This window comes from Thalassospira profundimaris (assembly GCF_003326755.1).
In the GTDB taxonomy this organism is placed as follows: Bacteria; Pseudomonadota; Alphaproteobacteria; order Rhodospirillales; family Thalassospiraceae; genus Thalassospira; species Thalassospira profundimaris_B.
Genome location: NZ_JPWH01000001.1, coordinates 459,068 through 516,738 on the forward strand (window position 1 = coordinate 459,068; position 57,671 = coordinate 516,738).

At 54.3% G+C, this 57,671-nt stretch carries 42 protein-coding genes and 3 tRNA genes (2 of these 45 running past the window's edge); 27 read left to right on the forward strand and 18 right to left on the reverse strand.

Translation table 11 applies throughout. The annotated features are described in order from the left end of the window. The 4 genes from TH25_RS02085 to trxA (TH25_RS02105) form a co-directional block, all read left to right on the forward strand. Positions 1-205: the final stretch of a nucleotidyltransferase family protein gene (locus tag TH25_RS02085; RefSeq protein WP_258548992.1), read on the forward strand. It extends 527 nt beyond the left edge of the window; only the last 205 of its 732 coding nucleotides appear in the window; its start codon lies off the left edge, out of view; its stop codon occupies positions 203-205. Positions 206-333: 128 nt separating this feature from the next. Beyond that, the gene (gene addB / locus TH25_RS02095; protein WP_258548993.1) at positions 334-3,666 is read left to right on the forward strand and encodes a double-strand break repair protein AddB; all 3,333 of its coding nucleotides are present in this window, start codon (positions 334-336) and stop codon (positions 3,664-3,666) included. Next, positions 3,663-7,196 (forward strand): double-strand break repair helicase AddA, encoded by a 3,534-nt coding sequence (gene addA, locus TH25_RS02100; RefSeq protein WP_114086746.1) that lies wholly within the window; start codon positions 3,663-3,665, stop codon positions 7,194-7,196. The genes addB and addA overlap by 4 nt, the downstream gene beginning before the upstream one ends. A gap of 93 nt (positions 7,197-7,289) precedes the next feature. After that, the gene (trxA, locus tag TH25_RS02105) at positions 7,290-7,610 is read left to right on the forward strand and encodes a thioredoxin TrxA (protein ID WP_073955301.1); all 321 of its coding nucleotides are present in this window, start codon (positions 7,290-7,292) and stop codon (positions 7,608-7,610) included. 105 nt (positions 7,611-7,715) lie between these two features. Here the strand turns inward: trxA (TH25_RS02105) and TH25_RS02110 are convergent, their stop codons facing one another. Then, a complete protein-coding gene (locus tag TH25_RS02110) occupies positions 7,716-9,191 on the reverse strand; it encodes an IS1182 family transposase (protein WP_114086747.1) in 1,476 nt (491 codons plus the stop codon). 132 nt (positions 9,192-9,323) lie between these two features. Here TH25_RS02110 and TH25_RS02115 point away from each other — a divergent pair, with 132 nt between their 5' ends. Beyond that, positions 9,324-10,004, forward strand: coding sequence for a dienelactone hydrolase family protein (locus TH25_RS02115; RefSeq protein WP_258549010.1), 681 nt, complete (start codon positions 9,324-9,326; stop codon positions 10,002-10,004). A gap of 132 nt (positions 10,005-10,136) precedes the next feature. Here the strand turns inward: TH25_RS02115 and TH25_RS02120 are convergent, their stop codons facing one another. The 7 genes from TH25_RS02120 to TH25_RS02150 all read right to left on the reverse strand — a co-directional run bounded on the left by TH25_RS02120 (position 10,137) and on the right by TH25_RS02150 (position 19,527). Continuing rightward, complete coding sequence (locus tag TH25_RS02120) at positions 10,137-11,822, reverse strand: methyl-accepting chemotaxis protein (protein WP_114086749.1); 1,686 nt, start codon at positions 11,820-11,822, stop codon at positions 10,137-10,139. Between the two features lie 91 nt (positions 11,823-11,913). Then, positions 11,914-12,231, reverse strand: coding sequence for a hypothetical protein (locus TH25_RS02125; RefSeq protein WP_147252970.1), 318 nt, complete (start codon positions 12,229-12,231; stop codon positions 11,914-11,916). 91 nt (positions 12,232-12,322) lie between these two features. Next, the gene (locus TH25_RS02130) at positions 12,323-14,797 is read right to left on the reverse strand and encodes a DNA translocase FtsK (protein WP_114086751.1); all 2,475 of its coding nucleotides are present in this window, start codon (positions 14,795-14,797) and stop codon (positions 12,323-12,325) included. Between the two features lie 45 nt (positions 14,798-14,842). Beyond that, positions 14,843-16,033 carry an aminotransferase class I/II-fold pyridoxal phosphate-dependent enzyme gene (locus TH25_RS02135; protein ID WP_114086752.1) on the reverse strand — a complete coding sequence of 397 codons (1,191 nt, stop codon included), beginning with the start codon at positions 16,031-16,033 and terminating at the stop codon, positions 14,843-14,845. 252 nt (positions 16,034-16,285) lie between these two features. After that, entirely contained in the window at positions 16,286-17,524 is a 1,239-nt protein-coding gene (locus TH25_RS02140; protein WP_114086753.1) for an ammonium transporter, read from the reverse strand. A gap of 297 nt (positions 17,525-17,821) precedes the next feature. Further along, positions 17,822-19,165 carry an ammonium transporter gene (gene amt / locus TH25_RS02145; RefSeq protein ID WP_114086754.1) on the reverse strand — a complete coding sequence of 448 codons (1,344 nt, stop codon included), beginning with the start codon at positions 19,163-19,165 and terminating at the stop codon, positions 17,822-17,824. Between the two features lie 23 nt (positions 19,166-19,188). Then, positions 19,189-19,527: a P-II family nitrogen regulator gene (locus tag TH25_RS02150; protein WP_073955310.1), complete on the reverse strand. Its 339-nt coding sequence runs from the start codon at positions 19,525-19,527 to the stop codon at positions 19,189-19,191. A 448-nt stretch (positions 19,528-19,975) separates the two neighbouring features. On the opposite strand from TH25_RS02150, the gene TH25_RS02155 reads away from it, so the two are divergent. Together TH25_RS02155 and TH25_RS02165 are read left to right on the forward strand one after the other, a co-directional pair. Beyond that, positions 19,976-21,226: a UbiH/UbiF/VisC/COQ6 family ubiquinone biosynthesis hydroxylase gene (locus tag TH25_RS02155; protein ID WP_258548994.1), complete on the forward strand. Its 1,251-nt coding sequence runs from the start codon at positions 19,976-19,978 to the stop codon at positions 21,224-21,226. A gap of 513 nt (positions 21,227-21,739) precedes the next feature. Further along, entirely contained in the window at positions 21,740-22,411 is a 672-nt protein-coding gene (locus TH25_RS02165) for an OmpW/AlkL family protein (protein ID WP_114086757.1), read from the forward strand. A gap of 106 nt (positions 22,412-22,517) precedes the next feature. Here the strand turns inward: TH25_RS02165 and TH25_RS02170 are convergent, their stop codons facing one another. The 5 genes from TH25_RS02170 to TH25_RS02190 form a co-directional block, all read right to left on the reverse strand. Further along, complete coding sequence (locus TH25_RS02170) at positions 22,518-22,907, reverse strand: gamma-butyrobetaine hydroxylase family protein (RefSeq protein ID WP_114086758.1); 390 nt, start codon at positions 22,905-22,907, stop codon at positions 22,518-22,520. Between the two features lie 11 nt (positions 22,908-22,918). Further along, entirely contained in the window at positions 22,919-23,110 is a 192-nt protein-coding gene (locus TH25_RS02175; protein WP_114086759.1) for a Trm112 family protein, read from the reverse strand. 70 nt (positions 23,111-23,180) lie between these two features. Continuing rightward, positions 23,181-23,879, reverse strand: coding sequence for an LON peptidase substrate-binding domain-containing protein (locus tag TH25_RS02180; RefSeq protein WP_114086760.1), 699 nt, complete (start codon positions 23,877-23,879; stop codon positions 23,181-23,183). Next, positions 23,876-24,802, reverse strand: a complete 927-nt coding sequence (trxA, locus tag TH25_RS02185) for a thioredoxin (protein WP_114086761.1) — start codon at positions 24,800-24,802, stop codon at positions 23,876-23,878. Before trxA (TH25_RS02185) ends, TH25_RS02180 begins: the two co-directional genes overlap by 4 nt. A 152-nt stretch (positions 24,803-24,954) precedes the next feature. Beyond that, a complete protein-coding gene (locus TH25_RS02190; protein ID WP_114086954.1) occupies positions 24,955-25,473 on the reverse strand; it encodes a prolyl-tRNA synthetase associated domain-containing protein in 519 nt (172 codons plus the stop codon). A 219-nt stretch (positions 25,474-25,692) separates the two neighbouring features. Between TH25_RS02190 and TH25_RS02195 the strand changes: the two genes are divergently transcribed. From TH25_RS02195 to TH25_RS02210, 4 genes are all read left to right on the forward strand, one after another. Beyond that, positions 25,693-25,767: transfer RNA gene (locus TH25_RS02195), tRNA-Gly, on the forward strand. A 32-nt stretch (positions 25,768-25,799) separates the two neighbouring features. Further along, positions 25,800-25,874 (forward strand) — tRNA-Gly (locus TH25_RS02200). A gap of 32 nt (positions 25,875-25,906) precedes the next feature. Continuing rightward, a tRNA-Gly gene (locus tag TH25_RS02205) sits at positions 25,907-25,981 on the forward strand. Between the two features lie 407 nt (positions 25,982-26,388). Further along, positions 26,389-28,602, forward strand: a complete 2,214-nt coding sequence (locus TH25_RS02210; RefSeq protein ID WP_114086762.1) for a bifunctional diguanylate cyclase/phosphodiesterase — start codon at positions 26,389-26,391, stop codon at positions 28,600-28,602. 113 nt (positions 28,603-28,715) lie between these two features. On the opposite strand, the gene fabI is transcribed toward TH25_RS02210, so the two are convergent. Beyond that, positions 28,716-29,474 carry an enoyl-ACP reductase FabI gene (gene fabI / locus TH25_RS02215; protein ID WP_114086763.1) on the reverse strand — a complete coding sequence of 253 codons (759 nt, stop codon included), beginning with the start codon at positions 29,472-29,474 and terminating at the stop codon, positions 28,716-28,718. 373 nt (positions 29,475-29,847) lie between these two features. Here fabI and TH25_RS02225 point away from each other — a divergent pair, with 373 nt between their 5' ends. The 3 genes from TH25_RS02225 (at position 29,848) to TH25_RS02235 (ending at position 37,427) form a co-directional block, all read left to right on the forward strand. Next, positions 29,848-34,683, forward strand: a complete 4,836-nt coding sequence (locus TH25_RS02225; protein WP_114086765.1) for an NAD-glutamate dehydrogenase — start codon at positions 29,848-29,850, stop codon at positions 34,681-34,683. Between the two features lie 197 nt (positions 34,684-34,880). Further along, positions 34,881-35,774 (forward strand): zinc metalloprotease HtpX, encoded by an 894-nt coding sequence (gene htpX, locus TH25_RS02230; RefSeq protein WP_114086766.1) that lies wholly within the window; start codon positions 34,881-34,883, stop codon positions 35,772-35,774. A 153-nt stretch (positions 35,775-35,927) separates the two neighbouring features. After that, a complete protein-coding gene (locus TH25_RS02235; protein ID WP_114086767.1) occupies positions 35,928-37,427 on the forward strand; it encodes a hypothetical protein in 1,500 nt (499 codons plus the stop codon). A 185-nt stretch (positions 37,428-37,612) separates the two neighbouring features. Here TH25_RS02235 and TH25_RS02240 read toward each other — a convergent pair whose 3' ends face one another. After that, positions 37,613-38,335, reverse strand: a complete 723-nt coding sequence (locus TH25_RS02240; RefSeq protein ID WP_073955322.1) for a Bax inhibitor-1/YccA family protein — start codon at positions 38,333-38,335, stop codon at positions 37,613-37,615. Positions 38,336-38,620: 285 nt separating this feature from the next. Between TH25_RS02240 and TH25_RS02245 the strand changes: the two genes are divergently transcribed. Together TH25_RS02245 and TH25_RS02250 are read left to right on the forward strand one after the other, a co-directional pair. Beyond that, positions 38,621-40,300, forward strand: a complete 1,680-nt coding sequence (locus tag TH25_RS02245) for a hypothetical protein (protein ID WP_147252971.1) — start codon at positions 38,621-38,623, stop codon at positions 40,298-40,300. A 133-nt stretch (positions 40,301-40,433) separates the two neighbouring features. Beyond that, positions 40,434-42,053 carry an acyl-CoA synthetase gene (locus tag TH25_RS02250; RefSeq protein WP_114086769.1) on the forward strand — a complete coding sequence of 540 codons (1,620 nt, stop codon included), beginning with the start codon at positions 40,434-40,436 and terminating at the stop codon, positions 42,051-42,053. A gap of 82 nt (positions 42,054-42,135) precedes the next feature. On the opposite strand, the gene TH25_RS02255 is transcribed toward TH25_RS02250, so the two are convergent. Together TH25_RS02255 and TH25_RS02260 are read right to left on the reverse strand one after the other, a co-directional pair. Further along, on the reverse strand, positions 42,136-44,679 hold the full coding sequence (locus TH25_RS02255; protein WP_114086770.1) for an ABC transporter permease: 2,544 nt from the start codon (positions 44,677-44,679) through the stop codon (positions 42,136-42,138). Continuing rightward, positions 44,676-45,437, reverse strand: coding sequence for an ABC transporter ATP-binding protein (locus TH25_RS02260; RefSeq protein ID WP_114086771.1), 762 nt, complete (start codon positions 45,435-45,437; stop codon positions 44,676-44,678). Before TH25_RS02260 ends, TH25_RS02255 begins: the two co-directional genes overlap by 4 nt. A 143-nt stretch (positions 45,438-45,580) precedes the next feature. On the opposite strand from TH25_RS02260, the gene TH25_RS02265 reads away from it, so the two are divergent. From TH25_RS02265 to thpR, 6 genes are all read left to right on the forward strand, one after another. Further along, positions 45,581-46,339, forward strand: coding sequence for an arylesterase (locus TH25_RS02265; RefSeq protein ID WP_114086772.1), 759 nt, complete (start codon positions 45,581-45,583; stop codon positions 46,337-46,339). 1,263 nt (positions 46,340-47,602) lie between these two features. Continuing rightward, the gene (locus TH25_RS02280; RefSeq protein ID WP_114086955.1) at positions 47,603-48,304 is read left to right on the forward strand and encodes a J domain-containing protein; all 702 of its coding nucleotides are present in this window, start codon (positions 47,603-47,605) and stop codon (positions 48,302-48,304) included. Between the two features lie 244 nt (positions 48,305-48,548). Then, complete coding sequence (locus TH25_RS02285; protein WP_114086775.1) at positions 48,549-49,715, forward strand: FIST signal transduction protein; 1,167 nt, start codon at positions 48,549-48,551, stop codon at positions 49,713-49,715. Positions 49,716-49,840: 125 nt separating this feature from the next. Next, on the forward strand, positions 49,841-50,881 hold the full coding sequence (locus TH25_RS02290) for an NADP(H)-dependent aldo-keto reductase (RefSeq protein ID WP_114086956.1): 1,041 nt from the start codon (positions 49,841-49,843) through the stop codon (positions 50,879-50,881). 87 nt (positions 50,882-50,968) lie between these two features. Then, positions 50,969-51,856 carry a pirin family protein gene (locus TH25_RS02295; RefSeq protein ID WP_114086776.1) on the forward strand — a complete coding sequence of 296 codons (888 nt, stop codon included), beginning with the start codon at positions 50,969-50,971 and terminating at the stop codon, positions 51,854-51,856. 110 nt (positions 51,857-51,966) lie between these two features. Continuing rightward, positions 51,967-52,602, forward strand: coding sequence for an RNA 2',3'-cyclic phosphodiesterase (gene thpR, locus TH25_RS02300; protein WP_258548995.1), 636 nt, complete (start codon positions 51,967-51,969; stop codon positions 52,600-52,602). A gap of 145 nt (positions 52,603-52,747) precedes the next feature. On the opposite strand, the gene TH25_RS02305 is transcribed toward thpR, so the two are convergent. After that, positions 52,748-53,308 (reverse strand): type 1 glutamine amidotransferase domain-containing protein, encoded by a 561-nt coding sequence (locus TH25_RS02305; protein ID WP_114086778.1) that lies wholly within the window; start codon positions 53,306-53,308, stop codon positions 52,748-52,750. A 480-nt stretch (positions 53,309-53,788) separates the two neighbouring features. On the opposite strand from TH25_RS02305, the gene TH25_RS02310 reads away from it, so the two are divergent. From TH25_RS02310 to TH25_RS24695, 5 genes are all read left to right on the forward strand, one after another. Further along, positions 53,789-54,046: an AbrB/MazE/SpoVT family DNA-binding domain-containing protein gene (locus tag TH25_RS02310; RefSeq protein ID WP_114086779.1), complete on the forward strand. Its 258-nt coding sequence runs from the start codon at positions 53,789-53,791 to the stop codon at positions 54,044-54,046. After that, the gene (locus TH25_RS02315; protein ID WP_114086780.1) at positions 54,046-54,375 is read left to right on the forward strand and encodes a type II toxin-antitoxin system PemK/MazF family toxin; all 330 of its coding nucleotides are present in this window, start codon (positions 54,046-54,048) and stop codon (positions 54,373-54,375) included. Before TH25_RS02310 ends, TH25_RS02315 begins: the two co-directional genes overlap by 1 nt. A gap of 379 nt (positions 54,376-54,754) precedes the next feature. After that, positions 54,755-55,438 (forward strand): EcsC family protein, encoded by a 684-nt coding sequence (locus tag TH25_RS02320; RefSeq protein ID WP_114086781.1) that lies wholly within the window; start codon positions 54,755-54,757, stop codon positions 55,436-55,438. A 271-nt stretch (positions 55,439-55,709) separates the two neighbouring features. Further along, positions 55,710-56,621 carry a replication initiation protein gene (locus tag TH25_RS02325; RefSeq protein WP_181847347.1) on the forward strand — a complete coding sequence of 304 codons (912 nt, stop codon included), beginning with the start codon at positions 55,710-55,712 and terminating at the stop codon, positions 56,619-56,621. A gap of 661 nt (positions 56,622-57,282) precedes the next feature. Beyond that, positions 57,283-57,671, forward strand: the 5' portion of a protein-coding gene (locus TH25_RS24695) for a hypothetical protein (RefSeq protein WP_147252972.1). Its footprint extends 331 nt past the window's final position; only the first 389 of its 720 coding nucleotides appear in the window; it begins with the start codon at positions 57,283-57,285; the stop codon falls past the right edge of the window.

Here is a 57,671-nt window from a genome sequence, read left to right on the forward strand (position 1 = left end):
CGCGCCCTATGTGTTTACGGGTATTCAGATATTAAATCCGCGCCTGTTTGAAGGCCTGCTGCCGGGCAATTTTTCGTTAAATGTGATTTATGACCGCGCCCTGGAAAGTGGCCGGTGCTATGGCCTGGTGCATGACGGGCGCTGGTTTCATATTGGCACGCCCGATGCTTTGGCCGATGCCGAACGAACCCTGGCAGGTCAATAAGGCCGTGCTGCAAGGCCGTTGGACCGGGTGTCAAACCGGGTGGTTTTGCGCTAGTTTTGCAGAGCGGTTGTTCTGAACACCGCCCATTGAGGGCTTTGTCAGGCAGGGCGCAATAAACAGGGACAAACATGACAGAAAATCTGTTTTATATTCCGCCAGGTGCCCCCTTTGCCGACATGATCGCGCGGCAATTGTTGCGCGAAACGGCGGATCAGCCGGTTATTCTGTCTGATACCCTGCTTTTGGTGCCCAATCGTCGCTCCTGCAAGGTGATGCGCGATGCCTTTTTGCGCCAGACCGAGGGCCGGGTAACGTTACTGCCGACCATTCGCCCGTTAGGCGAGGCCGATGAAGATGAACTGGCAATGTTTGGCAAGGCGGATCAGGATGTGGTGCTGGATTTACCGCCTGCCATTCCGGATTTGCAACGAAAATTGCTGCTCACCCGTCTGATCATGTCGCGCGCTGATTATAGGGGCGAAAAACCGACCGCCGACCAGGCCGCCCGGCTGGCGGGGGAACTGGCGCGGTTTTTAGACCAGGTGCAAACCGAAAACTGCCAGTTTGATGATCTGGAAGGGCTGGTGCCCGCCGAATTTGCCCAACACTGGCAATTGACGCTGGAATTTTTGCAAATCCTGACCAAATTCTGGCCCGATATTTTGGCCGATCAGGGGGTGAGTGACCGGGCAGCACGGCGCAACGCCATGATCGCCGCCCAGATTGAACTTTGGCAAAGCAACCCGCCGGCCTATCCGGTGATTGTTGCTGGTTCTACCGCACCCTTCCCGGCCCTGCGCGACCTGATGGGGGCGGTTCTGGCCCTGCCACAGGGGCGGGTGGTTTTGCCGGGCTTAATGACCAATCTGTCGGCAGGCGATTGGCTTGCCATTGCCGAGGATGCCGCCCATCCGCAACATTTATTGTCCCGCCTGCTGACCCATATCGACCAGGCCCCGGCCACTGTGCGCCCCTGGGGCGGGGGGGATGATGCGGCAATGGCAGGTGATACGTCATCGTGGAATGGCGAGGATGTGCCGCCCCATTTTGCTGAAATACCCGATGACGGGCTGCTGGATGATGCCTATCCGCCATCCTGTCCGGAGCCTGTATCGAAAATCGCGCCAGCAGGCGCGATGCGTGATCTGTTTGATGATGTTCTCGCCGCGGAAGCTCCGATGTCCGCGGTGACGGAAACGGCCTTGCCAGATAATCGCCCGCTGCCCCCGGCGAATGAGGACCATGTGCCCTCCGCCCAGGCGGAGCGCCGCCGTTTGGTGCGCGAGGCCTTGCGCCCGGCGCAAACCACCGATCAGTGGCGCTATATTCGCAATTTTGCCCCGGATGTTCTTGATGGGGTGTTGCGAGTGGATTGTTCGGGCGCGCGCGAGGAAGCCGCGACCATTGCCCTGATGATGCGCCACGCGCTGGAGCAACCCGGTAAAACCTGTGCGCTGGTCACACCGGACCGTGGCCTGGCCCGGCGGGTGGCGACCGAGCTGCGCCGCTGGGAAGTGGATGTGGATGATTCCGCCGGTGTGCCGCTACATGACACGGCCCCGGCGATTTTCCTGCGTCTGTTGGTGCGCACGGTACAGGAACAGTTTGCCCCGGTGCCGTTGCTGGAACTGTTAAAACATCCGTTATGTGCCGCTGGCATGGCCCCGGAAACCTTCAGGACGCATACCCGCCTGCTGGAATTGCAGATTTTGCGCGGGCCAAGGCCGGGACCGGGCCTGGATGGCCTGATCAGTGCCATTGATGGCTGGCGCGATGAAACGATTGATCGCATTGGCAAAAGCAACGTCGCCAATGCCGCCCCGCGTATCGAGCGTATTCGCGATGATCATCGACGTTTGTGCGATCTGGTTGCGGCATTGGAAACCGCCCTCTCGCCGCTGCGCGATTTGATGGATGATAAAACCATTTTGCCGGTCGAGGCCTTGCGTACCCATGTGCGTTGTTGCGAAATTCTGGCCGCAACCGACCAGCAGGAGGGTGCTGACCGCCTGTGGCGCGGCGATGCGGGCGAGGCCCTGGCCGATTTTGTTTATGAATTATTGCAGGCCCTTCCGGGGTTCGAGGTTTTGCAAGGCGCACGCTATGGCGCGTTTCTTGATGCGCTGATGGCAGACCGTGCCGTGCGCCCGCGTTTTGGCAAACATCCGCGCCTGTTTATCTGGGGCACGGTCGAAGCCCAAATGCAGCAGGCCGATTTGACCATTCTGGGCGGCTTGAACGAAGGTGTCTGGCCGCCCGAAGCCGGGTCCGACCCGTGGATGAGTCGCCCGATGCGGCGCAAATTTGGCCTGCCCGCGCCCGAACATCGCATCGGCCAATCCGCGCATGATTTTCAGCAGCTATTTTGTGCGCCACAGGTGGTGATGACTCGTGCCTTACGTGTGGCTGGTACGCCAACCGTGCCGTCACGGTGGTTGTTACGGATTGAAAACATTTTGCGGAAATCCGGTATCGTGATGGAACGGGCGGATGCCGCACAATGGCGGCAACTGGCCGATCAGCTTGACGAACCGACAGCGGAAATGCGGGTTCGTATTGGCCGCCCGGCCCCAACCCCGCCCATTGAGGCGCGGCCCAACCGGCTGTCCGTCACGCAAATTGAAACCTGGATGCGCGACCCTTATGCGATTTATGCCCGCCATATCCTGAAATTGCAGCGCCTGGATGATATTGACCTGGATCCCGGCGCGGCGGATTACGGCAATTACATTCACGAGGCGCTGGATCGTTTCATCAGCCAGTATCACGACCATCTACCCGCCGATTCGGAAAACCGTTTGTTGATGATTGGCGAGGAGGTTTTTGCCCCGCTCAAGGCCCGGCCGGGCTTATGGGCCTTTTGGTGGCCGCGTTTTCAGCGCATTGCCAAATGGTTTGTCCAGACCGAAGCAGGACGCCGGGCTTATTTGCGGGCATCCTTTAGCGAACGGCAGGGCAGTTTCACTCTGGGTTCCGGGTTCGAGGTGTATGCCCGTGCCGACCGGGTGGATGTGCTGCGCGATGGCGGCATTGCGATTATTGATTATAAAACCGGCGTGCCTCCGACCGCGCGCGATGTGATGAATGGCTTTGCCCCGCAATTGCCGCTGGAAGGGGCGATTGCCGAACAGGGCGGGTTCGAGGCGGTGGAAAAAGGCCCCCCGGCATCCTATGCCTTCTGGAAACTGTCGGGCGGCGACCCGGCCGGGGAGATTAAGGAAATTGATACCGCCAAAATGAAAACCACGCCGCATGATCTGGCGCAAAATGCCCTTGCCGGGGTGGCCGCCCTTGCCACGGCCTTTGCCGATGCGAAAACGCCGTATCTTAGTGTGCCACACCCCGATCATGCGCCGAAATATTCGGACTATGTGCATTTGTCACGCGCGCGTGAATGGATGGGCAGCGAAGAAACCAGCGATGACAGCCCGGCAGTGATTGGCGGCGGAGACATGAAATGAGCCAGTTCTTGAACAATGCGCCAGGGGCCGTAGAGGGCGGGAATGATCCCAATATCCTGCAACGCCGGGCTTCCGACCCGATGGCATCGGTGTGGGTGTCGGCATCGGCCGGGGCGGGCAAAACCAAGGTGTTGTCGGACCGGGTTTTGCGCCTGATGCTGTCGGGTACGGAACCACACCGCATCTTATGCCTGACCTTTACCAAGGCCGCCGCTGCCGAAATGGCCAACCGTGTCAATGAAAGGCTGGGCCGCTGGGCGACGATGGAAGATGCCGATTTGCAGCGTGATTTGGCCGATCTGGCGGGCACCGCACCGGGCATGGATGAAACCCGGCGTGCCCGGCGTTTGTTTGCCAGTGTGCTCGATGCGCCGGGCGGCATGAAAATTCAGACCATTCACGCCTTTTGCCAGTCTTTGTTGCGGCGCTTTCCGCTGGAGGCCGGACTTGCCCCGCATTTCGAGGTCATGGATGACCGTACCGCAGCCGAAACAATGGCCGATACCCAGGAAGAAGTGCTGGCCTATGCGCGTAGCGGCCAGGACTCGGTTTTGGCCGATGCCCTGGCCGTTGTGACCGGGCAGGTACGCGAAGGGGCCTTTGGCGAGGTGATGCGCGACCTTGCCCGTGAGCGGGGCCGCCTTAAACGGATGCTCGATGCTCATCATGGCCGGGACCGCATGTGTGATGCGGTGTATAAATCGCTGGGCGTGGCCCCGGGGCAAACGGCGGAAAAATTGCTCCGTGATGCTTTGGCCGATGGGGCCTTTGACCGGCAGGGGTTAATGATGGCGCTGGCCGCGCTGGAAGCAGGTACCAAAACGGATAAGGACCGGGTGCCCGCCCTGGCGCAGTTTTTGGAAAAAACCACCATTGAGGACCGCATTGCGGTTTTTAACGATTATCGCAGTGTGTTTTTTACCGCATCCACTGGCGAGCCGCGGGCCAAGCTGATTACCAAAAAGGCGGGCGAAAACCATCCGGCGGGGGCCGATGCCCTGGAACAGGAATGTGCCCGCCTGGTTGAACTTGAGAAAAACCGCAAGGCGGCGCTTTTGGCGCAATCCACATCGGCGCTGATTTGCATGGGCGAGGCGATGCTGGCGCGTTATGCGCGCAAAAAGGCGCTGCATGCCTGGCTGGATTATGACGACCTTATTTTAAACAGTGTGCGTTTGCTTGAACAGCAGGCCGGGATTGCCGGTTGGGTGCTGTTCAAGCTTGACGAGGGGCTGGATCATATCCTGATTGACGAAGCACAGGATACCAACCCCGAACAATGGAAAGTGGTGCAAATTCTGGCCGAGGAATTTTTCAACGATGCCAGCCAGCACGAGGATAAACCCCGCACCATCTTTGCCGTTGGGGATGCGAAACAATCGATTTACAGCTTTCAGCGCGCCGATCCTGAAAAATTTGCCGAAATGCGCCGCCATTTTGCCCGCCGTGCCGCCGAGATCGCGGCGGAATGGCGCGAAGTGCCGATGAATATTTCCTTTCGCTCAACCTCTGCCGTGCTGGGCACGGTGGACCGGGTTTTTGCCGGGCCGATTGCCAGGCAGGGAGTGGGCGATGACGGGCAGAATGTGGCCCACCAGGCCTTTCGTCAGGGCCATGCCGGGCGCATTGAATTATGGCCGCCCGTGGCCCCCGCACCGCGCGAGGACCAGGAACCCTGGACGCCGCCGACGCGCATTGTGCGCCTGGAGGACCCGGAAATCCGGCTGGCGCGTGTGATTGCCGGGCGCATTCGCCATGCGGTGGATGCGCGCGAAATTTTGCCGTCACGCGGGCGGCCGGTACGCGCCGGTGATTTCATGATTTTGGTACGCCGCCGTACGGCCTTTGTTGACGAGGTGGTCAAGGCGCTTAAGGAACGCAATGTACCCGTCGCCGGGGTGGACCGGATGGAAATCACCGAACAGTTGGCGGTGATGGATCTGATCGCTTTTGGCCGGTTCCTGCTAATGACCGATGATGATTTGAATCTGGCAACGTTGCTGAAAAGTCCGATCATCGGCTTTGACGAGGAACAGTTGTTTAACCTTGCCTATAATCGTCGCCGGACCCTGTGGCATGCTTTGCGTGAACGGGCCGATGAAAACCCCGATTTTGGCCGTGCCTATGCCTTTTTGGCACGCTGGCTGGGCCGGGTGGATTATGAACGCCCGTTTGAACTGTATGGTGAATTGCTGGGCGGGCGCGGCGAGGATGCGCGCGGGGTGCGGGCCCGGCTGGTGGGGCGTTTGGGGATTGAGGCGAATGACCCGATTGACGAATTCCTGAACCTTGCCATGAATTACGAGGCAGAACACGCCCCAACCCTGCAGGGCTTTTTGCACTGGCTGATGGCGGGCGAGGCCGAAATCAAACGTGACCTTGAACAAAGCGGGCGTGATGAAGTGCGCATCATGACGGTGCATGGCGCCAAGGGCCTGCAGGCCCCCATTGTGTTTTTGCCCGATACCATGCAGGTACCAACCCAGTCCCCCAACCTGTTTTGGCAGGACCGGGACCAGCTGATGTTCTGGCTGCCACGTGTGGCACTGGAAAATGACCGGGTAAAGCTGTTGCGCGACGACATCGCGTTAAAACGGGACCAGGAATATAACCGTTTGCTGTATGTGGCGCTGACCCGGGCCGAAGACCGGCTTTATATTTGTGGCTGGCAGGGCAAATCAAAGCCGCCCGCACATTGCTGGTATAATTTGTGTGAAATGGCACTTGCCGAATTTGCCGATCAAACGGAAATGGATTTTGCCAGCGTTTCGCCCTCTGGCTGGGTCGGGCCGGGCTTTGTTTGGGAAACGGAACAAATGACCGACCCCAAACCGGAAAAAGACCATACCGGGCCACTTGGTCCTGTTAACCCGGCAGATGCCGCGCTGGAGCAGGGGCAAATGGCAGCGGTGGGCATTGAAAAGCTGATGCGCACGATTGCGCCGGACGAAGTATATCCGCCCCGCCCGCTGGCCCCCAGCCGCCCGCTGGAAGATGAACCATCGGTGCAATCACCGCTGGGTGGGGATCAGGGGCAAAGTTTCAAACGCGGGATTTTGATCCATAAATTGCTGGAACTTCTGCCCGACCTGTCGCCCGAACGCCGGTTCGATGCCGCCGAACGGTTTTTAAGCCAGCCGGTACATGGGCTAAGTGCCGATCAGCAGATCGAAATTGCCAATGAAACTCTGGCGATATTTGATTATCCCGATTTTGCACCAATTTTTGGCCCCGCGTCGCGGGCCGAGGTGCCGCTGGTGGGTATTGTCGGGGGTGACGTGGTTTCCGCCCAGATTGACCGGCTGGTGATTGCGGGCGATGAGGTAATGATTGTCGATTATAAAACCAACCGTCCGCCCCCGCGTGATGTCGAACAGACACCGATGGCCTATCGGCGGCAAATGGCGATTTATCGCGACGCATTGACACAGATGTATCCCGATAAAATCATTCGCTGTCATATTCTCTGGACCAATGGCCCCTGGATGGTGGAACTGCCCGAAAGCCTGATGCGAATGCAACGCGCTTGACCTTTGGCGTCTGGCTGCCTACCTTTGCACCCATAAGCGGATCGAGGTTGCCCGCTTGGGTGTATGACCTCGTAACAACTAGGATCTGACAGAATGACAACGATTAAAGTATCCGATACGTCATTTGACTCTGACGTTATTGGCGCAGATGCGCCGGTTCTGGTCGATTTCTGGGCGGAATGGTGCGGTCCGTGCAAGCAGATTGCCCCGTATCTTGATGAAATCGCTGGTGAACTTGGCGACAAGCTGACCATTGCCAAAGTCAATATCGACGAAAACCCCAATACCCCGGCCAAATATGGTGTGCGCGGCATCCCGACCCTGATGATCTTCAAGGGCGGCGAAGTTTCGGCCATCAAGGTTGGTGCCATGCCGAAAAGCGCGCTGGTGGACTGGATCAATCAGTCGATCTGATCGGGCGTGTGTGAGCGAAACATTGAAAAAGGCGGGCGCTGAAAGAGCCTGTGTCAAAACCCCGTTGCGCAAGTAACGGGGTTTTGCATGCGGAGGGCACTACTGTCATGGGTGGGCAACTGAGAGCCTTTGGATGATATTTTCAGCCCCGAGAATGCAGATAGCACGCTTGAGATTGAAGACAGTAACCGACAGGGCCATTTCGGCTTTTACCGCAGGCAGACTGCGGCACAGGAAGCGTGGTGTTCCCATCATATGCTTGATAATACCAAACGGATGCTCGACGATAGATCGTCTTCGTATCATGGCGTCGGGAGTATCCGCCATGCGTTGGGCAAGCTGGTCGAGTGTTTCTTCAAGCATATGTCGGCTGACCCGTCGCCGGTCGGCTTTGGTGCAACGGGATTTGAGCCCACAGGCGGCGCAATCATTGGGGTTGGCATTGTAATTGGCACTTTGTCTTTTGCGCGAGGCATTCTCGAAGGTCAGGACATTTCCCGCTGGGCAGACATAATGCTGTTTGGCTTCATCCCAGTCAAATTCCGCCTTTTCAAAGAAATCCCCATGCGTATTGCGCGAGCGCGGATGAGGGACAAAGGCCGTGATGCCATCCCTGTCACAGGCAGCAACCTGCCCGGCATCGCCATAGCCCGCATCCGCCAGAACATCAAGCTTCGCACTCTCAAGCAGGTCTTTTGCGTCTTTTGCAACCCGGTGTAATTCGTTCTGGTCCGATATTGACTGTGTGACCTCATGGTGGACAATCAACCCGTGGCCATCATCGACCGCCGACTGCAAATTGTAGCCAACAATCCGGCCCTTGCCCGACCTCATGATCCGGGCGTCTCCGTCTCCTAGAATAATCTGCGTCTGCCCCATCTGTTCCATGAGAAGAACCGATTGGGTCAGATCGGCTTTTCTCGCGCGTAATTTCGCAAGTGTGGCGCGGACATCGCCTTTTTTGCCATCCGTTCCGCCGGGACCATCAGACGGGCTATCTGCATCATTCTTTCCGTTAGCCTCTGCGCTGTCCACAGCGTCCATTTCTGCAAGATAATCAGATATTTTCCGGTCAAGACCGGCAATCCACTTTTCAAGTTGTGACTTCGTCCAGGCTTTTTGCGGATTGGTATCTGCCTGGAATTTCGATCCATCTATCGCCACACACTGACCCGCAATCAGCCCTTCACCGCGCAGAAATAGCACAAGACTGCGGCAAACCTGCCCGATCGCCATCCGGTTCGTCCGGCGGAAATCGGAAATCGTTTTGAAATCAGGGGCCAGACGGTCAAGCAGCCACAGAAGTTCGATATTGCGATGGCATTCGCGTTCCAACACCCGGCTTGAACGAAAATGGTTCAGATAGCCATACAGATATAATTTCAGAAGAATGCCCGGATGATAACCTGGTCGTCCTGTTGCCTTTGGCTGCGTACGGACAAACCCCAAGGCATGGAGATCAAGAGCGCAGACAAAGGCGTCAATCACACGCACAGCACTGTCTGGGCCCACAAGATCATCAAGGCGTTCAGGGAACAGTGTTCCCTGCTCCCGACTGCTTCCTTCGATAAAACCTGACATAAAAAAACTGCCCGAAGTTCATCCTTCGGACAGTTTCTCAAATCAACACCAAATTGGGAATCCTGTTTTCACACAGGCTCCTGAAATGCCCGCCTTTTCTTTTTTAGGGTTCAGGAGGCAAAATTGCCCGAAATGATCAGGCTGACATCGGCAATTGACGGGTTTGAATTTGATGCGTGGCTTGGAAAACCCGACGGGATGCGCAAGGGCGGGCTGGTTTTGGTCCAGGAAATTTTTGGCCTGGACCGCTATATCCTGGAAGATGCCAAACGCTGGGTCGATCAGGGATATGAAGTGATCGTACCCGCAATGTTTGACCGTCAGGAACGTGGATTTGTGGCCGACCACGATGCGGATGGCATTGCGACAGGCCTAAAATATTCTCGTGAAAATGGCCCGGAAAACCCGGTTTCGGATGTGCGGGCCTGTGTGGATGCCCTAAAGCAGGATGGGCCGGTCTTTTTGATTGGCTATTGTTACGGCGGGACCGTGGGCTGGCGTGCGGCAGCTGCGATTGACGCATTATCGGCGGTTGTCAGCTATTATGGCGGTGGTGTTGCCGCGATTGCCGATCTGCAGCCAAAATGCCCGGTGATTTGCAATTTCGGGCGCAAAGACCCGAATATCCCTGCCGACGAGGTTTCAGCGAAGATCAAGGCCGCCCACCCGGAAGTACCGGTTTATATTTATGAAAATTCCGGGCATGGCTTTAACAATGACGGCAGGCCCGATTCTGATCCCGAAGATGCCCGTCTTGCGCGTGCACGGGCAAGCGCCCTGTTTGATGCCTGTGGCGCGGTTATCGCAGCATAAAGCCGGTTTTTGACGCCCTGTCAGCCTGCCGGAAGGTGGCACGGGTATTCTGTGGGGTTTCTGCGGGCAAAAAATAAAGGGCAGGCTGCCTGATCTGACAGCCTGCCCTTTTCATTCGATGACCGTTTGCCTTCAGGCCTGGCGAATATCGCGCAGGAAGGTATGAATTTGCGACAGCAGGGTATGGGATTTGTCGCTCAGGTCTTTGGCGGCATGCAGCACTTCGTCCGATGCCTGGCGTTCCTCTTCGGCGGAAGACCGCAAGCCATCAACATTGACCGACACTTCCTTGGTGCCTGCGGCGGCTTCGGCAACATTGCGGGCAATTTCACCGGTGGCGGCATCCTGTTGCTGCACGGCGGCGGCAATGCCCGATGCGACTTCGTTAAGTTCTTTCATCCGGGCGGCAAGATGCTTGATCGCGCCAAGGGCATTTTGCGTCGATCCCTGAATATCGCCAATTTGCCCGGCAATATCTTCGGTGGCGCGGGTGGTCTGGTTGGCGAGATTCTTGACCTCGGCGGCGACCACGGCAAAGCCCTTGCCGGCGTCGCCCGCACGGGCGGCCTCGATGGTGGCATTGAGTGCAAGAAGGTTGGTCTGTTCGGCAATCGACTGGATCAGTTCAACCACCTGGCCGATTTTTTCCGAGGCCGACCCCAGGGCGCTAAACAGTTCGGTTGCATCGTCGGCTTCCTGGGAACCGGAACTGGCAATTTCGGAACTGCGGCCAACCTGCAGGGTGATTTCGTCAATCGAGGCGGCAAGCTGTTCGGCGGCAGAAGCAACCGTATCAACATTGTTGGCCGCCTGTTCGGTCGCGGCGGCAACGGCGGTTGCCTGTTCGGTGGTGTGTGTGGACTGATTGCTCATGTCGCCGGCGGTGCTGCGTAACTGTGTGACGGCCGCATTCACCACGGTCAGGTTTTCTTCAACTTCACCCTCGAAACTGTGAATCAGCTGCTCAATGCGCTCGGCGCGTTCAATATGTTCTTGCTGAATGCGGGCCTGCTCTGCCTGAAGCCGGTCGGTTTCCTCGCGGTTTTCGCGGAAAACGACAAAGGCGCGTGACAGTTCGCCGATTTCGTCTTCACGGTCGGTATAATGCAGTTCCAGGTCGGTATTACCGCCAATCAGGGCTTGCAGGGCCTTGGTGATTTCACCAAGCGGACCGGTAATGGAACGGCCAATCGAAAGACCAATCACGCTAAGCACCAGCAGCAGGACAACGGCAAAGGCAATATCCATCATGGCGCGCTGCCAGAAAATGCTGTCAACATCGTCAATATAAATGCCGGTGGTTAAAATCCAGCCCCAGGGTTCAAAACTGCGCGCATAGGAGAGCTTGGGGGCGGTGCCACTTTTGTCGGGTTTGGCCCAGACATAATTGACATATCCGCCATCGCCTTTTTTGGCGACGGAAATCAGGTTGGTCAGAAATGCCTTGTCATTGACATCGCGAATATCGTCGGTGTTTTTGCCGACCAGCGACTGGGTGATCGGGTGCATGATAATGGTGCCACTGGCATCCATGACAAAAACGTAATTGTCGCCGTCATAGCGCATTCCCGAAACAATATCGAGCGCCTGTTTCTTTGCATCTTCCTCGCTGATTTCGCCGGATTTTGCCATGTCATTAAGACGGGCCATGCTTGTTTCGGCCATATCGACGATCTGGCGAATGTTTTCCTTGCGATCATCAAGCAACGCTGTGCGCAATGTGAAAAGATCGAAAATTGTGGGAATGCAAAGTGCTATGGCTACCAGTACCAAAAGGAGCCGCAGTTTGGCAGCGATTGAAAAATTGGAAAGTGTCATGTTCGGAACCCTGAAAGCCAGATGGTTTGTCAATAACAAAACGAAATAACCCCCCAAATGTGAAGGCGACATACCCCGATCGTCATTCACCCTAAGGTGGCGCAATGATAGCGCCATCTAACGCAAAAGAAATTGATCTGACACCGGGTGCCCGGCTGGATTGCAAAAATTTTTGATCTTTAAAAAGGGCTTGAAGGCTGTTTTTATATAAGAAAAATGTAATTTTAAAATAAGTATAGTGAAATAATATAAATTTTAAAATAATTCCATATTTCTTTGAATAAAAATCAACCTGGGGGTGTTTGTCTTTCCCCCTATATTTTGATTGTTTGCCGGGTATCAAGGGGAATCGTGGCACGGCGTGCGAGGTGCCATGCCAGCGCGGATAAGGGGCCATCATCGCAAACACCAAGCATTCCCCCTGATTCGGTCGATCAGGGGGAGCGGATGCGTCACGGCAGCGATATTATGATATTGGGAGGGTGCAGGGCCCAAAAGGCTTAGTCATCAAATGGCGTGCCATCCATATTGCCGATCAGCACTTCGCGCTTGCCAACATGGTTGGCTGCCGAAACCACGCCATTTTCTTCCATTTGCTCAATGATGCGTGCTGCCCGGTTATAGCCGATGGATAATTTGCGCTGAACAAAGCTGGTGGATGCCTTTTTCTCGCGCAGAACAATGCCAACGGCCTGGTTATACAGGTCATCATCGCCATTGCCGCCCGCGCCACCGGCATTTCCTGCGCCGCCAGCCATATAGGCGGCAACCGGGTCTTCTTCGGGTTCTTCGGTCACTTCATCCAGATAGGCCGGGTCGCCCTGGTCACGCAGATGTTTGACGATGCTTTCAACTTCCTCGTCCGAAACAAACGGCCCGTGCACACGCTGCAGGCGGCCACCCTGACCCATATAGAGCATATCGCCCTGACCCAAAAGCTGTTCGGCCCCCATTTCGCCCAGAATGGTGCGCGAATCGATTTTCGAGGTCACGGAATAGGAAATACGGGTCGGGAAGTTGGCCTTGATGGTACCGGTAATCACGTCTACCGACGGGCGCTGGGTCGCCATGATCAAATGGATGCCCGCCGCACGCGCCATCTGTGCCAGACGCTGGATCGAGGCTTCGACATCCTTGCCTGCCACCAGCATCAAATCGGCCATTTCATCGACGATGACGACGATGAAGGGCAGGGGTTCCATCGGCAGTTGCTGGTCTTCAAAAATCGGCTTGCCGGTTTCGGGGTCAAAGCCGGTCTGAACCCGGCGGGTCAGTTCCTCGCCCTTGGCGGCGGCTTCCTTGATGCGTTTGTTATAACCGGCAATATTTCGCACGCCGACCTGGCTCATGGCGCGGTAGCGGTCTTCCATTTCGCGCACCGCCCATTTCAGCGACACAACCGCCTTGTGCGGGTCTGTCACCACCGGGGTTAACAGATGCGGGATGCCATCATAAATCGACAGTTCCAGCATTTTCGGGTCAATCATGATGAAACGGCATTCCTCGGGCCGGTGCTTGTAAAGCAGGCTCAGGATCATGGCATTGACGCCAACGGATTTACCCGAACCGGTCGTCCCCGCAATCAACAGGTGCGGCATTTTGGACAGGTCGGCAATCACAGGCGATCCGCCAATATCCTTGCCGAGGCTCAGGTTAAGCTTGCCGCTGTTTTTCTCGAAATCATTGGAGGCGAGAATTTCATGCAGATGTACGGTTTCGCGCCTGGAATTTGGCAGTTCGATACCAATCACGTTCCGTCCCGGCACCACGGCGACACGGGCGGCAATCGCGCTCATGGAACGGGCAATATCATCAGCCAGGCCAATCACGCGTGATGATTTAACCCCTGCTGCGGGTTCCAGTTCGTAAAGTGTTACCACAGGGCCGGGGCGGACCTGAACAATTTCGCCCTTCACGCCAAAGTCCTGCAATACGGTTTCCAGCAGGCGGGCATTTTGCGCCAGGGCTTCCTGGTCCACCTGGGCATAATCTTCGTCACTGGGTTCATGAAGCAGGCCCAGCGGCGGAAAGCTGTATTCATCCGCACCTACACCCAGATCAAACGAGCTTTGACGTTGTGCCGATGCCTTGGCACCGGGCTGCGGCTTGGCCGCGGGCGGGGCGACAATATGAACAGGCGGTTGGGTATAGGCGTCCTCGTAATCGTCTTCGTCATCCGCGGCGGACAGTGTGTTGCGTTCAACAGCAGCGGCAACACGTTTTTCCGAGCGTTCCATCGACGGTTCCTGGCGCGGGCGGGCGTTTTTATCGCCCTTGCGTTCGCCCGGTGCCATGCTGGCCGCGTCATCCGCGCTGGTGCCGGGAATGGCGCGACCCACCCCGTAAATCACCGTGCCTGCAATCCGTGACAGGACATGACCAACAGCCCGCCATTCCGAAAGCTGATAGGCCATGCAAAACAGGGTCAGAACCATGCCAATAACCAGGCTGAACAGGCCAACAACAACCGGTCCGGCGGGAATGCCTGCCAGGGTCAGCAACATGCCAAGTCGCCCCAGCAACAGATCACCGGCAAAACCGCCATAGCCCACCGTTAACGGCCAGGTCATGCCGCGTGGCACGGCGGAGGCCGCCGTCGCCATCAACAGTAAAGCCAGCGGCAATAACAAAAACCGCAGCCACATCCAGCTAAACGGGCGCAGGGCAATTAAACGCAGGCCCCAGCCAACGATCAATGCCGTTAGCAATGCCGCACCAAGGCCGAGTGTGCGCAACATCATATCGGCGATATAGGCGCCAAAAACCCCCAGCGGATTGTAAATGAAGGTATTGTCGCTGGCATGGTTGAAGGACGGATCACCGGGGTGAAAGCCGATCAGCATGATAAACAGGGCAATCCCGACGCCTGTCAGTGCCAATCCACACAGTTGGATGCCGCCCCGTTTCAGGAACGCGACCAGCGAACTGGGAAGAAAAGCGGTGCCGCGTTCGAGAAGGTTTGTCTGACTGCTCATGCCGATATCCGTTTTGTCCTGTTAATTAAGTAAGACGAGGCCAGGTTAGCGTGACAGGGCGGCGTTGATCCGGCTTAACCCCTCGCGGGTGGTGGCAAGATCATGCACCAGGGCAATGCGAATGAAACGGGCACCGGGATTGTTGCCTTCCCGGTCGCTGATCGAAAGATAACGCCCCGGAATGACCTTGACCCCTTCCTCTGCCCAGATTTTTTTGGTGGCTGCTTCGTCGTCGCCCACATCCAGCCACAGGAAAAAACCACCTGCCGGGCGATAGAAGCCAAAACGATTGCCAAAAATTTCGGCGGCAATATCGATTTTGGCGCGATAAAGGTTGCGGTTGGCCTCGGCATGGGCATCGTCATTCCAAAGCAGGGTCGATGCCGCCATGATCGGCATGGGAATGGTGGCCGAACAATAGCTGCGCAGGCGGTTGAAATGTTTGATGATTTTGCCATCCCCGGCGACAAATCCGGAGCGCAGGCCCGGCGCGCTGGAGCGTTTGGACAGGCTGTGAAAAACCAGCACATTGTCCATATTGCCATGCTGGGCGGCGCAAATTTCAAGGGCACCGGTCGGGGCTTCGCGGTCATAAATGTCGGCGTAGCATTCATCCATCGCCAGAACGAAATTGTGTTTGCGCGCCAGCGCAATGATGCGCTCCAGATAATCGCGCGAGGCAACCGCTCCTTGCGGGTTGGCGGGCGAACACAGGAAAAACAGGCGGCAGGCAGATAACGTTTCGATATCGATTTGATCAAGATCGGGCAGAAAACCGGTTTCGGGTGTGGCAGGCAGCGGCACCATTTCCGCATCATTGAGCACGGCTGCCCCGCAATAAACCTGATAAAACGGGTTGGGCAGCAATACCTTGGGCTTGGGGCCGGGCTGGTCCTGCGGGATCACACAGGTTGCAATCAGATACAGTGCCTCGCGCGTACCGGCCACCGGAATGATGTTTTGATCACGGTGGATCATGTCTTCGGGCAGGTCATAGCGGCGATCCAGCCAGCCTTTAATGGCATCGCGCAATTCCGGTGTGCCCTGTCCCGGCGGGTATTTGTGCCAAAGATGCGCATTGGCAATCATGGCCTCGGTAATCATCGCCGGGGGTTCGTGCTGGGGTTCGCCAATGGACATCACCAATGGGTCTTTGCCCGGTGCAATGCCATCTAACAGGGTGGCAAGCCGTGGAAACGGGTAATCGGGCAAGGTATCCAGGCGTTCGTTGAACATGGTGTGTGACGTTCCGTAAGTGAAAGACCCCAATTTTATCCCGGTTGGCCGGAATAGCGTATACATGACGGGGCAAAACAGGGCCAATTTGGCGGTGTCGTTCGCACATGGATCTGTGATGCGCCCAAAAAGCACACTTGGTTTACCCCTAATCGAAAAGTACAAAGAAAGCCTTAAAGCGGGCCGGGCAAATATGTGAAAAGCCCGGAAACGTGCGGTTTCCGGGCTTTTGGGTAGTACATGTTTCGCAAGTCAGCTTGCCTTGACGTCATCCTCGGGATAGGCGGTGATTTTATGGATCGAAAGATCGGCCCCGTAATATTCGGCCTCGTCATCCAGGCGAATGCCCAGCGTGTTTTTCAAAACCCCATAAACCACGAATCCGGCGATTGCAGCATAGGCCGCACCACCCAGCGAGCCGACAAGCTGAGAGGCAAAGGAAACACCACCAACCCCGCCCAGGGCAGAAAGACCAAAAATGCCACAGGCAATGCCGCCCATTAATCCGCACATGCCATGCAGCGGCCACACCCCCAAAACATCATCGATTTTCCATTTCGCCTGGCATTTTTCAAAGCCCCAGACAAACAGAAAACCGGCCAGCCCGCCTGTGATCAGCGCGCCAATCGGGTGCATGACATCGGACCCGGCACAGACCGCAACCAGCCCGGCCAGGGCACCGTTATGGACAAAGCCGGGGTCGTTTCGCCCGGCGATCAGGGCAGTCAGAATGCCGCCGACCATTGCCATCAATGAATTGACGGCAACAAGGCCGGTAATGCCGCCAATGGATTGTGCCGACATCACATTAAAGCCAAACCAGCCGACACATAAAACCCAGGACCCCAGGGCAAGAAAGGGAATGTTGGACGGGGGAATACCAATCAGATTGCCGGTTTTGCTGTAGCGTCCCTTGCGCACGCCAAGATGAATGACAGCCCCAAGTGCGATCCAGCCACCAACGGCATGCACCACAATCGACCCGGCAAAATCATGGAACGGTGCGCCGAACATAGTGGCAAGGGCATCCTGAATGCCAAAGTTGCCATTCCAGACAATACCTTCAAACAGCGGGTAAAACACACCCACCAGAACCGCCGTGGCAATAAGCTGCGGCCAGAATTTGGCGCGTTCGGCAATGCCACCCGAAATAATGGCAGGGATGGCGGCGGCAAATGTCAGCAGGAAAAAGAATTTGACCAGATCAAAGCCGCTGGTGGCAAAGGCATGCTGTCCATCCACCAGTTCCCGGCCGGATAACACGTTGGCATTGCTGAAAAAAGTGATGCCATAGGCCACGGCATAACCGATGAAAAAATAGGCAATGGTCGATATGGCAAAATCGACAATGATTTTGACCAGGGCATTGACCTGGTTTTTCTTGCGAACGGTTCCGACTTCCAGAAAGGCGAAACCGGCGTGCATGGCAAGGACCATAATGGCCCCCATCAGCACAAAAAATACGTCCGAGGCAGTTTGAAAAGCCTCCATGAGACGACCTCTGTTTTTGTTTGTGACGTTTCCTGTTGGTGGGCCGCGCACATCAATATTTGTGCCAACATTCCCCGGAATGGGAAAAGAGCATGTAAAAACAGATGGTTGTGGAGGGATTTGATCATGGCTGCAGGTTTGGGCCTTGTCGCTGCCCGCAGCTACGATGCCTGCCGCGTGACCAAAACGCTGCCTAAAAAGGCAGCAGACAAAGAAAGACCCGCCACGAGGGCGGGTCAGTCGGTCTGACAGGAGGATGCCATAAGCATCCGTCAGGAAATGTATGGGCAAAGCATCTTAGAAACGCTGCGACCCTTTGCCGAATTCCGGGTAGGCTTCGAGGCCCAGTTCGGCGGTATCGGTTCCCATTGCTTCGTCTTCTTCCGACAGGCGGATACCGACGGTAAATTTCAGGATCAGCCAGACGATGGCCGAAGCAACAACGGTGAAGGCACCGATGGCAACAACGCCGGTCAACTGAACGCCAAAGGAAACGTCGGCATTGGTGATCGGAACCGCCAGCGTGCCCCAGATACCGCAAACAAGGTGAACGGAGACAGCACCGACAACGTCGTCGATCTTGCATTTGTCAACCAGCGGAACCGCGATCACAACCAGGATACCACCGATGGCACCGATGATGATGGCTGCACCAATTGACGGGGTATCCGGACCCGCGGTGATGGACACCAGACCCGCCAGGGCACCGTTAAGCGCCATAGTCAGATCGACCTTTTTATAAAGGACCTGGGTCAGGATCATGGCTGCGATCACGCCGCCAGCAGCCGCCATCGAGGTGTTGGCATAGATGTTGGCAATGGCAATCACGTCACCGGCGGTGTTCATGGCAAGCTGCGAGCCGCCATTGAAGCCAAACCAGCCGAGCCACAGGATCATGGTACCGATGGTGGCAAGGGTCAGGTTGGAACCGGGCATCGGGTGAACCGAACCATCCGCGCCAAACTTGCCTTTACGGGCACCGAGGATGATGGCACCGGTCAATGCGGCCCAGCCCCCGACCGAGTGAACCAGGGTCGAACCGGCGAAGTCATAGAAGCCCATTTCGGACAACCAGCCGCCGCCCCACTGCCAGGAACCGGTGATCGGATAGATAACCGAGGTCAGGACCACGGTGAAAATCATGAAGGGCCACAATTTGATGCGTTCTGCAACGGTGCCCGACACAACCGAGGCAGCGGTTGCGACAAACACCATCTGGAAGAACCAGTCGGACGTGGACGCATAACCGGCAGAATAATCACCCGCCAGGGCTGCGGCGTCATCCGGGCTCCAGATGCCAAAGCTGCCAATCCAGCCGCCATCAACATTGGCATACATCAGTTGATACCCGACGAGGTAATACATGATGCCAGCCGCGGCAAACAGGGCGACGTTTTTAAGCAGGATGGTGGCAACGTTTTTGGAACGGACCAGACCCGCTTCAAGCATGGCAAAGCCAGCGGCCATCCACATGACAAGCGCGCCGTGGATCAGGAAGCTGAAAGTATTGAAAATGTAACCGGTTTCCCCGGAAACCCCGGAAGCGGCAGCGGCATCCTGTGCGGAGGCCGGTTCGATCATCGCCAGTGTGGCGGCCCCAATCAACCCGGCAAGGCCGGTATGTTTCATCGAGATTTTCATAATGTCTCCCCTTGTTTCCGGGCTTACAGGGCGTCGTCGCCGGTTTCGCCCGTGCGGATCCGCACCGCATGGCTGACGTCGAGAACGAAAATCTTGCCGTCCCCGATTTTTCCGGTCTGAGCCGTTTTGGTAATGGCTTCGACAACCTGGTCGACCAGATTATCCGTGATCGCGACTTCCAGCTTCACCTTTGGCAGGAAGCTGACCATGTATTCGGCGCCACGATAAATTTCGGTTTGACCTTTCTGGCGGCCAAAACCCTTGACTTCAGTCACCGTCAGGCCCTGAACCCCAAGAGCACTTAACGCTTCACGCACTTCGTCAAGCTTGAACGGTTTGATAACAGCAGTAACCAGTTTCATAATATGCGACCTCCCGGCACATCCGTTGACCACCAGAGTGGCAATCACGATTTCGCAGTCACGGGAGATAAACCAAGAATCGTGCCAGATTCGTTGGGCATGGTTTATATTGTTGTTTTTAAATGATATTTTTCCGAAAAATGGGAATCTTGGCACTCAGGATATAATACTGCGCCGCACATAAATTGTGCAGTATCCGGGCAGCGTGATTAAAAGTGATTAAAATATAAGCGACGTGGGCGGGCTGCTTTTTTATGTATTCGTATGAACTTAGCTTTGCCCGGGGCGTATATAATAAATGGTGATAAAACTGGCGGAAGCGGTCATCGCGCCTTATGGTGCGACCGGTAATGGCCAGGCCCCACAAGTGGTACGTGGTGGTATGTGGTGATAGGTTGCGGCATGCGCGTTTTTGCGCGATTTCGCCGGGGCAACCGGGCCATGCGGCATGACGAGCGATACAGGATCGATGCAGATGACAGATAGCGGCATTCTCCATTTTGATGCGATTATTCTCGGCGGTGGTTTGGCCGGGGCCAGCATGGCAATGGCTTTGGCACATGGCGGCATGCGCAGTGTTGTTATCGATCGGGAAGATCCCAAAACCCTGCTGGCGGCCAATCATGATGGTCGCACCTGCGCGATTGCCGCGGCATCGCGCGCGGTGCTCGATGTGACCGGTGTCTGGCAATATATGCGTGATGATGCCGAGCCGATTGTTGATATTCGCATCGCCGATGGCAAAAGCCCGCTTTATCTGCATTACGATCACCGCGATGTCGGTAGCGAGGCCCTGGGCTATATTGTTGAAAACCGCGTTACCCGCCAGGCCTTGTACCGGGCGATGGCGGAAAATGATCTGGTGACGTTAATCGCACCGGCATCGGTTGCCGATATTTCGCGCAACAGTGCGGCAATGGTGATGACGCTCGATGATGGCCGGGTCATCCATGCGCCCTTGGCAATTGGCGCGGAAGGGCGCAATTCGCCGTTGCGCAAATGGGCCGGTATCAACACCTATCAATGGAGCTACAAGCAAAGCGCGATTGTTTGCACCGTCAAGCATGAGCGTCCGCATCACGGTGTCGCGGTGGAGCATTTCCTGCCTGCCGGACCTTTTGCCATTCTGCCGATGACGGAAAACCGCTCTTCCATCGTCTGGACCGAGGAAACAGCCTTTGCCAATTATATGGTCGGGCAAAGCGATGACGTGTTTCTCGATGAGCTCCATCAGCGGTTTGAGGGGTATCTTGGCGACCTGGAGGTTATCGGCCCGCGTTTTTGTTATCCGCTGGGATTGCAGCATGCCTATCGTTACAGCGATGCGCGCATTGCCCTGATTGGCGATGCGGCGCACGGAATGCACCCGATTGCGGGGCAGGGCCTGAATATGGGCATCCGCGATGTTGCTGCCCTTGCCGAAATCATCGTCAATGCGCGCCGACTGGGCCGTGATATCGGAATGCAGGACGTGCTGGACGAATATGAACAATGGCGCCGCTTTGACAATACGGTGATGCTGGCCGTAACCGATGCGACAAACCGCCTGTTTTCCAATGATGTTGCACCGATCCGGATGGCGCGCGATGTCGGGCTTGCGGTGGTTGATAAAATTCCGGCGCTCAAACGGACATTTATGTCACATGCGATGGGATATGCCGGGACATTGCCGCGATTGATGCAGGGAAAACCGCTTTAGGTCGCGTCGCGCTGTCTGGCAGGGCGCGTTCTGCCTGCTGGCGTGACTGACTGTGTGTCAGGGCATCTGTTGTCTGTTTCACCGGTTTGGTCGATGCTGTGCGGGCAGTCCTGTTGGGTTTTAAATTTTGAATAATTAAAATAATTCAAATGTTTGGTTTTTCTTTTGGCACTCTGCCGGGGCGAATCGGTTTTCTGCGCAAATGTCCTGTGTGATTTTGGTGTCGGGATTCCCGGACTTTAAATGAATGCCGGTCAGAAAATTCAGGATGAAAGTTCGCGTTAAATCACCCGAAAGCGAGCCGTGGGATGTTTTTCGTTCTTTTTTTCGCGAATGTGGCAAATCTGCCACACATGAAAAATGGCGGAATTCCTCAATTACCCGTCAAAAGTTGAAAATCATTCTAAAAGACATATGATTTCGTGTGGTTTTCTTGATGTGGGTCAAGCTTTTTACCGTTCGTTTGCACGATGCTCCGCCTCGTTAAATTCTTTGACGTAGGGGGTCCATATTATGCGACTGATCAATACTCTCAAGGCTGCTGGTGCAGCTGCTATTCTGGTTGCGGCTGCTGCTGCTTCGATCGCTCCGGCTTCGGCTGACGATATGGGCTTTAAAGGCAAGTCCGCTGGCGACATCCTGATCCGTGGCCGTGTTGTCGGTGTGGTGCCGGATGAAGATGTCAAAGCCAAAAACGGTGCGCTTCCGAATTCTGGTAGTGTTGATAACGATGTTATCCCGGAAGTCGATTTTTCCTATTTCTTGACTGACAACATTGCGCTCGAGCTGATCGCTGGTACGTCCAAGCATGACGTAAGCTGGAACACTGGTGCTGCCAACCTTGATCTGGGTAGTGTCCGTCTGCTGCCGCCGACCCTGACCCTTCAATATCACTTCCTGAGCAAAGAACGTTTCAGCCCGTATGTTGGTGCCGGCATCAACTACACGTTCTTCTATGACTCTAAATCGGGTCAGTTCCAGGACGTTAAATATGACGATGGCTTTGGTTATGCTTTCCAGGCCGGTTTTGACTATGCCATCTCTGGTCCGTGGTCATTGAACGTTGACGTCAAAAAGATTTTCCTGAACACCGATGTGACGGTTAATACCGGTGCAGGTACCGTTAAAGCTGATGCGGACCTTGATCCGTGGCTGTTCGGTATCGGTATTGGCTATCGTTTCTGATCTGTTTGATCGGATACAGAATACAAAAAAGCCGTCGCAGGATTCTGCGGCGGCTTTTTGATTTTCCATGTAGATGACAGGATTTTGGCGGGATTTCAGCGGGATCTCAGACCGGCTTGCGCGGCTCGCGTGACAGGCCACGATCTTTCAGGGCCTGTTCATAGCTCTGCCAGAGCTGTTGCTGGTTCTCATGCAATTCGCGCAGATAGTGCCAACTGTAAATGCCGCTGTCATGTAGGTCATCGAAGGTGATTTTTACGGCATATTGGCCGACGGGCTCGATATCGATGATCCCGACATATTTTCTGCCGGAAATAATCTTCTTTTCAGACGGGTGATGCCCCTGGACTTCCGCAGACGGGCTTTCAACGCGCAATAATTCCGCACTCAGGCGGGTGTTGATCCCATCATCCCAGATAATTTCCAGAATTTTATCCTCTTTGAGGTAATTTATCTCGACAGGGATGTGGTTCGGTGTGAAAGCATTGGCGGACATGGGGCAGCCTGTCAGTCTTCAATGGCGCGGGCTTCGTCGGGCAGCATGATCGGAATGCCATCGCGAATCGGATAGGCCAGCCCGGCCTTGCGGCTGATCAGTTCGCCATGTTCGCGGTCATATTCCAGCGTGTCCTTTGTGACCGGGCATACCAGAATTTCAAGAAGTTTCGGATCAACCGGGCTTTGGTGTGCGCTTGTCATGGTGTCAGCCTTGTCTTTGCCCCATCACGGGAACAGGTCATATCCCGGATGGTGCTATGTGTTATACAACCTAGTTGCCAGCCGCCTTGCTGGGTTGGGGATGGCACGCCATTTCCAGCAAGGTCGTTAGCATATCCCCGCGATCATACAGGCTTGGGCATTCCAGCAAAGCCTGTTTTTCAAGCGGGTCCAGCTGACAGCCCATTGCAATGGCTGTAACCAGCATTTCGTCATCGGTGTCGCTGATGGTATCCCAGCACGAACGCAGGGAATGATGGGCGAAATAGGCATCAAGCGCGCTTTGCAGGCGTGTTCTGTTTAATGGCTGATCCTTGGCGGAAATGGAATTGTTCAGGTCACCGCGCCACCGTGAATAATCACACTCTACCAACCGATAGCCCCCCTCTGAAAGCGGGAGTTCGCGCGAAATGTCAAAGCGGCAAACGCCTGTCAGTGTAATCAGAAAACGGCCGTCATCGGTTTCGCTAAAGGCGGAAATGCGGCCAACGCATCCTGTTTTGAACAGTTCGGGGGGGGGCGCTTTCGCCGCAGACATATTGTCATCGGCACTGTCGGAATGGCGGGGTTGCACCATTCCGATCATGCGGTTGCGGCCCAGGGCATCGATGGTCATGTTGAGATAGCGCGGCTCGAAAATATTCAAAGGCAAATGGCCGCGTGGCAGCAACAGGGCACCACTTAACGGAAACACCGGAAGGGTTGCCGGAAGTTCGGAAAAGTCAGGATCGAAGGGGCCGCAAATGTTCATGCAAACAATACCGTTGAAAGAGCGCGCCGACCGGCAACACTGGCCGGGTCCATCGGGCCCCATGCCTCGAAAAATTTGATAAGCTGTGCACGGGCCGCATCGTCATTCCAGCCGCGATCCTTGCGGATGATGGCGATCATGGCCTGTACGGCTTCGTCACGTTTATTGGCGGCAAAAAGCGCCATGCCAAGGTCAAAGCGAGCCTGGAGGTCGTCCGGATTCGCATCAACAGCGGCACGCGCGGCATCCAGGTCTTCGCTGCTCGCCCCGGATTCGGCCAGTTCAAGGGCGCTGATGGCTGCCGCAACCGGTGCCTTCAGGCGGGTGCGGTCATCCATGTCGTCGACAAAGCCGCGGGCATGCTCAACCTCGCCCATCGCCACCATGCAGCGTAAAACGCCACCAAGGGCCGTATCATTTTCCGGTTCGCGCTCCAGCACATTGCCATAAAGGCCATAGGCGGTGGTGGCATCATCGGCTGCCAGCGCGGCATGCGCCTGTTCAAGCAGCATTTCGATCGGGCTTTCAATCGGTCCACCGGCGATGCGCTCAAAAAAGGCACGGACTTCGCTTTCGGGCTGCGCGCCCTGAAAACCATCAACCGGGCGGCCGCCCTTGAAGGCATAAACGGTCGGTACGGACTGAATGCGCAGTTGCATCGCCAGTTCCTGGTTTTTATCGATATCGATTTTAACCAGCTTGACGCGGCCACCGGCTTCCCGGGTGATTTTTTCGATGGTCGGGGTCAGTGTTTTGCACGGACCACACCAGGGCGCCCAGAAATCAACAACAACGGGGCCTTCCATCGACGGTTCGATCACATCCTGCATGAATGTATCGATGCCGGAATCCTTGATCAGGTCAGAATCGGCCCCTGATGGCGACGTCGGAGCAGAGGAATTGGGATCAAGAATAAGAGCCATGATAAGGTTACTCGCTGTTAGTCGTATTTTAAATGATGCCTCTGGTCCCGAAGCACAAGAGGGCGCGGTCTAGATTACTTTTTTGCAATGTGGCGAAGGTGCGCGTGCAACCCCAGCAATCTGGGATAAACAAACGCGAATGCAACTGTTTTTCAATCGCTCGCGGCAAATTCTTCGTCAAGATCGACCATTTGGGGCGTATAGCCCAGCGAGGTGACAAATTTTTGCAATCCGGCCGGGGAAATGGCCGTTGTGCGGTCATTGCGCAGCGGGTGGAAATTCAGCAGCGTGTCTTCACGGGTAAAGAAGGCCCGATCAAATGCGACATTGACCTGTCTTTCCTGATCATTGATCAGTGCAAATGGCGTGACAGAGCCGGGCACCACCCCTAAAACCTCTTTGAGCAAATCCGCATTGCCAAAGGAAAGCCGGTTGCAGCCCAGTTTTTTATGCAGATGATTGAGGCGGATTTGACGTTCTTCTTCGGCAACCACCAGCCACAATGCGCCCTTTTTGTCCTTCAGGAACAGATTTTTGCTGTGCATCCCCGGAAGGTCGCCGCGCAGCGACTGCGATTCTTCGACCGTGAAAAGCGGCGCATGCTCAACGGTACTGACAGTGATTCCCAATTTGTCGAGATAAGCGAATAAATGGGTAGATGGATCGTCCATATTTTTTCCGCCAGGGTTGTTGAGAAAGAAAAATCTGGCGCGCACCATATCACAAAAATTGCCGATGCCAGCCCTTCTGGCAAAAAAAACCAATAAAAATCGTTGGAAAACCGCCATTTTTTGCGATGTTACATTTTCATCAAAAAAGGTGTTGCATTCAGTCGTTCATGGGCTATTATCCGCGCCGCTCCCCAAGGGGAACACACAAGACTGATGAATGCGGGCGTAGCTCAGGGGTAGAGCATAACCTTGCCAAGGTTAGGGTCGTGAGTTCGAATCTCATCGCCCGCTCCATCGGTTCTGTTAAATACCGCTTTCATTATGATGCGGGCGTAGCTCAGGGGTAGAGCATAACCTTGCCAAGGTTAGGGTCGTGAGTTCGAATCTCATCGCCCGCTCCATCGGTTCTGTTAAATACCGCTTTCATTATGATGCGGGCGTAGCTCAGGGGTAGAGCATAACCTTGCCAAGGTTAGGGTCGTGAGTTCGAATCTCATCGCCCGCTCCATAATGAAAGTTGTCAAAGGCCGTCCTGATGGGCGGCCTTTTTGATTTTGCATCATGCGGGACCGAGGGCTGGCCGGTCCCTGGCGCATGCAGGCACCTCTGCCGTTTAATTTCCCTCATTTCGTGTATGGACTTCACTGCAACAACTAACGCATGTTTGGTTTTGTTGCGTGTGGTCTGAAAGCGTGGGCATCACGCATGCAACAAAAGACGTTTGTTGTGATGTCGACATGTTTCAGGTGCCGTAACGGTTTTGCGGGAGGTTCCGTTCTTCGGGTATTTGCTCAAACTTATCCTATTGTATAGTTATTTTGATGTGATAAATTCTTTTATCGGTCCGCTTCGCCGGACGTGCCAATTTTTGTGTCCCGCTAGCCAAGGAATCCTGCCATTTCCAGCCGACATTTTTTGTTAACCCGAACGCTTCCGGTCGTCCTGCTGGTATTTCTTGTCGGAATTGCCGCCTTTTTTCTGGTTTACTGGGCAACAAGCGAAGCTGACCGGGTAACAGCCGCGCGTCAGTATTATCTGCTGGAACAGTCGCAGGCCGAGACTTTGCGCGCGGTTCCCCATCAACAGGAAAGCACGACGGTCTGGGATGATGCGGTCAAGGCGGCAAGAGCATGGGATACCGGTTGGCTGAACAACAATCTGGGGACCTGGATGCACGAATATTACGGGTATTCTGATCTGTATGTTCTTGATCCCCGCAATATTCCGGTTCTTGTTTACCGCGAAAAAACCGGCCTTGAATCGCAGATGAACCCTGATATCCAAGCTCTTCTTGCGCCGATGATAGAGCGCCTGCGCACGCGATTGCGCGCAGGCGAACAGCCAAAAGACCCGCAATTCAAAACCCTGGGCGAAACGGCAGTGGCACTGGTTGACGGATCCCCGTCTGTCATCAGTGTGAAACCCATCGTGCCGGAGACGAACCGCTTTTCCCAAAGTGCGGGCAATGAATATCTTCATGTTGCGGTTTTGCGCCTCAATGAACCGCGTTATTTGCAGGGGCTGGAGCGCAAATATCTGTTTGATCATTTGCGGTTTTCATACGAGCAGGACGCAACCGGATCGGAAAGTGCCTATGCGCTGATCAGCAGCAGCGGCAAAAATATCGGTTATTTCATCTGGCAGCCTTACAAGCCCGGTTCGACGGTTCTGGCCTATATCTCGCCCATGCTGGTTGTGCTGTGTGTGGGGCTGGTGATGATTGTGTTCACCTTCATGACATTGATGAACCGTCGGGAAAGCACCCAGAGCGCGACCGAGGCAAAAATGCGCCATATCGTGTTGCATGATTCGCTGACCGGGCTTCCCAATCGTCTCCAGTTCAATCAGCGTGTCGATGCTGAACTGGCGCAACTTGATCCGGCCGGGGAATCCCGTCTGGCCCTGCTGTTTCTTGATCTCAACGGATTTAAACAGATTAACGACTCCTACGGGCATGCGCTAGGCGACAAGCTGATTTATGAATTTGGTCGCCGTCTGATATCGCTTGCGCGCCCGCGGGATGCTGTTGCCCGCGTTGGCAGCGACGAATTTACCCTGATGTTAAGCGGTATTGGCAGCCATGAAGATGTTGAAAGGATGTGCCGTCGCCTGATCGAGCTGGCGCGGATGCCCTATAATATCGAAGGAAAGCAGCTTTTTATCGGTCTTAGCGTCGGTTACGCTTTTGCGCCCGATCATGGTCGCGATCGTGATGAATTGCTGCGTAAGGCCGATGTGGCGCTGTATCATGCCAAAATGAATGGCCGCAACGATTTTGCCGGTTTCGATGTTGAGATGGATGTGCTGTTGCGCAATCGTCGCCGGGTCGAGACGGATCTGCGCGAAGCCCTGGCCTCTCAAGGTCAGTTTCAGGTTTATTATCAGCCGGTTTATCGTGCCGCCGATGGCAGCCTGATTGGTTTTGAGGCTCTTTTGCGCTGGCATCACCCGGCCCGCGGCTGGATTTCGCCGGAATTTTTTATCCCCGTGGCCGAAGAAACCGGGCTGATTGGTGATTTGGGCCAGTTTGTTTTGCAAACAGCCTGCGAAACAGCGGCGCAATGGGGCGCGCAGTCGATTGCGGTTAACGTGTCCGCCATCGAATTGCAGGACGGCGATTACGTTAGCAAACTGGCTGCCATTTTGGCCAAAACCGGGCTTCCGCCGGCCCGTTTGGAACTTGAAGTAACGGAAACAGCCGTTATTACCGAAGGAAATTGCCAAAATAACCTGAAAGCCCTGCGTCAAATGGGAATCCGGCTGGCGCTGGATGATTTTGGAACGGGCTTTTCATCTTTGGGGCGCTTGAACCAGATTGACGTGGATCGCATCAAAATTGACAAAATCTTCGTCCGTGGTGTTGACCGGTCCGATAGCGATAAGGCAATGGTGCGTGCCATTGTTGATCTGGCACGGGCCACCAACCTTTCGACCATTGCCGAAGGGGTTGAAAACGCAAGCCAGGTTGCATTTTTGCGCTCGATTGGCTGTGACAGTTTTCAGGGATATTATTATTCTCCGGCAGTTCCCGCCGATCAGGTTCCGGGCCTGCTAAGTGCGGCCCGTCACCCTGTTATTGCCGGTTCATCGGGGGCGGCAACAGCCCATGATGGCGAATTGCATGAATAAAACCGGTTGGCATTTGGGCCAGGTCGGATCCGGGATATAAAAACACCAGCAGCCACGATTGTGCTGCTGGTGTTTTTTGGGCGCATTTTGGGCGTTTGGGCGGGCAGGGCGATTTAGCCCATGATATGATAGCCGCCATCAATATGAACGACATCGCCGGTAATGGCACGCGAACGCTCGCTGGCAAGAAAAGAGGCCAGATCCCCGATTTCATCAATCGTGACAAGACGATGTTCCGGCGCGCGTGTTTTTGCCTGGGTCATCAGATTGTCAAATTCGGCAATGCCGGAGGCTGCACGGGTCAAAAGCGGACCGGGCGAAATGGCATGGACGCGAATGTCCTTTGGCCCAAGTTCGGCCGCCATATAGCGGGTTGCCGATTCCAGGGCGGCCTTGACCGGACCCATAATGCCATAATGGTCGATCACCCGTTCCGATCCCATATAGCTGACGGTCAGAAGCGCGCCCCCGTCCCGCATGAGGGGTTCGGCGCGTTTTGCCATGCGCTGGAAGGAATGGCAGGAAATATCCATTGCCGTTAAAAAACCGTCGCGTGAACAGTCAATGACCCGGCCATGCAGGTCATCGGCGGGGGCAAAGGCAATGCAATGAAGGACAAAATCCAGTTTGCCCCATTTTTCTTCGATCTCGTCAAACAGGGCATCGGCCTGGGAGTCGTCGCATACGTCAAGCGGGGCAATGATTGATGCCCCTACTTCTTCGGCCAGCGGGCGCACATATTTTTCAGCTTTCTGGTTCAAATATGTGATGGCCAGGTCCGCGCCATCGCGCTGAAAGGCCCTGGCACAGCCATAGGCAATCGATTTGTCGTTGGCGATCCCGATCACCAGTCCCTTTTTTCCAGCCAGCATCTTGGTCCCTTTCAATGCAGTTTGCGCTGCGGTTGCGAAATTTTCTAAAAACAATGTGCCATATTAAAGCCTAAACTGGTTTGCGATGCAGCAAACGGCAAATTTAAATAATTTTTTTGTCATGCCCATGCGTTTGCGACATGGCGGAACTGTTTGAAAAATCGATTTTTTTGTATTCAGGGCATAGTTTTCGGGCACCTGATGGGCTATGTGTAAACCTGGATGAAGGCGGCGTTTTCGTGTGTTGTTCTTTCCCACTTTGGTGCCGCCGGAGTCCCAATGCAAAAGCGATAATCCGAGGTGTTTGGTAACGGTCGCAAAGACCGGTACAGCCAGTTCTGGCAAACAGGACTGACAAAAAGGGAAATACGACATGAAAGCCCGAACCGACGACCCGAAACGGGAAGTCATTGACAAAGTTGTCGAGCAAGTTCACCTGCGACTGACAGGCGATGTGGCGAAGAATGCGGAAGCATTCGTTCGCCTTTTTTATAAGAATGTTCCGCCCGATGATATGGCCGGACGTTCGATTGACACGCTCTATGGCGCTGCCCTGACGCTTTTTAAATTTGCCCAGAAACGTCCGGGGGACAAGGCCGCCAAAATCCGGGTTTACAACCCCGATCTCGAGGAACATGGCTGGAAATCCGACCATACCGTCATCGAGATCATTAATACCGATATGCCGTTTCTGGTCGATTCGGTCACATCCGCGCTGAACGAATTTGATGCCACCGTGCATTTGGTGATCCATCCGATCGTGCGTATCGCGCGGGACGACAATAACGTTTTGCAGTCTGTCAGCAGTGTTGACGAGTCCGATGCGCCGCGCGAATCGGTGATGCACGTTGAAATCGATGAACAGACAGATAAAACCACCCTTCAGGCCATCCATGACCGGCTTGATGATGTCCTGACCGACGTCGCCCTGGCGGTGCAGGACTGGCAGCCAATGATGTCGCGGGTAAAGGAAGTCCTTTCCCAGATTGAACAGGCGCCCGAAGGCATTTCGGAAGAGGCGGTCCAGGAAACCCGCGACTTTCTGGAATGGCTTTATGATGACCATTTCACCCTGTTGGGCTATCGCGAATATAAATTCAGCGGTGAAGGCAAAAAGGCCAAGGTGGATGTCAATACGGACAGCCAGTTGGGTATTTTGCGCCGTGAAGGCACCCATATTTTTGATGAACTGCGCCAGTTGGGCAAACTTTCGCCCGAGGTCCAGGATTTTGTCACCAAGCCCAACCTTTTGCTGGTAACAAAGGCCAACAAACAATCCACCGTTCACCGGGCGGTGCATCTTGATACGGTGGTGGTCAAACAGTTTGACGAAACCGGCAAGGTGATTGGCCAGCACCTGTTTGTCGGGTTGTTTACCTCGGTTGCCTACAACCTGAGTCCCAAGCTGATTCCGCTGTTGCGCATGAAGCTTGATGAAACCGTCAAACGGGCCGGTTTCCCGCCCAACAGCCACGATGGCAAGGCGTTGGTCAATATTCTGGAAACCTTCCCGCGGGACGAACTGTTCCAGATCGAACTGGATGACCTTTACCATATCTGCATGGGCATTCTGCATTTGCAGGAACGCCAGCGCATTGCCCTGTTTGTGCGCCGTGATGCCTTTGAACGGTTTGTCTCCTGCCAGATTTTCTGCCCGCGCGACCGCTTTACCACCAAATTGCGGATGAATTTCCAGCGGGTCATCGAAGAGGCCTTTAACGGCAAGGTTTCCGCCCATTACACCCAGATCGGCGATTCACCGCTGGCACGCTTGCATGTGCTGGTCAAAACCACGCCGGGTGAATTGCCCGAATATGATGTTCCAGACATTGAAAAACGCCTGGTTGAAGCCGCACGGGACTGGAACGATACCATGCGCCAGGTTCTGGTGCGCGAAATGGGCGAAGAAAAGGGCCTGACCCTTTATCGCCGGTATGGTGAGTCCTTTGCGACCGATTACCAGGACCGTTTTTCGGTGGATACGGCGGTTCTGGATATCGAACGGTTTGAAGAGGTGCTGAAATCGAACGATTTGCGGGTCAACCTGTATCGTCCGATTGAGGCGGCCGAAAACGAACTGCGCTTTAAAATCTATAACCCCGCCGCCCCGGTGCCGCTGTCCGATGTGTTGCCGATGCTGGAAAATATGGGGTTGAAGGTGATCACGGAAAACCCGTTTGCGGTAACGCCGCGTGACGGGTCGGTGGGTGTTCGCATTCACGATTTTGGCGTCATCGTTGATGGCGAGTTCGTGCTGCATGAAGTGCGCAACAAGTTCCAGGAACTGTTTGTCCGCATGTGGCATGGCGAAGTTGAAAACGATGCCTTTAACCGTCTGGTGCTGCTGGGCGGGCTGGACTGGCGTGAAGTCGTTGTCTTGCGCACCTATGCCCGTTATATGCGCCAGACAGGTTCGGCCTTCTCGCAGGATTATCTGGCAAAAACACTGGCGAATAATGCTGCCCTGGCAACGTCGCTGGTGGAATTGTTCATTGCCCGCTTTGACCCGGACCGTGACAATGGCGTGGAGGCGGAAATCGCCGCGATCGAGCGCGATATTCTCGCCCGCCTTGATGATGTGATGAACCCGGATGAAGACCGTATTTTGCGGGCTTTCCTTAATCTGGTTCAGTCCAGCCTTCGCACCAACTATTTCCAGGTGGGCGAAGATGGCAATCCCAAGCCGTATCTGTCGATCAAGTTCAATTCGGCCGAGGTTGAAGATTTGCCTCTGCCGCGCCCGTGGCGGGAAGTGTTTGTTTATTCTCCGCGTGTCGAAGCCGTGCATTTGCGCGGTGGACCGGTGGCGCGTGGCGGTATTCGCTGGTCGGACCGTCAGGAAGATTTCCGCACGGAAATTCTTGGCCTGGTCAAGGCGCAGATGGTCAAGAATGCGGTGATCGTGCCGGTGGGGTCCAAGGGCGGCTTTGTTGTTAAACGCCCGCCGGTGGATGGCACGCGCGAGGCCTTTTTGGAAGAAGGCATCGAATGCTACAAAACCCTGATGCGCGGCCTGCTCGACATCACCGACAATATCGTTGCCGGTAATGTGGTCGCACCGGAACGGGTCCGTCGTCTTGATGACGACGACCCCTATCTGGTGGTTGCCGCCGACAAGGGCACAGCAACCTTTTCGGACATCGCCAATGGTGTGGCCCGTGATTATGGCTTCTGGCTGGATGATGCCTTTGCCTCGGGCGGATCGCAGGGCTATGACCACAAAAAAATGGGTATCACGGCCCGTGGTGCCTGGGAGTCGGTCAAACGGCATTTCCGCGAAATCGGCAAGGACATCCAGAAGGAATCCTTCACCGTTGTTGGTGTTGGCGATATGTCTGGCGACGTTTTTGGCAATGGCATGTTGCTGTCCGAACAGATCCGTCTGATCGCGGCCTTTAACCATATGCACATTTTTGTCGATCCCGACCCGGACTCGGCCACCAGCTTTGCCGAACGCAAACGCCTGTTTGACATGCCGCGTTCAACCTGGGCCGATTATAATGAAAAGCTGCTCTCCAAGGGCGGCGGAATTTTTGATCGTCGCGCCAAAAGCCTGGACCCGTCCCCCGAAGTCCGCAAGGTGCTTGGTCTTGGCAGTGACAAGATCACACCGGCTGACATGATGAAGGCCATCCTGAAAGCAAAGGTCGAACTGCTGTGGTTTGGCGGTATCGGCACTTACATCAAGGCCGGGAGCGAAAGCAACGCCGATGCCGGTGATCGCGCCAATGATGCCATTCGCATCAATGGCGGCGATGTGCAGGCAAAGGTGATTGGCGAAGGGGCCAATCTTGGCTGTACCCAGCGCGGGCGTATTGAATATGCCCAGTCGGGGGGCCGTTTGAACACCGATGCCATCGACAATGCCGGTGGGGTTAACTGTTCGGACCACGAGGTCAATATCAAGATCCTGCTGGGCGAAGTGGTTGCCAATGGCGACATGACGGAAAAGCAGCGCAACAAGCTGCTGGAAGACATGACCGAGGAAGTGGGCGAACTGGTCCAGCGCGACAATTACGTGCAAAGCCAGGCCATTTCCAACATCTATGCCGGCGGGGGTGATGCCCTGGATGCCCAGGTGCGTTTGATCCGGATGCTGGAGCGTGAAGGCCGCCTTAATCGGGAAATCGAGTTTTTGCCCGATGAAGAGGAAATCACCCGTCGCTTTAATGCCCATGAAGGTCTGACCCGACCGGAAATTTCGGTGCTGATGCCCTATGCCAAATTGTGGCTGTATGACGAGGTGCTGAATTCCGACCTGCCTGATGACCCGATCCTGGTCGAGGAACTGGTGCGCTATTTCCCGACCCCGCTGCGTGAAAAATATGCCGATGCGGTGTCGCATCATCGACTGCGGCGCGAAATTATCGCCACTGTCGGCATTAACAGCCTGGTCAACCGTGTTGGCGGGACGTTTGTGCATGACATGATGGAAGCCACCGGTTTTTCGGCCGTGGATGTCTCGCGCGGTTATCTGATTTCACGGGCGGTGTTTGGTCTGCGTGAAATCTGGGCCGGGATTGAAGACCTGGACAATGTCGTTGCAGCCCAGGTGCAGACCGAGATGTTCAAGGATGTTGGACGCATGGTCGAAGACGTGACCCTGTGGTTCCTGCGGCAGTGCGAAGAACTGAATGTGGGCGAGAAAATCGAGCAATTCCGCCCGCAAGTCACCCGCGTGATCGAGGCCTTTGACGAGATCATTCCGGGTGATGCCGCCATTCGCCGTAATCTTAAGCAGCGGACGGAACATCTTAAAAAACAGGGCGTGCCCGAAGATCTGGCAAAACGTGTGGCGGCCATGCCCCAAATGGTTGCGGTTTGCGATATTGTCCGTATCGCCGAAGCATCCGACCGCGATGTTCTGGAAGTGGGGGCAACCTATTTTGCCGTCGGGGCACGCTTCCAACTGGGTCTTTTGCGCAACGCTGCCGACTCGGTCGAAGCCGAAACCCATTGGCAGAAACTGGCACGGAATGCCGCGATTGATGACCTGTTTGGTCATCAGCGTGAACTGACGCGGGTGGTTCTGGCCGAAGACAGCAAAGGGGCCATTGGTGCCGATGCCGTTGAAAAATGGGTTGAAAGCCATCAGCGGGGCACCCAGCGGTGTGACGAGCTGATTGACGAATTGCGCGCTGTCGGCCAGATCGATCTTGCGATGATCACGGTTGCCAACCGGCAAATCAGAAGCCTGATTGGCGGTTAAACACACACAATCCATTTTGCTTGTGCACGGAACGGGGGCGGCTTTATCGCCCCCGTTTTGTTTTTGGGCACAAAAACGGCAGTTTCCGGGCTTTGCCGGGGTTTTGCGATCTATGTCACATTCTGCTGTGCGGCGGCTTGTGCCATTTTTGAAATAACCTATCTTTTGGGCGATAAGCCGAATGGAGGAAAACCAGAATGAATTATGTGCGGACCGGAATGCTGCTGGCGGGGATTACTGCGCTTTTTGGCGTGGTCGGCATGATGATTGGCGGCCAGCAGGGCATGATCATTGCGCTGTTATTCGCCGGTGGCATGAATATCTTTGCCTACTGGAACTCCGATAGCATGGTGCTGCGCATGCGCCGTGCGCGCCAGGTTGACGAAAACACCGCCCCCGAGCTGGTGGGCATTGTCCGGCAACTGGCAAGGCGGGCTGAACTGCCCATGCCCAAGGTTTATATTATCGACAATCCCCAGCCCAATGCCTTTGCCACCGGGCGCAACCCCGAACATGCGGCGGTGGCGGCCACCACCGGGCTATTGCAGCTTTTGACTGCCAATCAGATCGCCGGGGTGATGGCCCATGAACTGGCCCATGTTAAAAATCGCGATACCCTGACCATGACGATTACGGCCACCCTGGCGGGGGCCATTTCGGCGCTGGCGAATTTTGCCATGTTTGCCGGTATCTTTGGCGGGCATCGCGAAAACAACAATAACCCGCTGGGCGGTTTTGGCATGATTTTGGTGGCCTTGCTGGCACCGCTGGCTGCGGGCCTGGTGCAAATGGCGATCTCGCGCACCCGTGAATACGAAGCCGACCGGATCGGGGCGGAAATTTGCGGGCATCCGCTTTGGCTGGCCGATGCGCTGGCACGGCTGGATCACGGTGTGCACAGCGTGCCCAACCCCGATGCAGAGCGCAACCCGGCAACCGCACACATGTATATTGCCAATCCTTTGTCGGGCAAGGGTATGGACAATCTGTTTGCCACACACCCGTCAATGGAAAACCGGATTGCCAAATTGCGCGAGATGGCCGGGGCCAACCCCAGCCAACCCCGCAGGCGTCAGCGCCCCTGGGGATAACGGTCGCCAAAAGACACCGCCCCTTTCCTAACCTTCAGTATGTGTTGGTGAGGGTAGATTCGGAATTGACGGTTGGGTGCTGGCATCTGATGATGTGACCTGTCGATGTGATTTTCATTGCATGTCAATATCTTGCCAAAAGGAATGGGGTGGATGGCCGGTTTCTGGTCAACACTGGGCTTGGTTTTCCGGGCTGTGTTCGGCGTGGTGCAGGGACAACCCGCGCCAGACCCGCTTGCACCCCATGCCAGCCGAAATGGCGGAAACGGGGCGGGCGTGTGCGGCATTGCCGATTTCGGGTGCGACGATCCTGACCTTACTGTCAGCATCAAAACCCTGCTTGCCGATTTTCCCGCCCCTGATGTGGTGGCCGTCTCGCAGCGCATTTCGATCAGCAGCGATACCGTTGACCCGTTCTTTGCGGTAAAAGACGCCCAAAGCATGGCCTGGAATGCCGCCTTGCGCCAGAACTGCACGTCGCTTTTGTGGGGGCATGTTTCGGATGATCAGAAATATCTGTCTTTGTGGTTTGCCAGCCGTCAGAACGGTTTTTCCCCGCATGAACTGTTTTTGGCCCAGAAATATGACTTTACCCTGCCCCTGGCCGAGGATTTTGCCGAGGCCCTGAAGCTGTTATTGCTTTCGGAACGCTTGCGCCGGGCTGATAGTGCGGTTTTGCGCAGCGATAATGCCACCCGGCTGGCAAAGGCACTGGAGGCCCGGCAGGACCGCGTCCGTAACCCCGATTTTGTCGCGGAATGTGGCGAAGGGGTCAGCCTTGCCTATGCCACAGCCTGCCTTGCCCTGGCTGAAAATGGCGATCGCGGCTGGTGCCAGTTGGGTGCCGAAGCAATCGAGCCGCTGGTTGCCACCTGTTTGGGCGCTGAGGCGTCCCAGGACCGGGATGCGCTGGCCATCCATATTTCCCGGGCCGGGACATCGGGCGTTGAAAATTTGCGCGCCGAACATGTCGCGGTGTTGGCCCTGTATGGGCATTTGCTGAATTGGGCGTCGCTGGGCAGTTCGGCCAGCCGGGTTCCCATGATGGCGGTGGATATATGGCGCATTTTGTTGCATCGCTTTGAATATGCTGCCGGGGCGACAGTGAGCAAAAGCATTTGTCTGCTGCGTCTGGGCGAGGCCTGCTGTGCCCTGGCCCGCGAAACCCGAAATGAAGACCTCGCCGAAGCTGCGGTAAAATATTTGCGGCGGGCGTTGGGGGGCTGTGATGCCAATAGTCATCCGGTGTTATATGGGCTGATTACCTATCATTTGGGCGATGCGCTGATTGCCCACGGTGAATTGATCAAAACCGGTGTCGAATTTACCAATATCATTCCCTTTTTCCAGGCCACGCTAAAGGTGTGTGGCCGGCGCGAGAATTTGTATCTTTGGGGGCGTGCCATGTTTGCCCTGGCAACGGTGCAGGCGATGCAGGGCCGCGAAAACAGCGATATAACCATCTTGCGCACCGCACGCATGAATTTCATCCAGGCGCAGCAAAACCTGGAGGAAGCCGGTGCCCGGTCTGCCGCGCGCACGGCCCTGGGCGGTCAGATGCGTGTTGAAGCCGCCATTCATGAAATGGCGACCGGGGATAAGGCGGGAAAACACGGTGTCGATGTCAGACCTTCTGCCAGGCCTGCCGGTTGATGTTGAGGCCAGGCACCATCCACCATCCTGGCCGATACCCCGCCACGGTTCTTCGCCTGTCATCAGATTGATTTTGTGCCTGAAGACAAAACAAAACAGCCCCGCAAGGCGAACTTGCGGGGCTGCTTGTATTTCAGGGCGGGGTGGGCCGCAGCAGGATGCTGTTCCGTCCCGGACCGGACCTGTTAGTTACGCGCATTGCCAAAGAAGCGCAGCAGCATGATGAACAGGTTGATGAAATCAAGATACAGTTGCAGGGCACCAAAAATGGCCTTTTTGCCGGCGGTGGTGGTGTCGTCACCTTCCCAGTAGCTTTCCTTGATGCGCTGGGTATCATAGGCGGTCAGGCCGGTAAAGATCAGAACACCGGCGGCCGAAATGACAAACTGCAACATCGTGCTGCCAAGGAAGATATTGACCACGCTGGCAATGATCAGGCCGATCAGACCCATGAACAGGAAGCTTCCCCAGCCGGAAAGATCCTTTTTGGTGGTGTAGCCATAAAGGCTCATGGCACCAAAAGTACCTGCCGTGATGAAGAAGGTGCGCGCGATGCTTTCACCGGTATAAACCAGAAAGATCGAGGACAGCGACAGCCCCATCAGGGCGGCATAGGCCCAGAACACGGCCTGTGCGGCAGGCATGCTCATTTTGTGAATGCCAAAGCTAAGAACCAAGACCAGCGCAAACGGTGCCAGCATCACGACCCAGGAAAGACCCGAGCCGAAAACAGCCTGCATGAAAGCCGGGCTGCTTGCTGCGGCCAGCGCGACGATCCCCGTCAGGGCCAGCGCAGACGCCATATAGTTATAGACGCGCAGCATATAGGTCCGAAGACCGGCATCAATGTCGGCCGCCGACTGGCCAGCCGAGACAGAATAGCCGCGTCGTTGCGTTTCGAAAGCCATTGAATTCCCTCATATGATCCAGTTTGAGCGGGATTGACCCTACAATCCATCACTGGTCAAAATATGGCAGGATTTGATGGAAAAGCAACGTTTGCAGGCCTTTGAACGCCAGAGTCGATCAAGGCCTTGTGATTTTGTTCACATTTGGAATTATGACAAAATAAATTTAATCTGAAATTTCCCGCTATAGTTGGGGGAGACGAAAGATCGCTTTAATTTCCGGGGGACGGGAATTTGGCTATATATATGAAAATAAATGAAATTTTTTCAAGGCTGAGAAGGGCGGTGCAATTCGGATTCGCCCTCGCGGTTCTGCTTTGGGGCAATTTTATGGTTTTGCCGGTGGCAGCCGCACCGCAGGCAGGCAGTTCCCCTTCAAAACAAAGTGATCATCCCGCCGGTGATTTTTGCGCTGATCGCGCCCTGTCATCGCATCCCTGCCCGGTTTTGCCTGTTGATGTTGCGCAATTTGATGCCAATTTCATTTACCGCTTTGTCGGGCCCGAATCCCAACGCCCGTTTGACCGGTTTTCCTGGCAGGCCTTTATTGCCATGACCTGGCCGACGGACGCGGCAGGAAATGCCCTGTCCTATCAGGCCGCCCGCAACCCGGCGCCTGAAGGAAGACCCCGCTGGCAGTGGCTGGTTCCCCGCGATCGCCTTATTCACGGCGAATTTGCCGACCCGGCGGGGCAAAGGATACGCCAGGCCTGTGCCAGGGGGGATATGGCAACCTTTGCCCGTTTGGCGGTCGCCCCCCCGGATGCCGCCGAAAAAATCGCAAAGACGGCCCAGCCCGGAATGCCAGGCGGTGAAAGCCCGGCAATCACCGCCCCGGCCCGGCTTTTTCTCGAAGGCTATCATCAGGCAACAGGGGATGTGCTGATTGATCAGGCGGGGAATTATGTTTTGTATGAAACCCGCATGAACGGCGTGGCCGCCGATTATATCCGGGCAAACGGACTGGACAGCTTTGCCGGGCGCGCCCGCTTTGCTGCCGGGGGCAAAGACATTTCGTTTCCGCAACGCATCGACAGTGTCGATCAGGGCCGAAGCCCGCCGGCAATTCCAGGCCAAAAAATGCCGCAGATCGGGCCGGGGGCTATCCTGGTGAAACTGGCCTGGCGCATTTTGCCAAAAGAACAAGGGGCAGCGGGCAATAATCCCGGCAGCGCCTTTTTAACCCGCAAGGCATATATATTCGTTGCCGGGGAAAACAGCCTGTCGGGGCATCCGCTGTGCCTTGATGAAAATGTCGGACTGATCGGCATGCACCTGGTGCAGCGCGTGGTGAGCGGCAACGGGGATCGCTGGATCTGGTCAACCTTTGAACATGTTGCCAATGCGCCGCTGGCCGGAAATGCCCGCCGCCCCAACAGTTTCATTGCCAAAAACCTGTTTCCCGACGGCTGTTATCTGCCGGGCGTGACAAAGGGAAAACCGGCCTTCAAACGCCCGGCGGCAGCACCGCTACCAAATATTGCAAAGCCAGAACAATTCAACCTTTTCAAACCGCCCTCCCGTGTACGCACAGACCTGCCGTCAGCGACGGAGATACCGGCTTCACTGGAAACCGCAGTTGTTAATCAGGGCGTGAGCAGCAAGGCCCTGTGGGCGGCAAAACCACCCTACGCGGTAAATGCGTGGGGCGATACCATGCCACGATCACAACTGGTGCGATGCTGGAAAGTGTTTGAGGGAACGCAAAAAACCAATGAAGAATGGCACGCCGAATTAAAGGGATCGGTTTGGGCTAATTATTTTCTGGTTGGCACCCAATGGATTGGCAATGGCGGTGGTGATCCCTTTGGGGTGGGCGAGGTTCCGCGTTTTTTAAGCAATCTGACAATGGAAAGTTTCATTCAGGATAAAGCCATTGGCAGTTGCCTGGGATGTCACAGCACCGCCCGCAGCGATGCGGGGCAGGTTGCCAATTTTACCTTCATGCTGGCACCCGCCAATTGACGGCAGTTTTATATTAGAAAAACAAACAAGACATTTCACTTTGTCCGCATTCCATTTTAAGATGCGGGCGATAACAATCACCCGCCAGATGACAGACCCGAAAAGGGCACGGCGGGAACAGGCAGGGGGAAACATGCTGCCCGCAGCAACAGATGGTTATAGTGGCTTATGCCGGGATTTTTCGTGGGATATTCCCGAGTTCTACAATATCGGCGTTGATGCCTGTGACAAATGGGCGGACGACCCGGCGCGGCTGGCGCTGATCCATCGCCGTGCCGATGGCACAAGACGGGATTATACCTTTGCCCAGATGCGCCGCCTGTCCAATCGTTTCGCAAACGTATTGGCCCGGCATGGGGTGCGGCGCGGTGATCGGGTGGCAATATTGTTGCCGCAATGCCCCGAAACCGCCATTTCCCACATTGCCACCTATAAGCTCGGCGCGATTGCCGTGCCGCTATTTACCCTGTTTGGGGTGGATGCGCTGGAATACCGGCTGGGCAATTGTGCCGCCCGCGCCCTGGTAACAGACCAGGCCGGGGCGCGCAAAATTGCCGAAATCCGCGATTTGCTGCCCGCCCTGGAACATGTGTATGTCATTGATGGCAAACCCGATGATTGCCTGGATTTCAAGGCGCTTGGTTACGAAGCCAGCGATGACTTCACCCCGGTTGCCACCCGTGCCGATGACCCGGCCCTGATCATTTATACATCGGGCACCACCGGCCAGCCCAAGGGCGCGTTGCATGCCCATCGGGTTTTGCTGGGGCATTTGCCCGGTGTTGAAATGTCGCATGATCTGTTTCCCCAGCCCGGCGATTTGATGTGGACACCGGCGGACTGGGCCTGGATTGGCGGCTTGCTGGATGTGTTATTACCGGCCTGGCATCACGGGGTGGCGGTGGTGGCCCACCGGTTTGAAAAATTCAGCGCCGAGAGGGCCTGTGAACTGATCGCCGAATATGGCGTGCGCAATGCCTTTTTGCCGCCCACCGCCCTTAAAATGATGCGGGCCACCCCGCCCGAACAGCTTGGCGCACATCGTTGCGCTTTGCGCACAATCGCCAGTGGCGGCGAAACCCTGGGGGCGGAAATGCTGCATTGGGGGCGCGAGACCTTTGGTTTGACGATCAATGAATTTTACGGCCAGACCGAATGCAACATGATTGTCAGTTCCGCCCACAGCATCAATGTGACACAGGCAGGCAGCATGGGCTGCGCCGTTCCCGGCCATGATGTTGGCATTATCGATGAAACCGGGGTCGAAATGGCCCCGGGCCGTGTTGGCATGATTGCGGTGCGCAGCCCGGACCCGGTGATGTTTTTGCATTACTGGCGCAACGAGGACGCAACCAAAGCCAAATATATTGGCGACTGGCTGGTGACGGGCGATCTGGGCATGAAAGGCGAGGATGGTTTCATTCGCTTTGTCGGGCGCGAGGATGACGTTATCAGTTCGGCCGGTTATCGCATTGGCCCCGGCGAAATCGAAGATTGCCTGATCGCCCATCCAGCGGTGCGGATGGCCGGTGTGATTGGCAAGGAAGACCCGTTACGCGGGCAGATCATCAAGGCCTTTCTGGTGCTTGATGACCCGGTGCGAGACCCGGAAAGTCTGACACGGGACCTGTCGGATTTTGTCCGTACCCGGCTGGGTGCGCATGAATATCCGCGTGAATTTGCCTTTGTCGATACCCTGCCCATGACGGCAACCGGCAAAATCGTCCGGCGCGCCTTGCGCGATATGGCCTGATTTCTGGCGCGGCGCTTATCATAAAGGGCAGCGCCGGAAGGATCGCTGCCCTTTATGTTTTTATGTTTTGTTTGTGTATCGATTATTCATTACGCAAAATCGGCGCCGCCGGGCTGCGTAGGGCATGCCAGGTACCAATAAAACCGGCAGTCAGGGTGGCAATCAGGCCAATCAGGATGGGCCCCAAAATGGTTAGCGGCAGCAGGGTCCAGCTTGCCCCCATCACCAGGACCAGTACCGCCCAGGCCGCCGCACTGCCAAACAGGGCGGCAATAACGCCGGTAGAAAGGCCCAAAATGCCGTATTCCAGCGCATAGGCATACAGGATGTTGGCCCACGTTGCCCCCAGGGTTTTAAGCACAACCGCATCATAAATGCGTTTGCGCCGCCCGGCCGCCACGGCCCCGGCCAGCACCAGCACCCCGGCAATAATCGCAATCGAACTGGTGGCACTCAGGGCAATGCCGATCCCGGCCAGAATGGTGTTGGCGGCCTCCAGGGCCTCGCGCACGCGAATGGCGGAAACATTGGGGAAATCCTTGCCAATCAGCCGGTCCACCGGTTCTTCCATTCTGGGCGGCATATGGGCCGTGGCAATCAGGCTATAGGGGGCCTTGTCGATCAGGCCGGGGGAAAACACCATGGCAAAATTCATGCGCAGGCTTTGCCAGTCCACCTCGCGCAGATTGGCAATTTCGGCGGTGATATCGCGGCCCAAAACATTAACCGTCAGGGTATCGCCCGGCTTCAGGTTAAAGCTGGCGCCAATATCAGCCGTGAGGGATACCAGCGGCTTTTGCGCATTGTCATAATCACGCGGCCACCATTTCCCTTGCGTAATTACCGTGCCTTCCGGCGGGGTTTGGGCAAAGGTCAAGCCCCGGTCGCCCCGTAAAAACCAGCGATCATCACCGGGCGGAATATCATTGGCATTTATGCCGTTTAGCGCCACAACCCGGCCGCGCAACATCGGGGTTTGTTCGACATTGCCAACATCGGGCTGCTTGGTCAGCTCGGCACGGAAATCATCCATCTGGTCGGGGCGAATATCGAGAAAGAAAAAGGCTGGGGCGGAATCCGGCAGGCGGTCCTCGATCTCGTGGTTCAAATTGCCTTCAATGCTGGCAATTGTGACGAGCAGCGTTAAGCCCAGCCCCAGCGACAGCGTCACCGCCACCGTCGAGGTGCCCGGCCGGTGCAGGTTTGCCAGGGCAAGGCGGGTAAAGGCATTGCGGCCTTTGGTCAACCGTTTTGAAACCGATATGACAATACGCCCGGCCAGGACAAAAATGGCGATGGCGGCAATGGATGCCCCGATAAAGCCCAGGGCAATGGCGGTGTCTGTTGCACTTGCCACCGTCAGGATCAACAGCAAAGCCAGCGGAATGGCCAGCAGGGGCGCATCCTTGCGCCGAACGCCCACGCCATTTAACCCCGCCCCGGATCGAAACAGCCGTGCCGCCGGAATTTCGCGGGCGCGCAGCAGCGATGGCAGGGCAAAGACCAGGGTGGTGAGAATACCAAAGGCCGTGGCAATCATCAGCGAGGGCAGGGCCGGGGCCGCCGTGACCGCGATGGGCAGTTTATCGGCCAGAATGGGGGCAACCAGCATGGGAGCCAGCGCGCCGATGATCAGGCCAATGACAATGCCCAAAAGGGCAATGACAAGGATTTGCAGGAAATAGATGCGCAAAACCAGCCCGTGTGTCGCCCCAATGGATTTTAGGGTGGCGATAACGGATGTTTTGCTTTCGACATGGCTGCGCACGGCATTGGCAACACCAATGCCCCCCACCAGTAGCGCCGACAGTCCGACCAGGGTTAAAAACAGGGTGAGGCGTTCCACAAAACGTTTCAGGCCGGGGCTGGCATTGTTGGTATCGCGCACGCGCCAGCCTTCATTGGCAAACTGTTTATCAAGGCGGTCGCGAAAGGCCTGAATGCTGTCATTATTTTTCAGATCGATCAGATAATGATAATGTACCAGACTGCCCGGCACGATCAGCCCGGTATCGGCCAGGGCGGGCAGGGATACCATCAGGCGCGGCCCGAAATTCAAAAAGCCAATCGCCTTGTCCGGTTCCTTGGCAATCACGCCGCGAATTTGAATATCAATATCGCCCAGTCGAACATGATCGCCGACCTTTATGTTCAGGCGTTCAAGCAAGCCTGCCTCGGCAACACCGCCCCAAACGCCATCTTTTTTTGCCAGAATGCCCACAAATGGAACATTGTTTTGCAACTGTATCTGTCCAAAAAGCGGGTATTGGTCGTCAACCGCCTTCAGTTCAACCAGGCGGCGCTGGTCCTTGCCATAGGCGGTGGCGCGCAGGGTGGCAATTTGCCCCACCCGGTCGGCATTATCCTTAAACCAGCTTTGCTGCCCGGGGCTGGCGGGCATATTAACCTGCTGGATTTCAATATCCCCGCCCAAAAGGGCACGGCCATCGCGCTCCAGCGCGCCCAAAACCGATTGCGAAACGTTTCCGACAGCGGCAATGGTGCCAACGCCCAGCGCCAGACAGGCCAGAAAAATCCAGAAACCGCGCAAACCGCCGCGTAATTCACGCCGCGCCACGCGCCAGGCCATCGCCCATTGGTTGGGGTGTGATGCATTTGGCGTCATTGGGCTGATTCCCCGGTCGAAACAATCACGCCGTCGCGCATGGTGACAGAACGGTCACAGCGCGATGCCAGGCCTTCATCATGGGTGATCAAAAGCAGGGTTGATCCGCGCTTGGCGGCCAGATCAAACAGCAATTGAATAATCGTTTCGCCTGTGTTCCCGTCCAGGTTGCCGGTCGGTTCGTCGGCCAAAAGCAGTTCCGGGTCGGTCGCCAGCGCACGGGCCAGGGCAACGCGCTGTTGCTCCCCACCACTAAGCTGGCCGGGATAATGGTCCATCCGGTGGCCCAGGCCCACGGCGGTCAGTTCTTCGCGGGCCCGCTCAAAGGCATCGCCGCGCCCGGCAAATTCCATGGGCAGGGCAACGTTCTCAAGCGCACTCATGGAGGGCACCAGATGAAAATCCTGAAAAACAATGCCGACATGATGACGGCGAAACAGGGCCAGGCCATCCTCGCTTAGCTTGCGCAAATTTTGCCCGCAAATTTCAAGGGTGCCTTCCTGGGCCTGTTCCAGCCCGGCAATCACCATCAAAAGCGATGTTTTGCCGGAGCCCGATGGCCCAATCAGGCTGACACGTTCGCCTGCGCGAATGGAAAGATCGATGTTTTTAAGAATATCCACCGTGCCTGCCGGCCCTTTTAAACTCAGCTTCAGTCCCTTGACGTTAACAGGAAGCTGTACCGACGCCGATCTGGTATCAGATTGCAGGGGACCGTCGGTCGATGACAAAGAGGGGGCAGAGGCAGAATCACGCATGAAAATTCCAGTCCGGTTGCGCCAAAGCAGCAGGTTTGGCAGGTGACAGGGACAAAAGGCCCTTGCGTCGATCAAAATCCGTGCAAACTATTGACTAAACGTTTGCCAAGCCGGTATCGCGCCAGCATAACAAGAGGAAGCCGATGAATACCCGCAGAAATGTCTCAATCCTGCCACAGGGGCAAGGCCCTGCTGTTAACAGTTTCACTATTTGGGGGCGGGTTGATCATTTTTTGGGCAACATTGCACGACAATTCCGGATCGGCTTTGCCCTTCTGGCAATCGTTTCGGTTTGTATCTTTTTTCATCCGGCAGTTGCGCAATCGTCTGGCAAGGCCGGTGCACAACCAGCGACCCCGACCATTGTTTTGTTTGGTGACAGTTTGATTGCCGGTTATGGCCTGCCCGAACAGGATGGATTTGCCCCCAATCTGGCGGCGTCCCTGAAAAAAGCCGGGGTTGACGCGCGTGTGATCAATAGTGGCGTTTCCGGCGACACCACGGCGGCGGGGCTGGCACGGCTGGATTGGGCTATGGTCGATAAACCGGATCTGGTTGTGCTGGAACTGGGGGCAAACGATGCCCTGCGCGGGGTGGAACCGGCGCAAACCCGCAAAAATCTGGAAACAATCATTCAAAAACTCCAGGCGCAAAAAACGGCAATTTTGCTGGTCGGCATGATGGCACCGCCCAATATGGGCAAGGAATATGGCCGCGAATTTAATGCCATTTATCCGGAGCTCTCAGAAAAATACGATGTGCCGCTTTATCCGTTTTTCCTGGACGGGGTTGCCGCCAACCCGTCCCTGAACCAGCAGGACGGCATGCACCCCAATGCCAAGGGGGTGGATGTGATTGTGGAAAAAATCACCCCGGCAATTTTGGATGCACTGCCCCAATAAGGTGCAGAAATTAAACGATATTTTTATCTGGTGTGTCGGTTTTGCATCCGCATTGCGTCCGGTTTTGGTCCCCGTCGCATGATTGCATGATCCCGGGCGCTGTTGCCGCTGGCAGGGTTTGTGCTGTGGTTTTGGGCCGGGGCGGATGCAGATCGGGCTTACACCCGGTATCAGGCCGGGCAGCGACCAAAGGCCCCGAACGGCCGATGACAGGGCAATTGCGCAATCACATCGCTTGGTTTCCCGTAACGGTATGTTTTAAATAGGATAATTTCAGAATTTTGCCGCAAGGGATGGCATGTTTGCCATTTTGCAATGGGAAAAGGTGTGTGGAGGTCGATATTTTCAAGCCAAAAACGCATGGCTTGGGGGTGGGGCCAGACAGAAAATGACGCCGGTTTAAAGGCTTATCTGCGAAATTGGATATGAAGCCATGTTTCAAGAGGGTGGAAGGGGAAAATTTTTGTTCTATAGCGGATGAAAAACTGCAAATGTAGATAGATTTCATAACGGTATCGCAATATTTATATTGTAATTATTGAATATAATGTGCCACAAGTGAGGTTTCTCTACTTTCATTTTTGATATCAATGAGTTAAATGATAAAAATCAAAGATTAAATTGTTGAAAATTTAAAAAAAACGGGCAAAAAAATTCAAATTTTGCCTTGAAATCAGGCGTGTTAATACCTTGTTTACTTTCTCCCGTTTGCAGGCCTGTCGTGCCTTAACTGCATTTGTAGATTTTGGCTTTTGCGCCTTCCGGTTTGCCGGTATTGGTCGGCAAATTTTCCAAAAATTGACCACAAACCGAAACAAAATTTCATTCTGATGCAGCCATCCGCACCCCGTGACAGGATCGGTTTTAAGTTTCATATAACCTATTGAATATAAAAGATAAAAATAAAAAAATGTCAGGCCTTCAGGGGTGTTTCAGGTGGAGTTGCATGGCTTGAGCAGGCCGCGTTAACTTTTTGTTATGCGTTTGCAGAATGCAGGAAAATTGGACGTGATTTCAAAAATAAGCGTTTTATTTCAATAACTTGTATTGTATCAGTCGAATAATTTCACGTAAATTTTCGTGTAAAACAAAATCGATTGGTCAAAATTTGACTCGGAAACGATTCGATTTTGTCAACTTTTGTAGTTGCGCTGCCAAACACCTTCTCCTAAACTTTCGCCCGGACGCGCACCGGGCGTGGACGGGCCGATTGGGCCGCGCGCAGCCGTCATTTTTTCCGGGTTTCAGGATCTAAGGGGCCTTATGGCGTCGCAAACCGTCAAACAGTCTTATACCATTCCCTGTGCCAGCGTTTTTCGTGATGCGGTGTTGGATCTCGCCAGCCGCCGCGAGGTCAATGCCGCCGATCTGGCGCGTTCTGTCATGCTGATCGTCCCCCAGGATGTGATTGAGTCTTACGATGATCCCGGCGATCCGCCGCCGGGCGACCGTGAAACCATTGTGTTGAAATCCGGCCCGGCCGAAGGGCGCCCGTGGCGCCGTAAACCGCGATTACAGCTTCGGCTGCCGTCGGGCTATAGCATTGCAACAGTGCGCAAGGCCCTGAAAATGGCGCTGGATTTTGAAGGCGGCGATGTGCGCATTCGGGTGGACCGGGCCGATATTGTTGCAGCCGAAAAACGCGCCCTGCAGGAAATTGCCGATCTGAAAAAGCGCATTGCCCAACCCCCCGCCGAATTGATCCAGTCGCGCGAGGAAGTCGAAAGGCTGCGCCAGATTGTCCATAACCTGGCCTTTGATCCGCTGGATCGTGGGGTGAGTACCTATAACGATGCCCTGCATGTCATGGGTTTTGCCCCGGGTGCGCGACCGGACCTCAAGGCCATTCGCAGCAAATATCGGGTGCTGGCGGCCATTCACCATCCCGATAGCAATTATGGCTCCCATCAGCGCATGACACAGTTAAATGCCGCAATGGAACTGCTGCGCCGCCATGTCGGGTAAGGCGGCGTTTTTGCCGATTACAGGACAACGGCCCTTTCTCTGTGGTCGGGGCTTTTGCCAAAGGAACATCGGGATCATACTGCAAGCTGGTCTGAACCCGGCATAAAGACATATATAATAAGGTATAAAACGATCGCCGGTTTTGGCACGCGTAACTTCACGGGTGTCATAAACATGCCGCCAAGTCATGCAATGAAGGGATGACCTTGAAGAGGCAAACAATGGCAGCGTACAGGGGGAAAAGATGACGACAGCGTTTGTTGCCGCCCATGCCAGTGGCGAACATTGGGCCGCCATTTCGTCAGAACTGGCCGAAAAGCTGGAACGCCAGGGCGATATTCCCGACGGTCTGGCCTTTTTATATGTTTCCGAACCCCTTGCCACCGATATGGGCAGCATGCTGACATTTTTGCGCTCGCGCCTGGGGGTTGAATTTTGGGTGGGCTCCTCTGGTGTGGGGGTCTGCGGGCCGGGGCGGGCCTATTTTGGTGTGCCCGCGGCTTCGGTGATGATTGCCCCGCTGGATCCCGACCAGTTCCACATTTTTGACCCCATTCGCAGCGAGGGCGACATTGACGATATCTCCCTGCAAGAGGCAATTGCCCGTCTTGAGCCCCTGTTTGGTGTGGTTCACGCCGATCCGGGCGTGCCCGAGGCCCTGAAGCTTTTGCCCGAACTTGCCCGTGTCGGATCGACCTATCTGGTGGGCGGTGTCGGGGCTGGCGGGGAAAAGGGGGGCACGCAAATTGCCAACCGGGTGACACATGGGGGCCTGTCTGGTGTGATTTTTGCGGGCGATACGATGGTTCAGGTCGGATTAAGCCAGGCCTGTTCCCCCATTGGCCCGGTCCATCGCGTGACAGAGGGGCGGGGCGGCATTATCTCGATGATCGATGATAAACCGGCCTATCAGGTTTTTTCCGATGAACTTGCCAGCGATGAAAATGGCTTGTCCCTCCAGCCAGGCGATGAAACCGGGGCAAATGCCGCAAGCGCACAGGTCGCCACCGGGCGTTACCATGTCGCCTTTATGGTGCCCGGTACCGATACCGGCGATTTTGTTGTGCGCAATTTGATGGGGGTGGATCCGCAAAACAACCTGATGGCGGTCAATGACGATGCCCGCCCCGGCGATGCCGTGCGTTTTGTCCGCCGCGACAGTGCCACCGCCGAGCAGGACTTGCGCCGCATGCTGGCCGATTTGCAGCGCCGACTGCCCTCTCGCCCGCGCGGTGCCATATATTGTAGCTGTGTTTCCCGGGGGCCGCATCTGTTTGGCACCGAAAACCGCGAAATGATGATCATTCAGGAAGAGCTGGGTGATTTGCCCCTGACCGGCTTTTACGGACATGGTGAAATCTGTAACGATCGCTTTTACGCCTATACGGGCGTTTTGACGCTTTTCATGTGACAAGACAGTGGAATATGGCGAAAAAACGTCGCAAGCGGTTTCATTGTTTGCGCGGCAGGATATATTTACACTATTTCCAAAATAAAGTGGCCTGTCATCAGGGCCACCAACAGGGGATTTATCGGATGGAATATCGCCGTTTGGGCCGTACCGACATCAATGTCAGCGTTATCTGCCTTGGAACCATGACCTGGGGGCAGCAAAATACCCAGGAAGAAGCCTTTGAACAGCTTGATTACGCCGTTGGCAACGAGATTAACTTTATTGATACCGCCGAAATGTATCCGGTGCCGGTCATGGAGGAAACCTTCAGCCGTACCGAAACCATTATCGGCAACTGGCTGGAAAAACGCGGCAAGCGTGACGACCTGGTGATTGCCAGCAAAATTATCGGCCCGGGGGACCGTTTTCCCTATGTCCGCGGGGGGCCGCGCCTGACCCGCGAACAGATTTTTGCCGCGATTGACGGGTCGCTGTCGCGCCTTAAAACCGATTATCTTGATCTCTACCAGTTGCATTGGCCGGACCGGAATTGCAATTTCTTTGGCAAGCTGGGATATGAGCACGACGAAAACGAAAATTTCGTGCCGATCGAAGAAACCCTTTCCGCCCTTGATGACATCGTCAAGGCGGGCAAGGTGCGCCATATCGGCCTGTCAAACGAAACCCCGTGGGGCTTGATGAAGTTCCTGGAGCTGGCCGAAAAGAAAGGCTGGCCGCGTGTGGTTTCGGTTCAGAATCCCTATAGCCTGATCAATCGCAGCTACGAAATCGGGCTGGCCGAATGCTCCATTCGCGAAGATGCCGGTTTGCTGGCCTATTCGCCGCTGGGGGGCGGGGCATTGTCGGGTAAATATCTCAACGGGGCCCGCCCGGAAGGCGCGCGCAGCACCCTGTGGCCGGATTATTTTGCCCGCTATCTCAAGGAAAATGGCGTCAAGGCGACCGAAGCCTATGTCAATCTGGCGCGCGATCACGGGCTTGATCCCTGTCAGATGGCGCTGGCCTATGTCAATTCGCGTCCGTTCCTGACAGCAAACATCATTGGTGCCACCTCGATGGAACATCTTAAAACCAATATTGGTTCGGCCCATATCACGCTGTCTGACGAGGTGCTGGCCGAAATCGAAAATATCCACACCCGCTGGCCCAATCCCTGCCCGTAAGCTGGCGGGCAGTAAACCAGCATCGGATGATGGGCCTGGTGGCGTTAAGGCCGCCGGGCCGCACTGCATAATAACAGGAGGTGTCGTATGGTCGTTGTCATTTCAGGAAAGGAAACCGACCTGGAGGGAATGTCCGTGCGGCGCCTTTTGCCGCAGCGCGACTGTCGTTCGGTCGGACCATTCGTGTTTTTTGACCATATGGGCCCCGTCAGCTTCGAGGCAGGTACTGGCATTGATGTGCCGCCTCATCCGCATATTGGTCTGGCGACGGTTACGTATCTGTTTGATGGCAAAATTCTGCATAATGACAGTCTGGGTAACAAACTGGAAATCACGCCCGGGGATTTGAACTGGATGACCGCCGGGCGCGGCATCGTGCATTCCGAACGCGAAACATCGGACTTGCGCCATTCCGACCATGATTTGCATGGTTTGCAGCTATGGGTTGCCCTGCCCGAAGCCGAGGAAGAATGCGCCCCCGATTTTACCCATATCCGCAAGGAAGACTTGCCCGTCATTCATGAAGCCGGGCTGCATATGCGCCTGATTGCCGGTGAAGCCTTTGGGCATACTGCACCGGTGCCGGTCAAGTCGAAGCTGTTTTACCTTGATGTGCATATGGATGGCGGGGCGCAGCTTGTGCTTCCTGGCGAAAACCAGGAAGCCGCCCTGTATATTGTCGAGGGCGGCTTGCGGGTGGATGGCGTGCATCACGAAGCGTTCAGTTTCATTTTCATCGCACCCGAGGAAATACCCGATATTGTGGCGGAAAATCACTGTCGGGTGATGTTGCTGGGCGGGCTGCCGCTTGGGCATCGGCATATCTGGTGGAATTTTGTCTCTTCGCGCAAAGACCGCATCGCGACGGCAAAGGATGACTGGCAAAACCGGCAGTTTGACCCGGTTCCCGGCGAAGATGATGTTGTTCCGCTTCCCGGTCGGGTCAGCAAGGTCAGTCCGCCGCCCGCTTCCTGAAGGAATATGCTTTAGCGCGCAGGACTATTTCGCGCCATCGCATCGGCAGCTTCTGTGGCCTCTTCGGCCTCTCCGGCCCTGTTTATCATATTTACGAACAAATGAGGGTGATGATGCGCCTTTTTGTTGGCATCCCCGTTCCCGCAGATATTGCGAAAGATCTATATCCCATTGCCCGTGCCATTCGCGGGCTTGATGCCCAAACGCCCGAAAACATGCACCTGACCCTGAAATTCATTGGCGAGGTCGAGGATCGGCATGTTGCAGCTTGCATTGACGCGGCCCTGATGTCGGTGGCCTTTGACGTGTTTGATTTGAAAGTGGCCGGGCTTAATATGTTTGGCACCGATAAAAAAGCCCGCATTTTGTGGGCGGCAGTGCAAAATCAGCCGCTTTTGGGCCAATTGGCCGGGCGGGTGGAAAGTTCCCTGCTGGCATGTGATGACCTCGCAGGCCAGCTTGAAGCGCGTAAATTTACCCCGCATATCACACTGGGGCGCAACCGCACGGCCCATCGGGCGGTGGTGGAACAGGCCGTGGTGGACCATGCCGATGTTACCAGCCGGGCTTTCCAGGTGGACCATTTTTGCCTGTATCAATCGATCTCGACCCATGAGGGGCCGGTTTATCAGATAATGGCGGAATATGGAGCGGAATCAGAAATGCCGACAGACGGGCAGGATAAAAAGGCGGAACACGAAGCCGCCTTTGCCGACATTGATTTTAGCAAAGGCCCGGAAATGTAAGGCACTGCTGTGGTCGACTGTGATCAACCTGTTTGGATTCCGGTCTTTTTCAGACCGTTTTGCACATAAGCGCCTGCCCCTGACGGGCAGGGACAGGCAAAAGATATTCAGTTTATCTGTTTATCTTATTATCTGATCTTTTGGATCAGGCGGCACGACGGTGATGCTTGCCTTCGCTGACTTCCTCGACGATCTTGCTGACAAAGGCATCAAGGTCATTGGGATTGCGCGAGGTAATAATACCCTGATCACACACCACGGCCTCGTTCTGCCAGATCGCCCCGGCATTCAGAAGGTCGGTCTTGACCGAGGGATAGGACGTCGCCTTGCGTCCGCGCAGGGCATCGGCCTCGACCAGCAGCCACGGACCGTGGCAAATGGCGGCCACCGGCTTGCCCGAGGCAACAAATTCGCGTACCAGCGAAACCGCCCCTTCATCCACGCGCAACAGGTCCGGATTGATCTGCCCGCCCGGAATGACAAGGGCGTCGTAATTCTGGATGTCCACGTCTTTGACCTCAAGGTCAACATCAACGCTGTCGCCCCAGTCGGTTTTGTCCCAGCTTTTGATGCTGCCAGCTTCCAGCGAGGCGATTTTAACGTCCGCGCCCTGATTACCCAGCTTTTCAAGCGGGACCCGCAGTTCCGACCGTTCGTAACCGTCGGTGGCCAGAATCAGGATTTTTCCGGTATCAATTGCAGGCATAACGTCTCTCCTTTCATTTGATTTCGAGCGTTATGTCTCTCTAACGATAGGGCCGCCTGCACGTTCCACAAAAATCGGAGAAAAAGGGTTACGTTTTTCTTTTAAAATATTGAAATAAATTTGTTTTATTTTGATTTTGATGCCAGAATCACCCGGAAGACGCACAAAATGGCCTTAATGGCAGCGTCGCGTTAACAAACGGCGGTAAGTCGCTGTCAGATAAGTTCTGGCGGGACATGATGCAGGAGAAGAATATAACAGATGCGTGGCAGAGAGGAGAGCTTCTCTCGAGAGCAGGCGTGTATCGGGTGATATTATATCAATTCTGTCGTAACCTGGAAGAACTGCCAATCTCGATATCTAAAATTTAGACTTTCATCCTGCCAAAAGGCAACCGCATGCTGCCGAGACTTTCTCATGATATGTTGTTGACACATTCATCAGGAGAGTTATATTTTTATATAACTTTGGAGGTGTCTTATGCATACGGTGACTTTGAGGCAGGTTGGCGGTTCGGTAATGCTTTCATTACCTAAGCCATTTTTGGAGCAATTCGCGCTGAAAGCCAAATCATCTGTCGGAGTTTCGATTGATAATGGTCGAATTATCGTAGAGCCCAATGTGAAGCCCAAGTATACTCTGGATGAACTTTTAGCTCAGTGCGATCCCGCTGCACCTTTTTCTGAAGAAACCCTTGATTGGGCGAATGACGGTGCTGCAGGAGACGAAGTTATCTAATGGATAAAGGCGACGTTTATCACATAAATCTGAACCCGACAAAGGGTAGAGAGCAGGCTGGAGAACGATTTGTTATGGTTGTTTCTCCGGCTTCTTACAATCAGATTCAACTGCCTATTATTGTACCCATAACACAGGGCGGCGGGTTCGCCAGAGAGACAGGGTTCGCTGTATCGCTGTCTGGTACAGGATCCGAAACCCAGGGTGTTGTCATGTGTAATCAGGTTCGAACTCTTGATATCAAGAGCAGAAACGGTCGCTACATAGAGACCCTGCCGGATTTCATCGTCGATGATGTTCAGGCTCGATTGATTGCTATTTTTGAATAGATTCGCTCAATGAATATAAAGGTAAAGAAAACCATCATTCCCAAATCAGGGAAGTGGTGGTTTTTTATGACAGCATGACAAAAATTAGCGTGTCACAATATGTGTGACGACGCGCCAGAGTCTGAAAATTTTTCAGGACAATGCTTTGACAAGTGGCAGAGAGGAGGGGATTCACTCGACAAATGCCAGTTTTCGCGTGTCTAAACAGATACTTATAAGGTGACATCAATTCAGTTGTGACACAATCTGTGTCACAAGTTGTGTCACAAGTTACAAGAAACTGTCAATCTCCGTCAGGCGTATTCTCTTAAATTTACAATTGACCATCTATAGTTCACTGCTACGATTAGTTGGTGCTAATTTAACAGGGGATTATGTTATGGATGAAGTGGTTTTACCTTCGGATGGCAACGTTGTTAAGGAGGAGGGTAAATCTACCCTTTTAAAAGCAGTAGAGATTCTGGTAGCGGAGCCTAAGAAAATCCGAGATGAAATATCTCAGATGAAGCTTGCGTATAGTGAGAAGCATTCTCAAGATAAGACGGAAGAAGAAATAACAGAAATGATGGTGGAAAAAATCATTTCTAACTATTCTTATTATTGTGCTTTTTCTGGTGGTGTAACAGCATTGACAGGAGTTGTGCCGGGTTTGGGGACAGTAGTGGCTACTTTTGGGGGAACCACCGCTGATATTGCTTTAACAATGAAGTATCAGATTGAAATGACTATGGCTATCGCTTCAGCATATGGAAGAGATATCACTGAGACAAAAGAGAGAGATTATTGCTTCTTGATTGCAGGATTGGGTGCCCTTAGTCATGCTGCGCAAGAGGGAGGAAAGCAAGTAGGCTCGAAAGCATTGGTCAAAATGTCTCAGCAGTATTTAACAAAAGGCGTTCTTGTTGCGATAAAAGAAGTTTTCAAAAAAATCGGTATAACATTCACTAGAAAGGCATTGGAAAAAAGTATTCCTTTCGGTGTTGGGGTTGTTATTGGCTTTAGTGTTAATAAAGGGATGACGTATTATATTGGGAAGAAGGTGCAAGAGGATTATAGTGTTTAAGAGAAGGGGGGGAAATTATTTCGGAGATTGTTGAAATTATAATTCCAGAACAAAACACCGTCCAAAATGAAAACGGTGTTTTGTTTCATTATAATAGATTGACTAATTCATAATATTATAATATAAAAAAGAGAATTAAATAAAATGTTGGGCAACATCATCTAACTCTCTAAGTATATATTTAAAACACAAATATGATAATATATTAATTTAGAAATAAGTCAAGTTAAAAATGTTTCCCAATAAAGAAAAATTAAAAGGGACATTTTTTATGACAAATTTAGATTTTAAAACCTACTTAAACACAAGAACACAATTGGTTTCTGATGATGTTAAATCATCCAGAGCATGTTCATGGGTAGAACCCACTGGATATGCAGAATCCAGAAAATATGTTTCTTTAAATCCCGGCCATTGCAAAAAAGTCAGATTCCTCACAATAGATTGTGACCATCCTGATTTTGATGAAATTCCAGGATCTTTCCCAAAACCACTTTGTACAGTGATTTCTAGAGGGTCAGGTAGGCACCATCATATCTTTGAGCTAAACACACCTGTACTGACTGATATCAACGCCAGGATGAAGCCTAAAAGGCTTTTAGCCAGTGTGGAAAAATCTTTCATCAAGCATCTTGGTGGAGATGAAAATTTCACCAACAGGCTTTCTAAAAATCCTTGGAACACTCAAGAATGGTCAACAATCTGGTATCCAGATTTTAAACCTATAGAACTCAAAGATTGCTTGGTTTGGTGTGACATAGAACCATCAAACGACAACCGAAAATTAGTTGTCGTCAAAACATCCGGCTACAGCCGAAATGTAGACTTATTTGACCATGTGAGATTGCTTGCATATCAGCATTATTTTGGGTCATGGAACGAGAATGATTCAGAGGTTTACAATGTAGCTTTTGGGTTCAATTCAAGCCTTCAAAATCCACTTCCAGACAGTGAGGTTCGTTCAACCTGTAAGAGTATTATCAAGTTCATGAACGAACGATACACTGGCTCAAACTCAGAACCATATGCAAGAAAGACAGTTTCGGTTGATGATAAAATTAATATCATCAGGGAAGCCATCGAGACGGCCAAATCAGATAGCGTAATTTATAACAAAGAATACCTATCCGAAGTCACAGGCATCCCATACAGCACTTTAAGAAGGTTATGGTCAAAAGTCTGATTCTGGCTTTTGTCAACATCTTGCCAACAAATAGCTCACTTTTTGCTATCAGGTATTACCAAGTTAGAAATCCAAAATTAAAACAGTTCAAGCCACCTGTTTTTTAGGGTCATAACCGCATGAGCGGTTATTGGTATCTAATGGTTCGGGGATGGCTACGGGGCGGCACCTCACGATTTACATAAACAAACAATAATATATATAATCAGGATACCTATTCTTATCCTTTGGGAAGAATCCCAAACGTCTCAATACCCCACTGCAATGTTGGCATTATGTTGTCACCTTTAGACCCTAACCAATCTTTGATTGGTGAGAATTCTCCCCTTGGGGGGAGAGTTCGTTTGATATGGGAGAGGGGGGAATTGTTTGGGAAACTTTTTTATATAAAAGTAAAGTTATACACAGCATTCCGCAAAAAACTTGACTCGTGGGTGGTCATTTTTGCTCCATACTATGCATAACTTTACAGATAACTTGATTATTATTTCAGTTTACTTTAATATTACTTGACAGTTTCCTAATCTATGCTTAATATAAGTTATCCGAATATTGTAGCCAGTCATGCTTTCCGTCCTGCGGACTTCAAGCAACTGGCAAGGGGCTTTGCCCCGTTGACCCCAATTTTTGGATAACCAAAAATAATAAAAAGGAAACTGCCATGAACATTTCAAAAATTGATTTTCATAATTTTTTATATCTAATTTCAACACTGATTTTTTGTTCAATGTTGACAATTACATCTGCAAATTCTCAGGAAGAATATAAATATCGCTATAAGGCTGAAGGGGTGATTTTGCACAAGAATGTGCAAGTTCCAGAGGAACCCAAAGACCCTTGTTTGACTGGTGAAATTGGGACTGTTTGTGAAACAGATGGGGCTGTTTATGTGGGGGAAATTGCTGGTGTTAGAAGATATGCAGCTTCTAATGATTTACCAGGAAAAAGGTATTGGGGGCTTTATCAATCGGAAGATAGAGAACTAATTGATGAAAATGATTTTGAAACTTTAAATCCTAGCATTGGCAACACAGATGATGGCGAAATATT

Bases quoted from the DNA above. Each gene is read 5' to 3' on its own strand.
- addB (WP_258548993.1), top strand. From the start codon at position 334: ATGACAGAAAATCTGTTTTATATTCCGCCAGGTGCCCCCTTTGCCGAC.
- addA (WP_114086746.1), top strand. From the start codon at position 3,663: ATGAGCCAGTTCTTGAACAATGCGCCAGGGGCCGTAGAGGGCGGGAAT.
- trxA (WP_073955301.1), top strand. From the start codon at position 7,290: ATGACAACGATTAAAGTATCCGATACGTCATTTGACTCTGACGTTATT.
- TH25_RS02110 (WP_114086747.1), bottom strand. From the start codon at position 9,191: ATGTCAGGTTTTATCGAAGGAAGCAGTCGGGAGCAGGGAACACTGTTC.
- TH25_RS02115 (WP_258549010.1), top strand. From the start codon at position 9,324: ATGATCAGGCTGACATCGGCAATTGACGGGTTTGAATTTGATGCGTGG.
- TH25_RS02120 (WP_114086749.1), bottom strand. From the start codon at position 11,822: ATGACACTTTCCAATTTTTCAATCGCTGCCAAACTGCGGCTCCTTTTG.
- TH25_RS02130 (WP_114086751.1), bottom strand. From the start codon at position 14,797: ATGAGCAGTCAGACAAACCTTCTCGAACGCGGCACCGCTTTTCTTCCC.
- TH25_RS02135 (WP_114086752.1), bottom strand. From the start codon at position 16,033: ATGTTCAACGAACGCCTGGATACCTTGCCCGATTACCCGTTTCCACGG.
- TH25_RS02140 (WP_114086753.1), bottom strand. From the start codon at position 17,524: ATGGAGGCTTTTCAAACTGCCTCGGACGTATTTTTTGTGCTGATGGGG.
- amt (WP_114086754.1), bottom strand. From the start codon at position 19,165: ATGAAAATCTCGATGAAACATACCGGCCTTGCCGGGTTGATTGGGGCC.
- TH25_RS02150 (WP_073955310.1), bottom strand. From the start codon at position 19,527: ATGAAACTGGTTACTGCTGTTATCAAACCGTTCAAGCTTGACGAAGTG.
- TH25_RS02155 (WP_258548994.1), top strand. From the start codon at position 19,976: ATGACGAGCGATACAGGATCGATGCAGATGACAGATAGCGGCATTCTC.
- TH25_RS02165 (WP_114086757.1), top strand. From the start codon at position 21,740: ATGCGACTGATCAATACTCTCAAGGCTGCTGGTGCAGCTGCTATTCTG.
- TH25_RS02170 (WP_114086758.1), bottom strand. From the start codon at position 22,907: ATGTCCGCCAATGCTTTCACACCGAACCACATCCCTGTCGAGATAAAT.
- TH25_RS02175 (WP_114086759.1), bottom strand. From the start codon at position 23,110: ATGACAAGCGCACACCAAAGCCCGGTTGATCCGAAACTTCTTGAAATT.
- TH25_RS02180 (WP_114086760.1), bottom strand. From the start codon at position 23,879: ATGAACATTTGCGGCCCCTTCGATCCTGACTTTTCCGAACTTCCGGCA.
- trxA (WP_114086761.1), bottom strand. From the start codon at position 24,802: ATGGCTCTTATTCTTGATCCCAATTCCTCTGCTCCGACGTCGCCATCA.
- TH25_RS02190 (WP_114086954.1), bottom strand. From the start codon at position 25,473: ATGGACGATCCATCTACCCATTTATTCGCTTATCTCGACAAATTGGGA.
- fabI (WP_114086763.1), bottom strand. From the start codon at position 29,474: ATGCTGGCTGGAAAAAAGGGACTGGTGATCGGGATCGCCAACGACAAA.
- TH25_RS02225 (WP_114086765.1), top strand. From the start codon at position 29,848: ATGAAAGCCCGAACCGACGACCCGAAACGGGAAGTCATTGACAAAGTT.
- htpX (WP_114086766.1), top strand. From the start codon at position 34,881: ATGAATTATGTGCGGACCGGAATGCTGCTGGCGGGGATTACTGCGCTT.
- TH25_RS02235 (WP_114086767.1), top strand. From the start codon at position 35,928: ATGGCCGGTTTCTGGTCAACACTGGGCTTGGTTTTCCGGGCTGTGTTC.
- TH25_RS02240 (WP_073955322.1), bottom strand. From the start codon at position 38,335: ATGGCTTTCGAAACGCAACGACGCGGCTATTCTGTCTCGGCTGGCCAG.
- TH25_RS02250 (WP_114086769.1), top strand. From the start codon at position 40,434: ATGCTGCCCGCAGCAACAGATGGTTATAGTGGCTTATGCCGGGATTTT.
- TH25_RS02255 (WP_114086770.1), bottom strand. From the start codon at position 44,679: ATGACGCCAAATGCATCACACCCCAACCAATGGGCGATGGCCTGGCGC.
- TH25_RS02260 (WP_114086771.1), bottom strand. From the start codon at position 45,437: ATGCGTGATTCTGCCTCTGCCCCCTCTTTGTCATCGACCGACGGTCCC.
- TH25_RS02265 (WP_114086772.1), top strand. From the start codon at position 45,581: ATGAATACCCGCAGAAATGTCTCAATCCTGCCACAGGGGCAAGGCCCT.
- TH25_RS02280 (WP_114086955.1), top strand. From the start codon at position 47,603: ATGGCGTCGCAAACCGTCAAACAGTCTTATACCATTCCCTGTGCCAGC.
- TH25_RS02285 (WP_114086775.1), top strand. From the start codon at position 48,549: ATGACGACAGCGTTTGTTGCCGCCCATGCCAGTGGCGAACATTGGGCC.
- TH25_RS02290 (WP_114086956.1), top strand. From the start codon at position 49,841: ATGGAATATCGCCGTTTGGGCCGTACCGACATCAATGTCAGCGTTATC.
- TH25_RS02295 (WP_114086776.1), top strand. From the start codon at position 50,969: ATGGTCGTTGTCATTTCAGGAAAGGAAACCGACCTGGAGGGAATGTCC.
- thpR (WP_258548995.1), top strand. From the start codon at position 51,967: ATGATGCGCCTTTTTGTTGGCATCCCCGTTCCCGCAGATATTGCGAAA.
- TH25_RS02305 (WP_114086778.1), bottom strand. From the start codon at position 53,308: ATGCCTGCAATTGATACCGGAAAAATCCTGATTCTGGCCACCGACGGT.
- TH25_RS02310 (WP_114086779.1), top strand. From the start codon at position 53,789: ATGCATACGGTGACTTTGAGGCAGGTTGGCGGTTCGGTAATGCTTTCA.
- TH25_RS02315 (WP_114086780.1), top strand. From the start codon at position 54,046: ATGGATAAAGGCGACGTTTATCACATAAATCTGAACCCGACAAAGGGT.
- TH25_RS02320 (WP_114086781.1), top strand. From the start codon at position 54,755: ATGGATGAAGTGGTTTTACCTTCGGATGGCAACGTTGTTAAGGAGGAG.
- TH25_RS02325 (WP_181847347.1), top strand. From the start codon at position 55,710: ATGACAAATTTAGATTTTAAAACCTACTTAAACACAAGAACACAATTG.